This window comes from Halonotius sp. F2-221B, assembly GCF_046719765.1.
In the GTDB taxonomy this organism is placed as follows: domain Archaea; phylum Halobacteriota; class Halobacteria; order Halobacteriales; family Haloferacaceae; genus Halonotius.
In genome coordinates, this window is sequence record NZ_JABEBY010000005.1 from 111,471 (window position 1) to 166,210 (window position 54,740).

Genomic DNA, 54,740 nt, shown 5'->3' on the forward strand with positions numbered 1-54,740 from the left:
CCGCTGCATCGTGAGGTCGGCGTACCCGTGTTCACAGAGGCTTCGACCGGTTGCTCGAATGATCGCGTCGGTCGTCTCCGTTGCCATTTCCCTAACTTACTAACTGATTAGTTAAGAGCGTTCGGATCACTCGGCGTACGGGGTCGACGCCGTGTCAGCACCGCGCGCTCACAGCCAGAGCGGATCGAACCCGATGTCGACGCCGAGCAGCCAGAACGTGGCGACGATGCCCGCGGCGGCGACCGGCGGGATCGTGAGGTTGTCGTCGACAGCGACACCGCGAACGACCGGTTTGATCCCGTCGGCGACCGCGCCGACGGCCGCGCCGACGGCCGCCGCGACAGCCCCGACACCGAGAGTCGATCCGGCGACGGTAAACGGGACGGCGAGGACAAAACAGACGCCGAACATCGCGGCGACGACCGCGGGGCGTTTGTGTTCGTCGGCCGTGTTGTCGCCCAACTCGCCGCTGATCGGATCGCCGAGAATGAGCATCAACATCGCCGGAATCGTCACCACCGGGCCGAACAGCACGGCGACGCCGGTCATACTCAGCATGTAGAGCGCGTAGCCCGCGACCGCGTGCTGTTCGTACGGGCGCGTGATCTCGTCGTAGATCGGGTGATCGAGACCGACGACGAGCCGCAGGAATTCGAGGGTGAAGACGATGCCCGTCACGACGAGCATAAAATACCGGAGTTCTCGCCACGTCACGATGTCGAGCAGGTAGATCACCGGCATCCCGACGCCGCTGGCGTGGATCAGCCGTCGCCCGTACTCGCTCATGGCCGTCGTCTCGGTGTTGGTCGACCCATCGGTACTGGCTGTCGCATCGTCACGCAGTCGTTACGTCGGTATCGACGCGCTCGTAGCGATCCTGGAGGTCGGCGAACTCGCGGTTGCCGTCGAAGATGGCTTCGAGTTCGGCGGCGAGATCGGCGATCGGCAGCCGGAGTTGAGCCGCTGAATCGCGTTCTCGGAGTGTTACCGTCGGCTCGCCGTCGCCCTCCAGCCCCTCGTGGTCGACGGTCACACAGAACGGCGTGCCGACCTCGTCCTGTCGCCGGTAGCGACGGCCGATCGAGCCCGAGTCGTCGTAGCTGACCGACAGCCCTGCGGCCCGCAACTCGTCGGCCACATCGTCGGCCGTCCCGAGCAGAGCGCCGTCGTCGACGAGCGGGAAGACGGCCACGTCGGTCGGCGCGATTTCCGGGGCCAACGAGAGGTACGTGCGGGTCTCGTCGTCGACGGTGTCCTCGCTGTAGGCGTGATCGAGCAGCGTGTAGACCGTCCGGCCGACGCCGAAGGAGGGTTCGACGACGTGGGGCGTGATATGCTCACCCGACTCGGTCTGTTCTTCGATTGCGAAGTTTGCCACGTCGGTGTCGACGGTGTAGCTCTCGCCGTCGTCGCCGGACTGCGTCCGGCTGCCAGAGGCGTCAGACGACGCCTCGCTGACATCGACCGTTACCTCGTCGTCCTCGAAGGCGTCGGGATCGTCGTCAGCGAGTTCTTGCAGCGCGTCGGCCACGTCGCCCGCGTCGCCACCGAACTCGGGACCCAACGCCGACATATCGGGATCGACGGTCGCGCGTTCGACGGTTTTCGGCTCGTCGTAGCGTTTGAAGATCGTAAAGCGATCCTCGGAGTGCTCGCCGTGTTTCCGGAGGTCGTAGTCGCCGCGGTAGGCGAAGCCGGCGATCTCGATCCAGTTGCCGCCAACCTCACTTTCGGCGTCCCAACAGTCGGCGGCGTAGTGGGCGCGCTCGCCAGCGAGGTGTTGGCGGAACCGGAACCGATCCATGTCGACGCCGACGCGCTCGTACCAGCCCTGCGCCACACCGAGGAAGTACGCCACCCACGGCGAGCCGATGATTTCTTCGGCTACTGCGTCGCCAATGGTCGTCTCGATATAGTCGCCGTCATCGGCGTTCTGCTCCGTCGCCGGGTAGAGCGTGACCTCTACGTCTTCGACGTCTTCCAGCGGCGGTTCGTCTTCGTCGGGATCGATGAACTGCTCTAACTCCGCCTGTGTGAACTCACGCACGCGAATGATTCCACGGCGCGGACTGATCTCGTTGCGGTAGGCCGGGCCGATCTGGGTAACCCCGAAGGGGAGTTGCCCGCGGGCGTACTCTTTGAGTCGCGGAAACTCGACGAAGATGCCCTGTGCCGTCTCGGGTCGCAGGTAGCCGGGTTGGCCGCTGCCGGGGCCGATCGAGGTCTCGAACATGAGGTTGAAATCCTCGACCGGTTCGCCCGCGAGGTCGGCCCCGCAGGTCGGACACGCAAGGTCATGCTCGCGGATCAGTTCCTCGACGCGGTCGACGCCGAGTGCTTCGGCGTCCTCGATATCCTCCACGGCGTCTTCGATCAGATGGTCGGCGCGGTGGCTCTCGCCGCACTCCGCACACTCGATGAGCATGTCGTCGAACCCGTCGAGATGCCCCGACGCCTCGAAGACGGGTTCGGGCATGACGGTCGGGGCTTCGATCTCCTCGTTGCCGAGTCTGAGGGTGAACTGCTCGCGCCACGCCGACTCGACGTTGCGTTTGAGGGCCGCACCCTCCGGGCCGAAGGTGTAGAACCCCGCCGTCCCGCCGTAGGCCTCGTTGGCACCGAAAAAGAAGCCCCGACGTTTGGCGAGTTCGGTGAGTGCCTGCTGGCTGACCATCAGAGCCCCTCCAGCAGGTCGATATCGCGGACGATACCGACGAGATCACCACCCGAGACGAGCGGGATCTGTTCGATCTCGTTGGAGATCATCGTCTGGGCGGCGTCAGTCGCGGTCTTGGTCTTGCTGATCGTGATCACATCGCTAGTCATGATCTCGGCGACCGGCTCGGCGGGGATCTCGACGTTGCGGGTCGGGAAGTAGCTGTTGCCGACGGCCTTGATCCCCTCCCAGGCCCACTCCGAGTCCTGTTCGGCGATGGATTCGCCGGTGTCGTCTTCGCCCTCGACGACACGGGCGATCCCGACGATATCGACCTCGGTAAGCATCCCCGTCATGTCGCCGTCGTCGTCGAGGACGACGGTGTAAGGAACGTTTGCGTGGTAGATCTCGCGTTCGGCGACCGTGAGGGGGGTACCGACGTAGGTGGTGTTGATATCACGGGTCGCCAACTCGCCGACCTGGGTATCGCCGGGGATCTGCTCGCGGGCGATCGCGCGGACGACATCGGTGACGGTGATGATGCCGTCGAGTTCGTCGTTGTCGGTCGGATCGACAACCGGGACGCGGCGGGCGTCGTTGTCAACCATATGTGCGGCGGCATCGAGGAGATCAGTGTCGGGGGTCACCGTCTCAACCTCACGGGTGAGCAAGGCGAGTTGATCCTCGTCGGGGCGTTCGATCAGCGAATCCCGGGAGATGATCCCCCGGTAGACATCGACACCGTCGACGGCCTTGGTCACCGGAACCGACGAAAAGCCGTGATCTTGCAGGTACGTCAGGACATCGTCACGAGTGCCGGGGAGCTCAACAGTGACAAGCTCGTCACGGGGTGTCATCGCGTCAGCGACGTTCATACCCCGGCTACCGTCGGCCAGCCTCTTGTATCAACCGAAGGCGGCCGTCGGCACGGCGGTCGGTTCCGATATCATTAAATACCTGAGCGTGTGAAGATATTCCATGACACAGGATCACACGCCTGTTGGGGATGCCGGGGCACCCGAGGTCATGGCCGCCGTCGACGACGCCGACAGCCGGCCCTCGTATGTCATCGCTGATGTCAGCCGCGACGGCGCGTGGCTCTCCGTCCACGAACCCGACGCTGTGATCCTTTCGGAGTGGTGCTAGGTTCGGGTACATGACCAGACTACTGCTGACACCTGTATCTTGCTCGCGCCTGTCTTTCGCTGACACCTGTCTTCGCTGATACCGCCAGAGGAATCACCAACGCAGATCCAGAACACACCTCCAACGCCCGAACCACCAGCGGTCGACAACAACCCGTGTAATCAAATCCCCACACCCAGTAGAGAGGGTATGTCGAAGGAGATCCCGGATCCGGCGGAGACACGGCGGTTTGAAAAGGGGAAGGTCATCGAGATCAAGGTTGACGGCGAGGTCGTGATGCGGATCGAACGACAAAACGAAATCTTCACCTCACCCATCGAGGATGCCGGGATCTGGGCCGCCCTGTCCGGCATTATCGACTCCATCGACGAAACACTGGACGACAAACTCGACTCCGAACCTCACGAGGTGCTGGCGGAACACGAAGTCGAGATTCGGGCGGGACATGCCGGCGACTGGGATCAGATCAACTGACGATCACGCTCGGTGCGGCTGCTACAACACTGAGACACAATACAAAACGGCCATGCGCCGAAAGCCGCCATCCCCGTCTGTACGACGGGATCAGGCGTACCAAACCAGTGTCAACGTGAGTTGACTGTTCAAACCGCCTGCCCGGAAAGGTGACGGTTTCCGCCTGCCCGGAAGAGGTCAGACGGTATCAGGAAGATGGTAGTCGGTAGTAATAAAACTACCCCTGAAATTCTCAGAGTGAATAATTGTGGCGCGAACAGCGACGTGTGCACCGCAGCTGATGGGGTGAGACAAACGCATGATAGCTAAATTGCATTATTGGATTTGATATTCCGGACACCACTTATTTATATCACACGTCGGAACCAACAGTTGTCGCCTCGTGTCAACGAGTGCGGCTGTCGAACACGCCTGCCCGGAACAGGTCGGGAAGCGAGAGCTGCTTCCCACTTTACGTCTCTTCACTGACGACAGCAACCGAAGACATCAGAAGCTGGCTCTCATCGGTATCAGATATCGCTGTCGACACCGCTCTCAACCGCAACACGGTGACCGCGCTTATATCATATTTACAACGCAAGCGTTTTTACATGTGGCCTACGACTGTTTCAGCAATAGGGGGTCTGCAGTGCAACAACAACTCAGCGGAGACGGTGCGGATGGGAGCGACAGCAGAGGAACAGTGGTGTCAACTCCAGCACAGATACATCACTGGATCACCAACACATACTTTTCCGGGGAGTTGAAAACAGATTCAAACTCGGATATACTGTTGCTGTACGGCGGGACGTTCATGATCGGCGGGCTCGTGGCGGTCGCCCTCTCGTTTGGGTTGAATCTCTTTTCGTTTGTCGTCGCGCGCGTCATGCTGTATACGAGTGCCGCACTGCTGGTCGTCGGGCTCGGCCTCTGGGTCATCCATGCGACCTGTCTCAGTCTCGGCTATCTCGCCCGGATCGAACGCCAGCTGTTGGGGTAGTCGACCGCGACAAGGGACGACACGCCCGACGCGCCGTTACATGAAGTCGGCGATGCCGCTCTGTTTGTTTTTGTCATTTTCAAAGATCGACTCCAAGGAGCGTTCGAGGATTCGGAGCCGTTGTTTGGTGTACTCCCGACAGCCGAACCGATCGGCGACCTCAATGGCGGTATCCATGTACTTGTTGACCGAGCCCTCGTGAACAGTCAAGTTGACGCGGCCGCCACACTCCCGGCAGTCGCCCGACAGCGGCATCCGCCGGTAGCTCTCCCCGCAGTCCAGACACCGAGTTTCCTGCCGGGAGAACGCCCGAAGGTTGCCGATCAGATCAGGCAGGAAGTGGTACTCGATAACGCGTTCGGCCACATCGGTCTCGTCGACCGCGCGAAGCTTGCGGGCTAACTCCAGTTGGGCGTCCATCTTGTCCATCATCGAATCCAGCGTCTTGTACGCCGAGAGGCTCGGCCCCATGTGGATATTTGTCGTCGAGTGGGTGTGTTCGAACCCGTGGTACTGGTCGGTCGTATCGAGGGTGTCCTCACCGGTCGTGATGTCGACAGCCTCGGGGTCGGCCATCTCGCGGGTCGCCTCGTAGAACTCGCGTGGATAGCTGGAGACGATATCCATGTTGTGAGCCTCGTCGTCGATCTCTGTGGGATCAACCCGCGAGGACATGACCAGTGGGGCGTCCATGCGGCCGCCACGTTGATCCGGGAGGAACTGTCGAGAAAAGTTCAAAAGCCCGTCCATCAGCAACATGACGCAGTCCTCGTCGCCGTCACACTGCGCTTCGAACATATCATTTACAATAAGTGTATGTGTGTCTTCGACCGTCAGGCAGTAGGTATACTCCTCTTCTGACTCAGTGTACTCAACACTCGAAACGGAGTCAACAAGGAAATCGCCGTTTCCACCATCGAACACACGTCGTTTCCGGTGCGAGATAGCCTCAACCTGTTGCTGGAGTTGTGTCTCCTTTCGCGTGAGGTGGAAGCCGACCGTCTCAGCAAACGCCACGGCATCCTGTGAGCTGATTCGAATTTTGTAACTCTGTGCCGCCAACGACGAGTCATCACTGTCGTAGAATTCCGGGAACTGCTCGGCAAGCTGTACTGGTTCGGTAGTCTTCACTCTGCCTGCGATGTTGAGGCGCGTAAGCAATGCCAGTATGTCCTGTTTTAGCTCCGGACTAACTGTCGTCGCCGACACGGTGAGGCTGTCCGCAGCGATGCTTCCATCGCCACTGAAGTAGCCCCGGAGATAGGCCGCGATAATCGATGCTGGCGCGTTGAAAAGACACTGTGGCACGCGCTTCGTCTCCGCGAAGATACCCGCGTCTAGCACCGTATCGAAGAACGTCCGCGGCAACCGCCCCGAGACGGTGATTTTCGCGTCGTTCTCGCGGTACGGCTCGACGCCGAACTCTCGCTCGAACACGTCGATGTAGAATTCACGCGCTTCCGTCTCTGTCCCGCAGATCGTCGTCTGGTGGATCGTTCCCTTCGGTGTCTCTTGTTCGCGGGCGAACCCCTCGGCAGCGTAGTATCCCAGCAGCGTCGCTACGTCCTCGGTGAGCGTTACTGTACGATTCATTTCAGCGGAATCGCGTTTCATCCCCAGCGTCACATCATCGGGGACAAAGTCGAGAACAGCCTCAACTGAGTCGCACAGTTCCAGCAGGATATGTGCCGGAACACTCCCGCGATAGAGGTAGTTACTCAGCGTTTTGTGCGACATCTCGAAGTACTCGGCCGTATGCTTTAGCGGGTAGAACTGCCCGTCCCAGTCGGCGGCCAGTTTCGTCTCAAAGAGATCATAGAGCGTGTCCTTCTCGATGCCTTTGATCATCAGCCGCTCGTTGTCGACCGCGTCGGCTCGGATGAACTCCGCTAAGAGGTCGAACTGCTGTGTCTCCGCCGCCGGTTGCACGGTATCGAGATGCTCGGGTGTGATGAGCGAATCCGTCGAGGTAAGCTCGCTGGCACGCTTCGTTCGCCGTTCGCCGTCCGCGAAGACCTGCATCTCGTGATCCGGCGTCACGGTGAGTTCCCGCCCGCTCCGGGTTTCGATCTCGATCATGTGATCGGGCGCGGGATGCTTCGAGAGTGCCTCGACCGGCTTCGTCACAATCGATCCGTCGTCGTCGATACTGGGCACTGAAATCGCGCCGTCGATCTCTTCGATCAGCGTCCCGAAGTCGTCCTCACGCGGGTCGTCTAAGCGATCCTCAACGACCGTCCGGATCGTTTCGTGGTGCCACTCGCCAGCCTCATCTTCGAGCCAGAGTTTCGTGTCTGGGTGGAAACAGTTCCGCCGCTTGGCGGCGTGAAAGTACGGATGCGCGTAGCCGACCGCGGCACTCGTAAATCCTATCACACGTCCGACAACAGCGGCACTCGTGTGGGGAGCCATCCCGAAGACGAGTTCGCCGACGAGGTGGTCGCGGTCGTCGATGTCGTAGAACGCCGGTAGCCCGTAGAACCGTTCTAAGAGGTCGTCGACGAAGTCGGCCGTTTTGATCATATGTTCGGCCGCGCCATCCGAGAGAACGATGTCCTGTACCTTGAGTTCGACCAGTTGATCGTCGTGGCGCAGCGGGTCGCCGTCGATGTCAGTCTCGTAGCCGAGTCCGCGGAAGTGGTCGGCGGTCACGTCCAACTCCTCGGGTTTGACCGCCGTGACCGGGAGGTCAGTCATGTCGTAGCGGACGGTGCCGTCCTTGAACGCGGAGACGCCGTGTTTCGCCCGGAGGATCCCCTTCTCCATCGGTTCGGGTGTCTTGTTCGCCGAGGTGAGACCCTTGACGCCTTTCAGCATCCCGAAGTTGCCCTCGCGTTCGTTGATCGCATCGAGGGCGTCGTGGTACGCCGCGTTGAGGTCGACAGTTTCCCAGCCGGCGGCGGTGACCTCCCGGCCACAGTTCGGACAGTCGACGCGGCCGGCCTCGTCGGGTTCGCAGACGATCTCGCAGTCCTCGCATTCGTAGTGGGGTTCGGTGTGGGTATCGCAGTCCGGACACTGGAGTTCAACCGTCTCGCTGTCGCAGTTCGGACAGCGTCGCTGGCCGATCTGCATGTCGTGGACGCCGCGGCGACCCTGTTCGTCCATCGTCGTGGCGGCCTTCGAGACGTCGCGTTGGTTGCCGCCGGCCTCGGTGATCGGGAACAGCGTGTGGACAGCCGGCGAGAGGTCGCGCTTTTCGGACTTTTCCGGCCGGCCCATCCGCGCGCCGATCCGGGTTGGCGCGCGCTCCCGAAGCTCGAAGGGCGCGACCTCGTTGGCGGCGGTGATCGCGTTGTCGCCGTCGTCGTACTCGCGGGCCGGTGCTGAGAGATCGCTCCACGGTTTCGCCAGATCGTCGTCGAGCCCGAGCGACAACACGAGCGGTTTCCAGTCGGGGATTTCGATAGCCGCCTCACGTTGGTGGTGACCGACGAGCAGCGTTTCCAGTGTCGTCCGAACCGACTCATCGCGGTCGACGACGAGCAGCCCGTCGGGGCCGTCGCCCTCGGGCTGAACCTCACCGTCGGCGACAACAGCGGCCAACTCCTCGAAGTCGCTGACCGAGATATCGTGCCAGCAGTAGGTGTAGGTCGGGTGCAGCGGGCAGTCGTACTCGGTGGCCCACTCGATGGCTTCGGCAGCCGAGGGGTTCTCAAGATCGACCCGGGGATCGTCTTCGAGAGCCTGTACGTCCGCGCCGGCCGCCTCAAACTCCTGTACCCACCATTCGGGCGCGTAGGCGGCGGGCGCGAGCGGGTGGTTGTTCTCGACGAACTCACCGTAGTTGACCAGATACTCGCCGAGATCGAGGATCTTCTCGACGCCGTTGCGGAGTTCGAGTGCCTCCTCGGGGTCGTCGATCCGCCGCACCTCACCGGTCGCCAGCCGGACGGTCGGCCCCTCGATGGAGTCAACGGGAATAACCCCCGCGGCTTTCCCCGGTCGTTCGGTTTTGATCTGGGTGCCCGTGGCCAGGAAATCGTCGATGATATGCATCGTCGCCGGATGGACGCCCGCGGTCGCAAAGCCGAGATTGCGGGCGCGGCCGTATCGAAGCCGGAACCCGCCGGCCTCGGAGGGGTGGCCGAAAACGGGCCGACCGGCGATGAGATCCAGCAGGTACTTCGATTTCGGTTCGACGCGCGGCGGGCCGGCGGGGGCGTCGGCTGCGGAGTCGTCAGCGTCGCCATCGGCGTCGCCGGCGTCGTCAGCATCGCTGTCGTCGGTCGCCTCCGCGTCGCCGTCACTGCCGTCATCGTCGGAATCGGCTGCGTCGTCGCTGTCTTTGCCGATGGTGCCGTCGATCAGATCCTGCAGCCACGGCCACTCCACCTCGTCGAGTTGGCGGGTGTAGCGTTGGATCTTCGGAGCCTTCAGCGCGATCCCCTCGGCGGCGACGAGACACATCCCTCCGCGCGCGGAGTTGGTGTCGACGCGGTCGAGATCGCGGTAGCCAGAAACCTCCTCGTCGCCGGTCGCCTCGCCGTCGAGCATGATCGGCATGTTGGTGGCGATAAACCGGCTTTCCTTGTCCTTCGGCGAGTACTGGAGGCCAGTCTCCTTGTCGTAGAGGTTGATCTCCTCGACGTAGCGTTCGATCTCGTCATCCCGTCCCTTGTACTCGGCGAGCCCGAGGATGCTGCGGGTGTAGTCGGCGACGAGCACCGAGAGGGCCTGTGCAGTGCCACCCGCAGAGCGGATCGGGCCGGCGTAGTAGACGTTGACGAACTCGGTGCCGTCGTCGTTTTCCAGCAGTTCGACGCGGTCGATCCCCTCGATCGGCGCGGCGACGACCCCCTCAGTCAGCAGCGCGACGGCCGTCCGCACCGCGCCCTCGATCTTGCCGGCTTTCCCCTCGTAGTCGCCGACCCGGCCCTCCGCGAAGTCGGCGGCGAGTTCGAGGGCGGCCTCCTCGCGGCTCATCTCGCCTTCGAGTTCGCGGACGCGCTCGGCGACGCCGGGGATGCCAAGGATGTTCTCAACGCGGTCGGCCATATCCTTCGCGATCGGGATCTCGACCTCGGGTTCGGGGTCTTTGCCCTGCCCCTTCGCGCGTTCGGCAACCGTCATCGCCTCGTCGAGGCCGCTTTCGAGCCGGTCGAAATACCGCTCGTCGTCGGGTCGCATCGGCGTGCGGTTGGATTCGCCGGCATCACTAGCGTTGCTGTCGCTGTCGGCGTCGATCTCGCCGTCCCCATCCGGATCGCTCGTTTCGCTCACAACCAGAGATCCAGTGCCGTCATCTCGTCGTATTCGCGCCTAAGCGGTTCCTCGAAGGCCCGAAAGTACAGTTCGCCCGCGAAGACGGTCGCCGTGTTGATGTGGCCCGCGAGTGCCTGCCCGCTTCGCCGCGAAAGCACGGCGTGGGTGTGGGCGAACAGGTCGCCGTCGAGTAGGCTGACGTTGCCGACGCAGGCAGCGACCTCCAGCGGTTCCTCGAAGTCGACCGACTGGTACTCGCGGTCGTCCTGATCGTAAAACCAGACCTCGGCGTCTTCAACCGAGCCGATCGCCGAAAACCAGCCGGCCTCAGCGTCGACCTCGCGTGCGAGATCTTCGATCTCGGCCCGCCAGTCCGCCCCCGTTTCGAGCCGTGCCACGTACTCGCCGGTGACGGTGACCTCGCGGTAGTTCATGAAACCACCATCGGGGTTGGAGGGCAAAAAGGTTCAGTTGTCGACGGGGCGGGAGGCCGCACCAACCCGATCGACGACAGCACCGGTTGGCGATCAGCGCGTGATATGTAATCACACGGCACAATTCAGAACTGATCTACCGCTACACCACGAGAGGGCAGATACACATGAGCAGCACAGAGAGCGACCACGACGACCACAAAGCGAACAGCGACGAGGAGAAAACGACCATCCGCACCGGCCGTAACTTCGAGCAGACCTACCGGCTGTCGGCCGCCGAGGCCGGCAAGTTCCTGATCGCGGTCGGCGAACAGCTCCGCGACGGCGACGAGCTCACCATCACCGACGAGGAGTGGGAACTCCCCTTCGCGTTCGGTGAGCCGGTCGAGGTCGAAGTTGATTTTGAGGGGATGGACGATCCGGAACTCGAACTGGAGATCGAACTCCCCGGACGACCGGACGACAGCGCCCCACAGGTCGAGTAAGCGAGCACCGATGCGAGCGGCTACGCCCAGCGAAAGCCGCGTCCATCCGCCGGCGGCGACAACGGACTCGTCGGCAACGACTCCCCAACCGCCGGCTCATTGTAGGCCCGCGGGGCGATATCGTTGGGGCCATCAGGGTAGAACAGCGACGCCAGCAGTTGGAGTTGCCCGCGGCCGACACCGAGTTCGAACTGCCCGCCGCCGTAACAGCGAATCCCCTGTTTTTCACAGTAGGTTAGTGTCTCAAGCAGTGATTCGAGACTTCCGAACCGCGAGGGTTTGATGTTGAGCCAGTCGGGTTCCCATGGCAGCGATTGCACGTCGGCGAGGCTCTCGATCGGTTCGTCCCACGAGACCCGGCTCCGGACGCCGTCGGTCTCGAACAGCGGCTGTGTCGCGTCGGTCAGCGCGGGATCTTCGATAATCGCCTCGGGGAATCCCTCGATAATTCGCTCGTAGAGGTCGGGGTCGGCCGGCGCGTCGACATCGGTGTCCTCGTAGTGGCCTTTGAGGTCAAGAATCCGGACGCGGTCGGTGTCGGCCAGCGTTGCGACGAGGGCATCATCCCACGCTTGGGTCGGATCGAGTTTGAACTCAACGCCGGGGACACGCTCGCGGAGCGCGTCGATCCGCTCGGTCGTCGGCGGATCGCCGAGTCGCATGCTCGTGACGAACCGCACCGGCTCGCGGCGACGATCGAGCAGCGTCGGGAGATCGGTCTCCTGTTGTCGCAACGCGAGATCGAGGGCGGCTGATTCAAGCGCCCACTGCCGGTAGTGTCGGGAGACCGGTCGTTCCGGCGGCGAGGGAAACAAGGAGGCATCGGCGACCTGATCCGAAAACTCAGCAAGGGTGTAGTCGCCGGTGAGATCGGGCAACCCTGCAGCCGCGAGTTCGTCGTGAGCGTCGGCCTCGTAGATCACATCCTCGCCGCGACCCGTCTCGCCGTCGCCCGACAGGGCGATCTCGGTTGTCACCCGGGTGAACTGTGAGGTTTCGCGTTCGTATCGCTCAGTCGACAGCGACGTGATCGACACCGGGAGATCGAGGAGCTCGGCGACTGTCATACCACCAGTTGACGGGCGACCAGCAAAGGTTTGGGGTCGACTACCGGCGGCTACCCGTACGCGGCGGGACAGCACACAACGGAACGAGGAGAAACAGCGAGACGCTATCGGTCAACGCCGGTGCGGGTAGCGACGCGCTGTTCGACGTACAGCCGCGCCCACTGCTCGAAGTGCCGTTTGAGCCGGCCAAGCGGGCCGTCGGCGTCGGTAGGGGGCTCGACAGCCGACAGCGAATCCTTACGCGCCTGTGCGTCGGAATCAAGCCGCCCAGTATCGACACTCATCGTGCGATAATGTAGCACGGAGTTGTTCATAAACGTTACTGTGGGACACGAGCAGTAGCAACCAATCCTCATGATTAGTAACGCGATTTTGACGAACGGCAAAGCATTTAGTACCGAATCATAAAACGCGCTGCAATTGCAATGAGCTCGCCCTCGTCATCGGCGCGCGCACAGCGGACATTCCTTGAGTACCAGTACCTCTTCGTGTTTCTCGCCCCGCTGGTGTTCGTCGTCGGGGTCATCCTCGCCGCGCCGCTGCCGGCGGCCGCCGGGGAGGGCTACTGGCTGGAGTTTTGGTGGCTGTTCCCGGTGTTTCTGCTCGGTGCCACCATCGTCAACACGGTGGGGATCAGCGGCTCGGCGTTGTTCGTACCGTTTTTGATCTTCCTGTATCCGATGTTGGCAGTGCGGCTTTCCCCGGAGACACTGACCCAACCACCGCTGTCACCGGAGACGATCGTTAAGGTGGGTCTGATCAGCGAATCCTTCGGGCTCTCAAGTTCCGCCCTGGCGTTCATCCAACACGGGTTGGTCGACCGACGGCTGGCTGTCGCCCTCGTTGGCGGATCGATCCCGTTCGTTGTCGGCGGCGCGCTGCTATCGTTTGTGATCCCCGAACCGATCTTCCAGCTGCTGTTGGGGCTCGCACTGCTGGCGGCATCGGTGATGCTGTTTAAGGCCGATCTGGGTCACGAGGAGCCAGGCGGGGCTGACGCCGGGACAGCAGGCGTTGAGGCCGACGGCGGTGCCGCCCTGCCGGATGATGACGCGAAACCGGGATCGGCCGGTGTCGAAACCGACGACGAGGGCGTCGTCACCCGCGTCGATCGCGGCGGCTCGGATTACAACTACGACCGCGGCGGCTATCTCGAACGGTTTGCCAACTACAGTATCGGCGGCGTCTTTCAGGGGTTGGCCGGCTTCGGCATCGGTGAACTGGGGATCATCTCGATGCTGCGAACCTCGGTGCCGGTGCGGATCGCGATCGGCACCAACCACATCGTTGTCGCCATGACCGCCGTGTTGGCCTCGCTGGTGCACGTCTTCGGCAGCGGGTTGGTCGGCGGCCACGCGATCGATCTCGCGTCGACACCGTGGAATATGGTCGTCTGGACGGTGCCCGCGACGGTTACCGGCGGGCAGATCGCCCCGTATATCTCCTCGACACTTGATACAGAGATTCTCAAACAGGGCGTCGGTGTGTTGTTTGCGATCATCGCAACCGCGCTGTTCGTGATGGCCACCGGCGGCCTGCTGTGAGCGTGTTGACGGCGGTCGAGTGGCTTATTCCGTGGGATCCGACTCGTCGTCAGTCGTTGCGCCGGTGAGTGCCAGATAGAACGTCGCCCAGAGGGATAGCCGGCGACGACGTGGGGTGGTTCGGGTCAGTGTCGACACCCCCGTTTGCGACTGACAACGGGTAGAGAGATGCGGGGCATCACGGACACCCCGGCTCATCGGCGGTAACCGGCGCACTCACCAGGCCACCAGGCGGGGCCTCACCGACCGGAACAACGCGAAACCGCCAGCCGGCGGGGATCGCCGCCACGTCGACAGCGACGGGCTGCCAGTCGGCGGCCGACCGATACAGTTCGATGACGACCGGGAGTGTGGGGAGCGAACCGCCGTACGGTGAAAACGCATACCCGGACACCTCGACGAGGATCGACCGCGTGCCGGTTTCGCGGTGTTGCAGCCACGGGGTGTCGCGGTACGCGCCGACCACCCCGCGTGTCCGCAACGCCTCGAAGACGGTCGTCACAGCGGTGTCGGGGGCTGTGGGGTCGGCGGTGGTGGGGTCAGCGGTGTCAGCGGCGGTGAGGTCGGGCTCCGCGTCGGCAACGGAATCCTCTGGGGTGGCCGGCAAGCGATCGGCGGCCGCCGCCAACACCGCGGCCTGCTCGCGGGGCGCGAGTCGACCGGCAAGGACGGTCGCCATGCTCTCTAGCAGCCGGAGACAGAGCCCGTCGGCGGTCGGCTGGGTTTCGGCGTGATCGAGGTAGGCGTCCATGACCGCTGTTTCGGCCTCGCTGTACCCCTCGGCGGCCAGCGTCTCGAAGACTGCCGCCGCGACACGGTGACAAAACGTTACCAGGGGGCTGTCAGCGGGCAGCGTGGTGGGGGAGGCTGGCGTCGACTCGGCGGCGGGCGTCGATGACGCGGGCTCGACCACCGACGGGTGGCCCTGGCAGACAACGATGTCGTACCGCGGGAGCTCCGGATCGTACCGGCGGAGGGCGGTGCGGTACTGGGTGGTCGCACGCGCAGCCTGGCGGGCGACCGAGCGGGTCGGAAACCACAGGCCATCGGCTGGCACCGGCTGCTCGCCGTGGCGACCGCAGACAAGGGTGTATCGGCCATCGGCGGTGGCGAGAGAGTCGATGTGGGCGCGGAGGTCACGGAGCATCGTTCCGAGCATTGTCGTCGGCCATGCGGTCGCCGGCGGGTCGCCGGAGCAACCGTCATGGATCGTGTGTTATTAGGTCAGCCTAAAACAAATAACCGTGTCGCTTTTCGACGCGTTGTATCGGAGCGGGAAGGTAGAGACACGGTCACCGGGATCGGAATTTTGTATCGTAATATGCAATTTATCGCGGCCAGGACGCAGACAGAGCTCGGTGAAACGAGAACTGCGAAAAACGGTCGGAAACAGCCGAATGCGGCGTTAGAACGGAGCCTGCGGACCTTCGTCGCTGTCGTCGCCGCCCTCACCGGGGAACGAGGGGCTCATGCCTTCGGTTTCGCCCATATCCGGCTCGGCACCCTGTCCGGTGTTGGCGTGTACCTCGTTGATCTCGGGGATCTCCTTGACCATCCGGCTTTTGATCGCCTGGATCGTCATCGGGGAGATGCCACAGCCGGAACAGGCACCGCCGAGTTGGATCTCGACCTCGCCGCTGTCGGGATCAAGCCGCTGGATCGCGGCGTTGCCGCCGTGCATCTGGATCTGTGGGAAGTTCCGCCGCAGGAAGTTCACCACGCGGTCTTGGAGTTCGCTTTCCTCGGAATCGGACGACGCGGAGTCTGTACTCATACGAACTGTTTGATCAGCAACGGGCTTAGACCTTTGGTTCGGATAGCACCGGCTCGGACAGTCAGCCGTACGTTGGTTTCGCGTGCCGCGCGGGGAGAACTATTCGGTCAGCTCAAACAGCTGCCGGAGCTCGGTTTCGATCTCCTCGGTGTAGCGATCCAGCGTCTCCTCGAAAGTTTCGCGGTCGACGACGACACCCGTGAGGCGATCATACGGGTCATCCGGCAGCGTGACGGTAAACCCCTCGTCGGGATCGTATATCGGCTCGCTTTCGTTGAGCACCTGCTGATCGATACCGTGGATCAGCGTCGAGTCGTAAGCCTCGTTCATCGTGTTGAACGCGTTCTTGTAGGCCCGCTGGAGCTGTGGGAAGTAGTGTTCGTACTTGTCTTCGAACTTCTCGGGATCGAATTCGACCATTGTATGGTCGTTCGGAAGGAGGCCAAAAAGCGGGGCGGTTCGCTTTGATACAGTGTATAGCGCGATATCAAATGCGATTCGGAAGCGGGTGAGTGCCGAATCAACGGGTGTGTCGTGACCTGCTTCGACATCAACAACGCTTGAAAGCCCTCAACGCGCTCGACTCCCGGGACTCGCTGCGCTCCTCGTCACTCACTACGTTCGCTCCTGCGGTGCTTGCGTCGTCCGGGTTCGCCGAGCGCGTCTCGCCCTTTCAATCCGCCAAGGTGCGGCTGGTCGGCTGTACGTCAGAGAGGACTACCGAAAGCAACGACGAAAGAGTCAGAACTGTTGCCACGGCGTCGGCGACGACAGCCGCCCGCGGATGCGCATTTCCCGGCCCTCATCGGCCGTCCGGGTGTCGACGACCGTCTCGAATGGATCAAGCAGGGTGTGGATCGTCTGTTCGTCGTGCATCGTCGCGTTGATCACCGCGATCGTCGGCCAGTTTTGGTTTTGGGTCTGGCCGAGCAACACCCGCGTAAACTGGTAGATACGGTCGGCTTCCCAGTACATCAACAGCTGCGACAGCGAGTGGAGCCCGACGGTCGGCGTCTCATCGGCCATCGCCTCGGTCAACTGGGTGAACTTCACGCCGAGGTCGGTGAGATTCTTCGGCGAGGAGATGTACTTTGTCAGCTCCGAGTCCTCGACATCGACGCCCTGTTCGCGGCTGACACAGTCGATGACGCCGACCGCCTCGCCGTCGTTGCCCGTGATCGACTCGTAGTCGTCACGAACGGTTGCGGCGTCGTGGCCGGTCGACAACACAAGCGCGGTGTCGGTTCGCGCACCGAAGATCCGATGCATCAGCTCATATTTCCCGCTCATCGGGGAGCCGGCGATGATGATACTCGACGTGTCGGTGAGCCGGTCAGCCAACGGCAACTCCTCTACGGACATTGGCTCACGGAGAACCGTCGGCTCACGGCCGGACGGCGAGACGATGAGGGGTCATCAGGCGATGCAAGGGTCGAAATCCGAAACACGCCCCCGCCAACCCACGGGCTGAACCGAACGGTGACGGCGGGGACACACATAGATAGATACGTCTCCCAGTGGCAAATAAACATTTGGCTCCGATTCTCAGCGGTGAAAAATCCGGCTACTCGGTGGTGGCGACGTTGGGGTCGACCCAGACGACGAAGCGATCGTCGTCTTTGACGATGCCGTGGACGTTCTCGTCGTCGGCGGTCGTCGTCTCATCGACCTCATCGGGGGTGACATCGGTGACCTGGTAGACCTCGTCGACGATCCAAGCGACCGTCGCCTGATCGTCCATCGCCTCGGGATCGAAGACGATGATGCGTTCGCGGGCCCCACCCTCCTCGATGTCGAAGATGGTTTTCGGGTTGATGATCGAGGTGGTGCGGCCACGGAGATCCATCACGCCCTCGACGTGTGGCGGCGAGTTCGGGATCCGCGTGAGATCACCGGCGTCGACGATCTCGTCGATCACGCCGATATCGAGGCAGTAGGTCTCATCGCTGAGCCCGAACTCCAGCACCTTCGTCGCCTCCCCAGTGGCGGCGTCAGCGTCGGCGGGTTGGGATTCACTCTCGGCCATGTGCGTGGGTGACGGGATACCGGTAGTTAACTCTGTCCAATAAGCTATCACTCACGCGGAGAGAGCCGGTGGGTTTATTCTTGCGCTTTTTGTAGTAGCTACAACAATGTGGGGCGAACCGATCCGACGTGTGTCGACGGATATGACCGCCGTGGTAGCTGGCAGGCCCCGCCCGCGGCGCGGAGGTGACACCGGTGCGTAAGCCACGGACAGTCGTCGTCGACGACTCCCGGTTTATGCGCGGGCTGATCTCCGATCTCCTCGATGAGGCCGGCGTACCGGTCGTCGGCGAGGCCAAAGACGGCGTTGAGGCCCTTGAGGTCATCGCCGAGGAGGAGCCGGATGCGGTGACGATGGATCTGGAGATGCCGCGGATGAACGGTATCGAAGCCGTCGAGCAGATCATGGACGAGCAGCCGACGCCGGTGCTCATGCTGAGTGCCCACACCGAGGATGGGGCGGAAGTCACCTTCGAAGCCCTCGAAAAGGGCGCGGTCGACTTCTTTTCGAAACCCGGCGGCGAGGTGTCGATGGGCGTCTCCCAACACGCCGACCAACTGGTGGCGACGCTGCGGTCGGTTGCCGACGCCGACCTCACCCAGGCCAGCAGGCAGGCCGCCGACACCCAACGCCAGCCGGCGAGTCCGGGAGCCGGCGGCGCGGCCACAACAGGGCTGGAGCCCTTCGACGACCAACGAACGATCGTCATCGGCTCCTCGACCGGCGGCCCCGACGCCGTCGAGCAGGTGATGGCCGAGCTACCCGCCGGCGACGCACGGGTGATCGTCGTCCAGCATATGCCGGAGGCGTTCACCGCGCGGTTCGCCGATCGGCTGGATAACGCCTCCCGGTACGAGGTGCGGGAGGCCACCGACGGCGTGCGGATCGGTGCCGGCGAGGCCGTCGTCGCCCGCGGCGGGAGCCACCTTGGGATCGCAGGCTACAGCAACGGGCGCATCCGCCTGGAGCTGATCGAAGCCGATCGCGGTCGCTCGGTACGGCCCGCTGTCGACGAGACGATGACCGCGGTCGCCGGGGCGATCGACGATCCGCTGACCGGCGTCATCCTCACCGGGATGGGGTCGGACGGCGCCGAGGGGATCTGTGCGATGCAGCGGGCCGGCGCGACGACGATCGCTCAAAACAAGGAAAGCTGTGTGATCTACGGCATGCCGAAACGCGCGATCGAGGCGGGCTGTATCGATGAGGTTCGCCATATCGACGACATTGCAACAACGATCAGGGAGCTGGTACAATGAGTGACGCACACCGCAAGGCCTTCGTGGCCGAAAGTGAGGAAGGTATCACCGAGCTCAACAACGCACTGCTGGATCTGGAGTCCGATCCCGACGACGACGAGGCGATGGACTCGATCTTCCGGATCGCCCACACGCTGAAGGGCAACGCCTCGGCGATGGGGTATGAGTCGGTCAGCGAACTGGCCCACGAGATGGAGGATCTGTTGGATGAGGTTCGAGAGGGCCACATCGAGGTCGACATCGAGCTGATGGATCTGCTCTTCGACTCCGTCGACTACCTCGATGCGATGGTGAGCGATATCGCCGAGGACGGCGAAACCGATATCGACGCCAGCGGCGTCGAGGCCGATCTCAGAGAGAAGATGGAGACCGGCAGCGTCGACGACAGCGGCGACACTGACACAGCCGACAGCGGCGAGACAGTCGACGACGACACCGATGCGGCCGACGAACCCGCCGAAGTCGACGACGACACCGAGGCTCACGACGAGGAGACAACCGAGGAAGAGGCTGACGACGCAGCCGAGGAAGCAGACGAAGAAGCGGCTGAAGATACAGCCGACGAGACAGCCGATGATACCGCCGAGCCGGACGCTGTGACGGCCGACGCCGACGGGGCAGCGGTCGCTGTCGACGATCTCCCCGAGTCGATCGCCAACGCCGAGCTTGCGACCAGCGAGGCAGTCTACCGGGCGGAGGTCGGGCTCGGCGACACCGAGATGCCGGGTGTCGAGGCGATCTTCATCATGCAGGAGATCGAGGACGCCTACGATCGGGTCGGCACCCAACCGGCCCAGGAGACGATCGAGGACGGCGACTTCGAGGAGACCTTTGACGTGTTTGTGATCGATATCTCGGCCAGCGAGATCGAGGGGATCCTCAGCGAGTTGGGGAAAGTCGAGTTCGCCTCCGTCAGCGCGATCACGCCGAACGTCGATGATCCGATGGCTGTCGCCGAGGCCATCGAGGGTGGTGCCGCAGGCGAGACCGCCGAGCCGTCAGCCGAATCGGCGGAGTCCGACAGCGACGACGCCGACGATACTGATGCCGGCGACGCCGACGACACCGCCGACAGCGACGAGAACGACGAGAAAAGTGACGAAAGCGAGAGCAGTGACAGCAGCGACGACAGCGACGACAGCGGCGGTGACCGATCCAGCCCCGGATCAAGCGATCGCTCCGGGCCGGGGGGTTCGGGCTCCGACGAGACGGACATCCAGTCGGTGCGGGTCGATGTCAACCAGCTCGACGAGCTCTACAACCTCGTCGAACAGCTGGTCACCAGCCGAATCAAGCTCCGCCGGGAGATGGAACGGGAGGGGATCGACTCCGACAACCTCGACGAGCTCGACAAGATCACCGGCAACCTCCAGGATACGGCGATGGATATGCGGCTGATCCCGCTGTCGAAGATCGTCGACACCTTCCCGCGGCTGGTGCGGGATGTCGCCCGGGAGACCGGCAAGCAGGTGAACTTCACCGTCACCGGTGAGGATATCGAGCTCGACCGCACCATCCTCACCGAGATCCGCGACCCCCTGATCCACGTGCTGCGCAACGCCGTCGACCACGGGATCGAGCCGCCGGAGGAACGCGAGAAGAAAGGCAAAGATCCCACCGGCAACGTCTCGCTGACGGCGACCCGCGACCGCGATCACGTCAACATCGAGGTTGCCGACGACGGAGCCGGTCTCGATCCGGAGATGCTCAAACAGAAGGCCATCGAGAAAGGCGTCAAAACCGAAAGCGAGCTCGACCGGATGGAGGAATCGGAGATCTACGATCTCGTCTTCCATCCGGGGTTCTCGACGGCCGAGGAGGTCACCGACGTGAGCGGCCGCGGCGTCGGGATGGATGTCGTCCACAACACCGTCAAACAGCTTGACGGGACGGTCAACGTCGAAAGCGAACTCGGCGAGGGAACGACCGTTACCCTCCGGCTGCCGGTGACCGTGGCGATCGTGAAGGTCATGTTCGTCGAGGTCGGCGGCACCGAGTACGGTATCCCGGTGAAAAACATCGCCGAGGTCACCCGCGCCACCGACATCCGGACGACCAAAGGCGACGAGATCATCAACCACGACGACGAGATCTACCCGATCCTCCGGCTCAGCGAGGCTCTCGACGAACCGAGCAGCGTCAACGGCGACGGGATGCTGTTGCGAATCCGCGAAGAACACCGGAAGGTCGCCCTCCACTGCGATAAGGTGATCGACCAAGAGGAGGTCGTCGTCAAACCGCTTGAGGGCGTCCTCAGCGGGATCCCCGGGCTCAGCGGGACGGCTGTGTTGGGCGATGGTGATGTGGTTGCGGTGCTTGACGTGGTGACGCTATGAGACAGTTCGAAGACGAGGGGTTCGGCCGGGTGATCCGGCATATCCAAGATGAGGTCGAGTTCGAGCCCGAATACTACAACCCGGACTATCTCGACCGGCGGATCACCGCCCGGATGCGCCGCCAGGAGGTCGAGGAGTACGACGACTACCTGGAGGTGCTACAGTCGGATAGCCGCGAGAAGGAGGCGTTGATGGATTCGCTGACGATCAACGTCACCAACTTCTTCCGCAACCAGGAGATGTGGGAGGCCTTACGGCCGGTGTTGCGCGACCTCACCGAGGAAAATCGGCGGGTGCGGGTCTGGAGCGCGCCGTGTGCCGACGGCCGCGAGCCGTACTCGGTGTCGATGCTCGCCCGCGACGACCGGCAGATCGACGACGATCGGCTCACCATCGTCGGCACCGACATCAGCGACGAAGCACTCGAAAACGCCCGGGAGGGCACCTATGAGACGACCAGAACGACCGATATCGGCGAGGAGCTCAGCCTGCTCGACGACCCGGAGAAGTACGTCGATGTCGACGATACCACGTTCACCGTCAAACCGGAGATCCGCGACGAGATCCGGTTTGAACGCCACGATCTGATCCAGGATGGGCCGCGGCGGAACTGTGATCTGGTCTTCTGTCGGAACCTCCTGATCTACATCGACAGCGAGTTCAAGATCCCGATCTTCGAGACGCTCACCGACTCGATGCAGGACGGCAGCTACCTCGTCATCGGGATGACCGAAACGATCCCCCAGGAGCTTCGGGATGACTTCGAACCGGTCAACAAACGATGTCGTATTTATCAGTACACACCCTAACGCAGACCAATGTCGTTGTACGATCTCGCGCGATCCGGCGATGTTGATGGGCTCAAGGAGATGCTGTTGGAGAGCGACAGCCCGGCGGTGCGGAAACGCGCCTGTGAGCTGCTCGGCGAGGTCGCCACCACGGAGGACACCGACGCCATCGAGACGCTCGTCTCGGTTGCGGTCACCGACGACTCCGGCGCGGTCAAAGCCGCGGCCGTCGATGGCCTCGATGAGATCGGCGCGGAGGCCGTCGAGGAGCTGCTCGTCGAGATCACCGGCGAGAAGATCGAACAGGGCGCCGACTGGGCGGTCGCAAAGCGGTTTGCCAAGGCACTCTCCTCGAACATCCCCGAGCTGCGGATGGCGGCGGCCTCCGCGCTCGGCAAGCTCGGCGACGACTCCGGGATCAGCTCGCTGAAAAACGCGCTTGACGACGACGACCCCCGCGTCAGACAGCGCGTCTGTATGGCCCTCGGCGAGATCAACCACCCCTCAGCGGTGCCGGCGTTGATCGATCAGCTCTCGGATCCAAACGGCCGGGTGCGCCACGAGGCGGCGATCGCGCTGTCGGCGATCGGCACCGATCAGGCGCTTGCCGCGCTGAAAAATATGATGGACGCCGACAACACGTCGATCCGGCGGATCGCCGCCTCAGCACTAGGGGAGGCCGGCACCGCCGACGTGGTCGAGCCGTTGGCGGCGGCGTTGAACGACCCCGACGGCGGGGTGCGAAGCGCGGCGATCTACTCGATCATCGAGCTGCTGTCGAACGTCGACACCCAAAAGAGCCACTCGATCCGCGAGCGGATCGTCAACGAGCTCCAGGATGCCGACGATGCGACCGTCGCGCCGATCGTCGAAATCTTAGAGGAGAGCAGCCAGCAACGCCAACGCCGCAACGCCGCGTGGTTCCTCGGGCGGGTCGTCGACGAACCAAACCCCAAAACCGTCGAGGTGCTCGTCGACGCGCTCGAAAGCGACGACACCCAGACCGCCCAGTTTGCGGCCACCAGTCTCGCGGAGATGGGTGGCAAACGCGTCGAAGAGGAGCTGTTGGAGCTGGTGCAAAGTGACGCGCCCGACGACGCCCGCGCACAGGCCGTGTTCATCCTCGGGAAGGTCGGCGGCGAGCAGTCCCGCGATGTCGTCGAAAATCTTACTGAGGATGATAGTAAACAGGTACGGAAGCGAGCGTTCTCGGCGATATCAAAGCTCAAAGGTCGATAATGATATTACAGAGGGGCGAGACAGTACAATAACATGTATCCATCTGCACCCGGTGTGGGGCGGTGAGTAGCGATGAGTGAGGGCGAATACAAGATCGCGGATACGAAAGGGCGGTTCGCCATGGCGGTCAGAGATGGGCGACAGCTCAACAACGTCGACTGGTCACAGGGGCGGATCCTGCTGTCGAATCGCCGTCTCATCCTTGCCGGCAACGATGGCAAGCGGACGATCGCCCTTTCGGATATCACCGGCCTCTCGGGGCGACAGGACGCCAGCCAGTCGATCGCGGCTGCCTCGAACTATCTGGCGCTCAAACTCGGCGAGGACGTCATGTTGGTCTCGGCGGCCGACCACGATGAGTTCAAAACGGCCTTTTTCAGGGCGGTGCTTGACGAAAACATCGTCAAGGCAAAACATCCGGCTGTCGAGGGCGGTGTCGTCCAGGATACCTCCTGGGAGAAAGCCCGGCTGAAGGTCGAGGCGGAGGCGATCGCCACCGCGCTCCAAAGCGGGACGTTCGTCGAGTTGGAGCTGGAGGAGATCAGCGAGATCAACACCGAACAGCGGGAGATCGGCGGCGAGGAGCGAACCGTGATCCAGGTCTCCCACGTCGAGGGCCAAACCTCCGTCGAGACACACATCACGGGCCCGCAACGAACCTGTGCGTTCGTCCAATCATTTCTCAAGGAGGGCGAACGCCGAAGCGAGGCCAACGTCGATCTCGATCCCTCCGAAAAAGAGGTGCTGATGGCACTGTACTCCGGGGTGTCACCGTTCGAGATTCCGGCGTTTATCGGCCAGGATGTCGACAAGGTCGAAGAAACCTTCGAGAAGCTCATCGAACTCGACATCGTCGATGAGGTGCGGAAGCGTCACGAGGTGACGCTGAACTCCCGGGGGCGCAACATCGCCAGCGAAGCGATGAACGAACAGTAGACGCTCCTGCCGGACGCCTACGCGTTGACGGATTCGATCTTCTTGTTGACGATGACCTGGCCTTTCGCCGTCAGCGACAGCCCCTCGTCGCCGTCCTCGACGAGTTCCTTCTCTTTGAGTCGGTCGACGATCGCCTTTGTTTCGTTGATATCGCCGGTCACGAGCATCCCGAGCTCCGCGCTGCCGCCGGCACTGTACAGCGAGACGAGAGTTTCGACCTCCTCCTCGCCGACCTCGATATCCTGGAGATCCTCCATGATGTCGCTGTATTCAAGCCGGACGTACCGACCCAACAGGTTGAGCTTCCGGCCGTTCGGCAGCGTGACCAGCGTCGTCAACGTCGTCCCGCCGTCGGAGTGATCGACCGACAGCGTCGGGCGGGTTTTGCCGCCGATATCGCGGTGCTCGCGGCCGAAGTCGATGACGCCACCGAGATCGATGGTTACCGTTTCGTCGTTGCCCTTGAGATCCAACTGGCCGCGTTTTAATCCGAGTTTCATCTTCCGGTCGCTGGCGTCGGTGATCCGCCCGCCGCGTTTGGCCGGGTGTTTGACGATCACCGTCTGGTCGCCGATGATGACCTTGAAGAAGACAGTTTTGAACTTCTCGACGTTTTCGCCGGTACCCTCGATGACCGCGACCTTCTGTTGGCCGTCTTTCTTGTAGGCGATGGTGATGGTGTCGTTGAAAAACTGTTTGAACGCCTGTGGTGGCGAGCCGATGTTGGTGTCGACGACCGAGGCCAGTGGGATGCGGGTCTCCTGGTCGTCGGTCACCAGCACCAACTGCTTGCGGCTGAGGAGCACGCGGCCGGTGATCGGTTCCATCGTCTCCATCTTCTCGGTGTAGAACCGACCGGCGAAATCCGCCACCACTGCCTCGCTCATGTCCTACTGTTCGTTCCGCAGTCCTCTTCATTGTTTCGCGCTGTCGGTGGTACCTCCGGTGATCGTCGCCGGCTGCAGTGTGGAACACGAACGGCGGGAGCCCGAACCTGCGGGAACAGCAAAGTCTAATGCGGTGGGTACCCAACCGTCGAGTGATGCCAACGGTAACCTACCTCAACTACGAAGTGCTCGACGATCACGGCTGGGAGATGGACGACGATGATCTCTTCGACAAAGCCGAAGACGAAGGGCTTGACGGCGAGGATTACGGCGAACTCGATGTCAACGAAGGCGAATACATCCTCGAATCCGCCGAGGCCCAGGGCTACGATTGGCCCTTCTCGTGTCGCGCCGGCGCGTGTGCAAACTGCGCCGCCATCGTCAAAGAGGGCGAGATCGACATGGACATGCAGCAGATCCTCTCGGATGAGGAAGTCGAGGAGAAAAACGTCCGACTCACCTGTATCGGTAGCCCGGACGCCGACGAGGTGAAGATCGTCTACAACGCCAAACACCTCGATTACCTCCAGAACCGCGTCATCTGAACGCTGGACTGTGTCCAGCACGCAACACATCCTCGCGTGAGGATGTGGCTTTCCTGTAGCACGTAGCTGTTGCTACCGGTCTGTAGCTATCTCTGCGTTCAGTTTCGTCACAGCCAGTTGCGACTCACGTATTCGACAACGATATCCGGTTGTTCGATGTGGTCAGATAGTTCATCGACGATGTCGCCGACTTCGCGTGCCGATAGCGTCTCTTCGGTTTGAAACAGGACACCGACTGGTCGGTTCGCCGCAATAGCGAGAAAGTCATCGTCCTGTGTGAGAATCAGTCGCTCCTCACGCGCTGCGTAGCTGGCGATTACATCGTCGCTCACGCCGAGCCCAAGTTCGGCGACATCGCCGATCCACTCGACATCGTGGTCAAGTTGCTGGAGATGGGTGATCGTTGCTTGCTCGATGTTTTCGTCTGCAAGCAGCCGATACCCCATCAGCGACGCACGTCGTCGGGGTCAGTCGTCAGGTGGCTGTGGGAATCGATTGCCGACTGTCGCTGCTGTTCGACGTCGTCCATTTCCTCGGGATGATCGTGGTAGTAGGTCAGCGCGCGGTAGACATCGGCCACGTCGAGAGTGTACCGCTCCGCGACAGTTTCGGGGTCAAGGCCGCGGTCTTCGACCTGCGTTTTGAGAAATCGAACCGTGATCCGGCGACCATCGAGATGGGGCTCGTCGTGGAGGTCGTGGACGATCCCACGTTGGACGCGGCTCATATCCGTTGTTTCGTCGGCATTGCACTTGAACATCCGGATGAAATCAAACCGATGACTACTCGACGTACTCGTATTTGCGCTCGTTCATCCGCCCCCAGCCGGTAAACACAAACTCGTCGCTCGGCTCGGTGAAATCATCGATATCGACAGTCCCCTTCTCATGGTTGTGGCTGTCGTGTACCTGCTCGTACTCCGAATACGAGAGGTCGTATCGAGCCTGGAGTTGGGCGTCGACGTTGAGTTGGTCGATCTCCTGTTCCCAGTTCGGCTGAACCGTTTCGGCGTGGATTTCAGCCTGCGCGCCGGAGCCGTACGATCCGACCAAGAGCTTCTCGCCGGCGAGATCCCGCTCCTCCTCGGCGGCGTACTGGAGGGCGGCGATCCGGGCGATATGCACTGAGCCGGTGTACCAGTTGCCGACCTGCCGTGAGATGGTGAGCGTCGGCTCGATGGTGCGGTCATACCACGCCCGATACTGGTCGGTCTCTTTGAGATCGTCCATATAGTCGCGGATCGCCTCCTCGTAGGCTTCCCGGGAGGCGTAGTCGTCCTCGCGGGGCTGGCGGCCGATCTCGTCGGCAAGGGCGTCCTCGATCTCGGTGTCACGGCTCATATGCCGGTAGCCCAGCAGGGCGGCCTTCCGCACCATCCCCGGGAACGGGGTGTGGAACGGGACGTAGGCGAAATCGTCGGGATGCATATCCCAGGCGACGGATTCGAAATCTTCGACCGCTTCGCGCATGCGCGCGAGGTACACTTGCATGGATCGCTTGCCGTCGACCGACGGGAACTGCTGGTTCGGCTTCAGGAAGTCGGTTTCGTCCATGCTGCCGTACCCCTGTTCGTTCGAGATCTCGACAAGATCAGGATCCTCGTCGATGAGCATGGCGACCGCCCCCGCGCCCTGGGTGGCCTCACCGGGATCGCCGCGGGCGTACAGCGCGGTGTCGGTGGCGATGACTAAGGCGGCCCGCCCGCGGTTGCGGCCGGCGCGGATCCAGTTGTAGGCGTCGTCGATCGATTGGGTGCCGGCAACACACGCGAACTTCCGTTCGCCCTTGTTGGCGTGGCGGAACTCGCCGTCGAAGTACTGTTCGAGACAGCCGGCGATATACGTCGACACCGGCTTGGAGTTGTCAAACGCCGACTCGGTGGCCACGTCGATCCGGCCGATGTCGTCGGGGGTGAGCCCCTTCCGCTCCATGAGTCGCTTGGCAGCGTTTGCGCCCATGGTGACGATATCCTCGTAGAGATCCGGGAACGACGAGGCGACCAGGCCGATCCCCTTGCGGTATTTGTCCGGATCCTCGCCTTTCTGTGGGGCGAACGTTTCCGGCAGATCGAGTGTGAGTTTGCCGGTCCAGACCTCAACCGCGTCGATGCCGACAGGTTCCATACGCGAGGTTGCCCGAGGTGGCTTATGGGTGTGTCGATACGAATGACGTTGATCGTCGAAGAACAGCCTGATCAGTCCTCGTCTTCCTCGATGACTTCCGGATCGGCAAAGGCATCCTGCAGGCTGTCGAGCCCGTTGAGCCACTCGGAGACGAGCCAAGAGTCGAGTTCCTCGATGTCGCTGCCGTCGAACTCGGTGCCGTCGATGATCTGGGTGCCGGCCTGAACGAGGTAGGCGAGGGCAGCGTCCTCGTCTTCCTCGGCGGCCGCGTCGACAGCTGCGGTGATGTTGTCCGCAAGCGGCTGTTCCTCGACAGCCCCGCCGATCAGATACTCCTCGGCGGCATAGAAGACGGGGATGAGGCTGGTCTGGACGCTATCGAGCAACAGGAGCTTGTTTTCGGCGTCGAACTCCGGTTCGGCCAACACGATGTCGTTGATAAACTCGAGTTTGTCGAGGGCTTCCTCCTCGTCGAGATGGCCGTCCTCGACGGCGGTGATGATCTTGGCGATAGCGATGGTGGTGTCGTTTTGGAGATTGAAGTAGAGCCGGGCGAAGTCCTCGCTTTCGGGATCGAGATCTTCCTCGCCGACCCGCGTCAGCCAGTTCTGCCAGCGGTCTTCCGAATAGAAGGTCTCGGCTGGCTCGTCCTCATCGGTCATACTTGTGTCTCCGGGGGCGCACTCAAAGGCCTTTCTTCTCGTTTGGGCCGCTACCCACCCTTCTGTGGCCTACCCAAGCGTTCGACGGGTATCGATGCCGTAGACCCGCTTCGGTGTTTCGACGTGGGCGATCTCGATTGCGTCGTCGTAGCCTTCCTCGCGGAGCCACCGAACGCGCCGGGGGACGGTTTTCGGCCCCATGACCGCACCCGGCCGGTCGGGGTCGTCGACGTAGTCGGTCTCCATCAGAAACGGTGCCTCGTGTTCGGCAGCGGTCTCTAGCCACTCTTTGTTACACATGACGCTCGGTGTCGGCCCTGCGAGCCGGCCGCTGGCGTAATGTTTGACGACGTGAAGCGGATCGAGCCCGCGCGCGTCGGCCCAGTCGGCGATCTCGGTGAGATCCTCGCTGGCCTCGGTGTGGAGCTGGACGACACAGTCGAGATCGGCTCCCAGCGCGAAGGCGTATTTCATTACGGTGTTGGAGGCCTCCCAGACGGCGTCGTCGACCTCGTAGTGTGGACGCCCGGATTTCAGCGCGAGCGCGTCGCCCGACTCGACGTATTCGGCCGCGATATCGAGGACACGTTGCATCAGGTCGGCGGCATCATCCGGCGAGCAGCCACGGTCGTCGATGAGCCGGCTGATCAACCCCGGATGCACCCCGAGGATCGGCCACGCCCGCCCCGGCAGCCGCTTGGTCGCGTCGGCGACGATGTCGATTGTGGTCTCGAAAACCGAGCGGAAGTCCTCGGGATCAGTCGACTCAACGCCGAGGTGCCACGAGGGTTTGTTGACGACAAGCAAGTGGGTGCCACCCAACTGGACGAAGTCGTCGACCGCGTCCATCCCGCGGGCGGCGTCGGGGTCGAGATGCATGTGGTTGTCGAGCACCGGCGTGTCGTCGTCCATGGCTGAGAGTTGGCAGCGACGGGCAAAAATCGGCTGGTCTTGGCGGTCGAGGGGGTGCGGTGCTCTTGCTACTCGGTGTCGCTGACAGCGAGATCAAATTCAAATTCGACCGCCCGCTCGGTGTCGTCGCTGTCAGCGTCGTCGGCAATGACGGCACCGGGTTGGGCTGCGAAGCCCTCATGCAGTCGCTCATAGGTGTCGTCGACAGCCTCAACGATGACGTTCGTCTCGCCGATTACCGGCATGAAATTGGTGTCACCCTCCCAGCGCGGGACGAGGTGGGTGTGGAGGTGATCGCCGATCGAGCCACCCGCGCCGTCGCCGCTGTTCATGCCCATGTTAAGACCGTCGGGCCCGAGGCCATCGTGGAGCGCGTCGATAGCGACCTGTTTGAGCCGGGCGTGATCCAGCAGTTCGGCGCGGCTGAGGGCGGTGTAGTCGCCGACGTGGCGATAGGGGATGATCATGAGATGGCCCGGATTGTAGGGGTAGTTGTTGAGCAGCGCGAAGCTGTGCTCGCTGCGGGCGACGATCCGGCTTTCGCGGTCGGCGTCGCGCTCGGGCAGGACGCAGAACGGGCAGCCATCGACCGTCTTCTCCTCGGGGTCGCGTTCGACCCAGTCGATCCGCCACGGCGCGAAGAGCTGTTCCATACAGGGGGCTATCGCTTGGAGGTGTTAGTGCTACCGTCACGCGGGGTCGGTGCGGAACCGCGTGATCGGTAGGTCGGTAACATTGGCAAAGTCATCGTCGGCACCGACCAACAGCGTGCCATTGACGACTGCCGCCGCGGCGAGAGCGAATGCGTCTCCGAGGGCGAGCGAATATTGGAATTTAAAATCGGCTGCCTTCCGCCATAATTCGTCGGTGCTTATCCGTTGGATACCGCTTTCCTCTAGGACTTCGATAACTGTCTCTGCGCGTTCCAGCCCTGCATTCCCCCGAATAATATAGTGAAGTTCGGCAGCGTTGACGGCAGAGATATATCCAGTAGTTGCGCCTTCGACAGCTGTGAGATACTGTTCAACCGTATCACTTCCCGGTTCATCTGAAAAGTAGGCGATCAGCGGCTCAGCATCGAAGACGACCGTTTCGGGAACAGATTGTGTATCACTCATCTTCGTCGTTCTTCTCAGTGACGTAGCGATCTCGGAGGTCAGTCTCGGCAGTCTTGTCTCGTTGCCGTTCGGCGCGTAACTGTTCTGTTGCCGATCGGCCCTCGCCGTCAGTTTGACCCGCCAGTATACCGCGTAAGTCTGTCACGGACTGGATCGGTCGCACGACGACATCACCACTCTCAGTGCGAACGAATTTCACTCGCCCCGGTGTCTTGATGCCGAGGGCGTCCCGGAACTCCTTCGGGATGGTCGCCTGTCCTCGTGCCGAGACGGAGACAACTTGTTCTGATTCTGATTTACTCATACTTTTTCTATATAATACATCTATCTTCTTGTACGTAAGTATACTGGTGAAATACTGCCAGAAGTCGATTGAGGTGTCAATATTTTTGTACGATAGTTTACTGATACCGGTGCCGCTCAGGTAGTTACTCCTGCAAGCCATTTTTTGAGTGCGGGTGCCCACGCATAGCATATGAGCAAGAATATCACCGTCAGCGACGAGGTGTATCGTCGTCTGAAACGAGAGAAGAGTGACAGGAGTTTCAGCGAGGTCATCGAAGCGAAACTCGACAGCAGTGGGACACTTGCCGAGGTTTCAGGCCAGCAAATGTTCGATACCGAGACAGCCGACCACGTCAACGATGAAATCGGATCGCTGAGCCGCGGGACGGTCGAAGGGATCACCGATGAAACTGCTTGATCAGCTAATCTAACGAAGGTGAACGTGACTAGCCGGCTTCATTCCGGAATCGTGTGATCGATACGTCGTCAACAGCGTCGTAATCGTCATCTGCCCCGATGAGCAAAGTCGCGTCACGCTGGTCAGCCGTCGCCAACGCGAACGCATCGCCAAGTGCTGGGTTAGACGACAGAACGTGATCAGCAGTTTCCTGCCAGATGTCGTCGATACCGACCGATTCGATACCGAGATCAGTGAGCCAGTCGATGTACTCGTCGGCAGTCCCACGATCGTATTTCTGCGAGAGGATGTACCGAATCTCGGTGAGCGTGACGTAGCTGACATAGCCCGTTGTATCGTCAGCAGCGACGGCGTCGAGATACTCCTCGACGACATCACTGCCGGGTTCGTCGTCGGCGTGTGCGACCAACGGTTCGGCGTCGAAGACGACACGATCAGGAATCGTCATTCGGTGTCGACCCGGTTGTCGCGTTCGGCTCGATCTTCGGCTCGTTTCTCACGGAGGAGTTCTGTCGCGGGCTTGTCAGTCGTCGCGTCGCTCCGGGTGGCGAAGCCGCGCATCTCGCTCGGCGACCGAACCCGCTCGACGGTGATCGTTCCGTCGTCTGTCTCCCGAAACAGGACTTTTCCCGGTGCGTCGATCCCGAGTTGGTCACGGAACCGTTTGGGAATCGTCGCCTGCCCGTGTTTCGTGACCGCGACGATCTCTTTTTCAGAGTCGTCACTTGATTCTGATTTGCTCACAGTTCATAATTTATCGCTATTCATACCTAATTCTTGTGCCCAGCCAAAGCCGGGTCTCAATCAAAGTCGTGAATCCCTGCGGTCGTCACCTCACAGCCGTCCTCGGTGACGATCATGGTGTGTTCAGCCTGGCTGATAAGCTGGCCGTCGGCTTCCTTCAACACGGGATACCCCTTGATGATATCCGCGTTTTTCAGCGTCCGGAGGGCCATCGCCGACCGCGAACTGTCGAGCCAGCGGGCGGCAAACGGCAGGTCGTCGAAGGCCGCCAGCTCATCCATGACCTGTCGGGCGCGTCGATCCCGCACCGAGCCGTCGCCGACCTGCTCGTAGATCTCCTCGGTCGCGCCCTCGCCGACCTTCCCGCGGCCGTCGGTGGCGAACGGCTCGATGGCGATCACATCGCCGACTTCGAGTTCGACGCTACGGTCGACCGCCCGGTTCGGGATACTCGGCCCGGTGTGGGCGTCGTACCGCTCAACGCCGTGGCCAGTCAGATTGAGGATCGGCGTGTAGCCGCGGCCCTCGATGGCGTTCTCGATCGCCGCGCCGACCGTGCCAGTTTCGACACCCGGCCCGACCGCGCCGACGGCGGCTTCCAGTGCGTCCTCGGCGGCAGCGACCATGTCATCGTGGCCGGTGTAATCGACCGTCACTGCGGCGTCGGCGATGTAGCCATCGACGTGGACGCCGATATCGAGACAGACCATCTCGTCGCCGAATTCGGTCTCGTCATCGCGTGCAGGCGTCGCGTGGGAGGCCGCTTCGTCGACGGAGATGTTGACCGGGAACGCCAGCCCCGCGCCGGACTCACGGATGGCGTCTTCGGCGTACTCCGCGACTTCGAGTTGGCTAACACCGGGTTCGATCATCTCGCGGGCGTCGGTCATCGTCTCGACGAGGATTGCGCCGGCCTCGCGGTAGCTGTCGACGGCGTCGGCATCGAGTTCGCCAATGCTCATGGGTGGGTGTTGGCTGGTGGCCGCAAAGCGGTTTCGACCCGGTAGGATCTGACATCCGCAGTCGGGTTCGATTCGAAAGGCGAAACGACGGTGACGAGAATCCCGATAACTACCACAAATTCTGTGGCATACACGGAGAACGGCAGGCCTTTTAGTTTGGTTCCAGAATCGTTCACCGTCTATGAGCTACGACAAGATTGAGGTTCCCGAGGCCGGCGAGCAGATCACGCTCGCCGACGAGGACACCGGGGAACTGAACGTCCCAGAAACACCGATCGTTCCGATCATTCACGGCGACGGGATCGGCTCGGATGTCGGCCCGGCCGCCCAGCAGGTACTCGACGCCGCCGCCGAGGCGACCGGCCGCTCAATCGCCTGGATGCGCGTGTACGCCGGCGGGTCGGCCCGCGAGAAATACGACGAGCACCTCCCCCAGGAGACCGTCGACGCCATCCGCGAACACCGCGTCGCCATCAAGGGGCCGCTGACGACGCCGGTCGGCGCGGGCTTTCGCTCGCTGAACGTCGCACTCCGCAAGAAGCTTGATCTCTACGCCAACGTCCGCCCGACCTATCACCTCGACGGCGTCCCCTCGCCAGTCACAGACCCCGAGGCGATGGATATGATCACGTTCCGAGAGAACACCGAGGACGTGTATGCCGGCATCGAGTGGGAAGCCGGCACTGACGAAGTCCAAGAGGTCAAGGAGTTCGTCGAAGACGAGATGGGCTTCGACAACACGATCCACGACGGCCCGGTCGGCATCGGGTTCAAGCCGATCACGGAGTTCGGCTCGAAGCGACTGATCCGGGAGGCCATCGACTACGCGCTGGCCAACGACCGCGACTCGGTGACGCTCGTCCACAAGGGCAACATCATGAAGTTCACCGAGGGCGCGTTCCGCGATTGGGGGTATGAGGTCGCCGAAGAGGAGTACGACGACGACGTGATCACCGAGGACGAACTCTGGGAGGAGCACGACGGCGAGGCCCCCGACGGCACCGTCGTCGTCAACGATCGCATCGCCGACAACATGCTCCAGCAGATCCTCACCCGCACCGACGAGTACGAGGTGATCGCCACGATGAACCTCAACGGCGACTACATGTCCGACGCCGCCGGCGCGCAGATCGGTGGTCTCGGCATCGCGCCGGGCGCGAACTACGGCCACGGCCGCTGTCTCGCCGAGCCAGTCCACGGCTCCGCGCCGAAATACGAGGGCAAGGACAAGGTCAACCCGACGGCGATGATCCTCTCCGGTCGGGAGATGCTGGATTACCTCGGCTGGGACGAGGCGGCACAGCTCGTCCGGGATGCCGTCGAGGCGACGATCAGCAGCGGGACGGTTACCTACGACCTCCACCGGCAGATCGAGGGCGGCGAGAAGGTCGCCACCAGCGAGTTCGCCGACGCTGTCGTCGAGAAGATCGACGAACTGGCCTGATCGCCCGGTTCGACACCACTCGTGGTGTCGCTGTCGATGAAAAAAGACACATAGCTCCGGCTAATCGGTAGGGGTAGATGTACGAACCGCTCGCCCGTCGCTTCCGCCGCGGCTACGAGCGACTGCTCCGCCGGGAGATCGGTGACGGCCCCGACCACGTTGCCATCATTCAGGATGGCAACCGCCGATATGCCCGCAAACAGGGCGAAGACGCCCCGGAGGGTCACCGCGAGGGGGCGAACACCTCCGAGCAGGTGCTCAACTGGTGTGAGGAGCTTGGGGTCGACGAGCTGACGCTGTATGCCTTTTCAACCGAGAACTTCGAGCGACCACCCGCGGAACGGGAGCCGCTCTTTGATATCATCGAGGACAAGCTGTACGAACTCGCCGATAGCGACCGCGTCCACGACAACGCGGTTTGTATCCGTGCGATCGGCGAGATCGACCGGCTGCCCGCCCGCGTCCGCGAGGCCATCGACTACGCCGAGAGCCAAACCGCGGGCTACGACGGCTTCCGGCTCAATGTCGCCTTAGCCTACGGCGGTCGAAACGAGTTGCTCCGAGCAGCCCGCGATGTTGCAACCGCCGTCGACGAGGGTGAGCTCGACACCGACGAGATCACACCCGAAACCGTCGAAAAACGGCTCTACCGCCAGCCGGTGCGAGATGTCGACCTCATCATCCGCACCGGCGGCGACGAGCGCACCTCAAACTTCCTGCCGTGGCACGCCAACGGCAACGAGGCCGCGGTCTACTTCTGTGCGCCCTACTGGCCGGAGTTCTCAAAGGTCGACTTCCTGCGGGGGATCCGCACCTACGAATCCCGCGAGGAGTCGTGGCAGCGGACGAAGATCGACCGTGCCGTCGCGTTGGCCGGGGCGGTTGGTCGGCTCGAACTCGATGAGGCAACCGCGCTGGCGGGGCGGCTCCGGGAGACGCTGCCGCAGGCCGGTCGTCGCCGTGTCGCCGACGAACTGGAGGCCGACGAGACCGCGTTCGACCCGACAGCCGACGACACACCCCCCGAGCCGGCCGACTGAGTATCCCCTGCCGCTGTCGATCCGCATTCACCGCCCGAACCGCCGCTGTCGATCCGCATACTCCAGCAGCGCGCGCAGGTAGTCCCGCTTGCGGAAATCCCGCCAGTTCACGTCGGTGAAGTAGAGTTCCGAGTAGACGGACTGCCAGATCATGAAATCCGAGAGCCGCTCGGCCCCCGTTTTGATGACGAGATCTGGTTCATCCCGAAAGACGAGACGGTCGTCGATGTCGTCAGTGTCGATCTCCGCGGGATCAAGGTCGCCAGCGTCGACAGCTTCGGCGAGTTGGCGGACGGTCTCGGCGAACTCGCGTTTCCCCCCGAGACCGATGCTCACCTGGATCGGCGCGTCGGCGGATTCGGTGTCGCCGGGTCGCCGAACCGCCAGCGGCAGCGGTGTTTCAAGTGCGGTTAACTCGCGGCTGAGCGTCGGGATCACCGCCTCATCGAGGACGCTCACCGAGACGGTGATGCGGTCGGCCCCGTACTCGACGGCCCACTCGAAGAACTCGCGCAGCGTCTCGTAGGCACCCTGTTCGAGCAGGTCGCGTTCGGTGATGACGACCGCGACGTGTGCCGGCGGCGGGTTTGACCGGCGGCGAAGCCGAACGGCAAGATAGGCCTCGTAGAGCACTATCTGGCTCTCAGGTCGCCGACGCAAAAAATCACGGTGGCAGGAACCGGTGATGTGAGAGAGCCACACGCCGATTTCGGCGTGTCGGGAGCGTTAAGTGGCCGTCAGGGGTACCCGGTGGTGTGACATCACGGATTCGTCGCGCCGGCGCGTTCGCCCTCGTGGCCCTGCTGTCGCTTGGGGCCCCGCTCCTCGGCGCGGCGACAGCCGTTCCCTTCGCCGCCATCGGCGTCGCCGCGGCGGTGCTCATCGACGATGGCCCACTGTTCGAGCTGTTCGCCCGGCCGGGCGACCGCCAGGACGGGCGGCTCAACGGGCTGGCCGGCTTCGGCTTTGCGGCCGCCGGGCTTGCCCTCCTGTTGGCCCTTCCACAGGCCGCCCTCCCGGCCGAGATCTTCGTCGTCGCGCTGTTGGTGCTCGGCTTCGGTAACCTCGGCACCGAGGCCGTCCGCACCCGCAGCAGCAACCCGTTTTTCGCCGTCGCCGGCTTTGTCGCCGGCGGCGTTCCGGCGGCGATCGCCGGCCAGGCCGTGGTCGCGGTTGCGGTCAACGAGGCGATCGCGTGGTCGGCGGTGAGCTTTCTGGCCGTCATCGGCGCGCTGATCGCGGCCCTGCTCCGGGAACTGCTGTACGAACGCGATGATCCGGTCGTGGTGCTGTCGGTCGGCCTCGCCAGCTGGTTTGTCGCCGCCCTGGTCGGCTCGGTGCCGACCACGGAGCTGATCGCCGCGGTCATCGTGACCGTCTTTCTGGGTGGGGTCTCCTACGGGCTCGGGACGGCCAACGTCTCCGGCATGTTGACCGGAATCCTGCTCGGCGTGTTGACGATCGTCCTCGGCGGCTTCGGCTGGTTTGCCGTGCTGATCGCCTTCTTTGCGATCGGCGGGCTGGCCTCGAAGTTTCGCTACGACCGGAAGGCCGCCCGCGGCGTCGCCGAGGACAACGACGGTGCCCGCGGGATGAGCAACGTCCTTGCCAACTCGGGGGTTGCCCTGCTGGCGGTCATCGCGGCCGCCGCCGGGGAGCTGGTCGAGCCGGCAGCGATCGTTACCCTCGCCGTCCCGTTTGCCTTCGCCGGCTCGCTGGCGACCGCCCTCGGCGACACCTTATCGAGTGAGATCGGCTGTCTCTACGATCGGCCGCGGCTTATCACGACCTTCGAACGCGTCGAGCCCGGCACCGACGGCGCGGTGACGTGGCAGGGCGAACTCGCCGGGCTCGTCGGGATCGGGATCATCAGCGCGCTGTCGACAGCGACACTTCCGCTTGGGCCGGAGGGATCGGCCACCGGCCTCGCCGCCGCGATCGTCGCCGCCGGCGGGCTCGTCGGTATCACGACCGACAGCGTGCTGGGGGCGACGCTTGAGGGCGATCGGCTCGGCAACCAGCTGGTAAACTTCTGTGCAACGCTGGCCGGCGGCGGCGTCAGCGTCGCCCTCGCGGCCGTGCTGGTGTGATGCGATCGACGATCCGCCACGGGAGGGCTGCCGATGCGGCGAAGATTCGTACGCTGCAAGCAGAGCTCACCGAGCCTGCACCGACGCTGTTGAACGCAGCACTCACAGAAGTTGACACCGCGGCCGCCACAGCAGCCGACGACACGTCACCAGGGATCAGCGGGACGTTCAGGCTGTTAGTCTCGGTCAACGACACTGATCTGCCCGTTGGCTATCTCCTCGCAGTAACAGGCGAACCAACGCATATTGCTGAACTCGTTGTCGACCCACAGTATCGTCGAAATGGGCGCGCTCGGGCACTACTTCAGGTGCTGATTGAACAATGCAGTCATCCGATAACCGTCCACGTCGCCGTCGACAACACGGCAGCACGATCGCTCTATGAAGCAGTCGGGTTTCAGAGACAGACGCGAAGCGATGATCGATTCGAAGATGCCGCCGGGCTGACGCTGCGGTACCCAGCCCAGAATTAGGCTTCCAGTTCCGGCTCTGGTGGCTGCAGTTCAGCGGCCGTTACCACCCGCGTCCCAGCCGGCTTTTTCACGAATTCGCCGGTGCTGGCGGCGACAACGTGATCCAGACCGTGTTGGGCAGCAACATCGAGGAGTCGCTGGCTGCATTCGCCGTCGACGACCAGCGCGTATGGGTCGTCAGCGGTCTCGATCGCTTCGATGAGTCCCGCTGGCTCGGTCTCGGCGAGGATCCCAAACGCGGCGTCGAGGAGCCGGGCGGTGCCAGTCTCCGCGTCGATAACCGCCTCAACGTGGCTGCGTAGAGTCAACGGCTCGGCGTCGTCATCGGCGTTGGTGGCGTCGTCAGATTCGTCGGCGTCGTCAGTCGAAGACTCGTCGACAGCCGAATCGATGTCAGCGGCCGCGTCGTCGCCGGCCGGCGACGCAGATGTCGTGGTGGAGCCAGCGTCGGCCGGGGAGTCAGATAGCGGATCCGGTGTGGCAGCCACGTCGTCGGAACTGCTCGCCGCCGCAGCGGGATCGGCCGTTGCGGCGTCAGCATCGGCCATGGCCGCGTCGTCGACGGCCGCAGCAGCGTCGACTGTGGCGGCTTCATCAGTCGCGTGAGACTCAGCGTCCGCAGCGGTGACGCCGGCGGACGCCCCAGCAGGAGGCTGGTCGGACGGCGGCGATGGCGACGCCGCGGGGGAACTCGTCGGAACAACCTCAACCTCGGTGTCGTCATCGTCGTCCGGTGGGAGGTGGTCGTCGGCCGAGCGGGGTCGGTCGTCGTCGGTTTTGTCGATGATGTCGGCGATCGCCTCCCGGACGTTTGGCGCGCCGCGAAGCCGGTCGGCGATGACCTTCTGTCGGAGCCGGTTGATAACATCCGAGCGGGACAGATCCTCGACCGACCGATCGGGCGGCGCGAAGGCGACGAAGTCGACATCGCCGACCTGCAGCAGCTCCCGGAGGATGAGCTCGCCGCCGCGGTCGCCGTCGACGAAGACGGTCGTCGTCCGCTCGGCGGTGAGATCGGCGACGGCGTCGGGCACATCGGTGCCCTCGACGGCGATGGCGTTTTTGATCCCGTAGGCCAGCAGCTGGCGCACGTCGGCCCGGCCCTCGACGACGATCACCGCATCGGAGCTCTCGACCTTCGGGCCGGCGGGCAGCCCCTTGTAGTCGACGACATCGGCGACGCGGGCGGAATCCCGCACGTCGTCGACGAGATCAGCCCCGGAGACACCGGTCTCGTCGAAGGCCGTCGCCAACAGCTCCTTGGCGCGGTCGACGATCTCCCGGCGTTTGGCCGCCCGGATGTCCTCGATGGCGGTGACCTCGATGTCGGCCCGGCAGGGGCCGACGCGGTTGATCGTTTCCAGTGAGGCCGCAAGGATCGCGGTTTCGGCCTTGCCGAGGCTGGTGGCGATCGTTAGCTCGCCAAAGGATTGGCCGTTTTCCGAGGAGATCTCAACGTCGATCCGGCCGACCTTCGAGGACTCCTGGAGGTCGCGGAGATCCAACTCATCGCCCAGCAGTCCCTCGGTTTGACCGAAGACCGCGCCGACAACATCGCTCCGCTCGACGATGCCGTTGGCGGCGATCCGGGCGTGAATCAGATACTTGGTTGTGTCATCCATGGGAACACTCCAGCGACGACCGTGATCGGCGTGGTGCCGCTGATACCATATATAAACGCTACGATCTGAAATACCTGTCGTCACCGCTGGCCGCACCGACAGCCGACAGGAGCCCTTCTGGTGGGGGACTCACTCGCCTGCTGCCGCGCTGAATTGAAGAAAATATGTCTTCAAACAGCAACTCTGCGTAGAAGTAGTAATCTTTAGGAAGGTCTGGAGCATACTAATGGTACGAATGAACCCGTCGATGCGCGCTGTCGGCTGGCTGCTCGCGTTTGCTGTCGTCGTCGCCGGCGCGGTGCCGTGGTTTCTCTGGGGGAACAGCCAACTGATCGGTGGCCTCCCGCTGTGGCTGTGGTGGCATATCGGCTGGATGATCGTCGCCACCGCCGTCTTTGCGGCCTTCACCCGCCATGGCTGGGATCGGTATCTGGGAGGTATCGATGCCTAACCCGGCTCTGCTGTCCGGCGGCGGGCTGTCGACAGCGGCGACATCGGTCGAGTTGCTGGTCGTTGTGGGCTACCTGCTTGTCGCCCTCTTAGTCGGGCTCCTTGCCTACCGACTGACCGGTTCCGACGCCGAGGACTACTATCTGGCGAGCCGATCGCTCGGCACGCTCGTCTTGCTGTTTACGACGTTTGCGACGTTGCTGTCGGCGTTCACCTTCTTTGCGGGCCCCAACCTCGCCTACAGACAGGGCCCCGAGTGGATTCTGGTGATGGGAACGATGGATGGGATCCTCTTTGCGATCCTCTGGTATCTGATCGGCTACAAACAGTGGTTGATCGGCCAACAACACGGCTACGTCACGCTGCCGGAGATGCTTGGGGATCGCTTCGGCTCCACGTGGCTCCGCGGGCTGGTCGCGGGCGTGAGCCTCTTTTGGCTCTTTCCGTACGTGATGCTCCAACAGATGGGCGCCGGCGAGGCGTTGGTCGGCCTCACCGACGGCGCGGTGCCCTACTGGGGTGGGGCCGCGCTGATCACCGTCTTCATGATCCTCTATGTCGGTCTGGCGGGGATGCGTGGGGTGGCGTGGACGGATACGATTCAGGGGCTGTTCATGCTGAGTGTAATTTGGATCGCTGTCGCGTGGGTGTTGTCGGCGATCGGCGGGCCCGCGGTCGCCGCCGCGGGACTGGAGGCGAACAACCCGACCTTCCTCGCGTTGGGGAGCAGCTTCTACACGCCCCAATATATCATCTCGACGGCCGTTGTCATCGCCTTCGGGGTGACGATGTTTCCGCAGATCAACCAGCGATTTTTTGTCGCCCAATCGGCAGCGGTGCTAAAGCGGTCGTTTACACTGTGGCCGGTGTTGGTGCTGTTGCTGTTCGTCCCGGCGTTCCTGCTGGGGACGTGGGCGGCCGGCCTCGGGATTAGTGTGCCCGAGGATGTGAACGTGTTACCGGTGTTGCTTGGGGAGTACACCCCGGCGTGGTTCGCCGCGCTTGTGATCGCCGGCGCGATGGCAGCGATGATGTCGTCGTCGGACTCAATGCTGTTGTCGGGATCGTCGTACTTCACGCGGGATCTCTATCGGCCGTTTGTTGAGCCGAGCGTGACAGCCGACCGGGAGGCGTGGCTCGCCAGAGGCGGCGTCGTCGCCTTCGCAACCGCAACCTTCCTCGCCAGTCTCACCCGGCCGGGGACGCTGATCCAGGTCGGCAGCACCGCATTCGGCGGCTTTGCGCAGCTCGCGCTGCCGGTCATGGTCGCCCTCTACTGGGCGAACACAACACGAGTCGGGATGGTCGCCGGGGTCACCGGGAGCCAACTGCTGTATCTGAGTCACGTCTTCGTGCCGACGGTGCCGGTTGATGTCGGCGGAACCACTATCCCGCTGTTTGCGCGAACCTACGGCGGCTGGGATGTCGCCCTCGCCGGGATGGTGTTAGGAGCAGTGCTGACCATCGGTGTCTCCTGGCTGACCACAGCCGGCACCGACGAAGCCGCCGAGCGATTCGCTGTTGGCGCGGACTGATACGCAGTCCGCGGCGGCGACCTAGAGCAGAACGCTGACTATCGGCAGAACCAACGAAACACCCGATGTTTGTTTGTGCTAATATATTAGCTATTACCATCAGTATCAAATCTAAATAGCGCATATAGTGAACAATCATTACTGTTTTCTCCCAAAAAGTTATTATCTACTGACGGCTTGTGTTAGCCGCAAGGGCAAAAGGATTGAAGTATGAGTTCAGCAAACCTCCAGGGCTCCGGGCAGTCGACGGCGATGCCGACCCCCGGGCCACGCGATCCAGCCGGCGAGACCGCAACGATCCCCGAAACCATCCCCCAGACCGAACGGACGGTCTACCGGGACAGCGACACCGTCATTCGGATCCATCCGGCGGAGCCGAACGGTGACGTGCTGTGTGTCACACTGTATGTTCCACTCGATGAGGTGACAGCGTCGATGACGCCAGCCCACGCCTCAGCGTGGCGCGAGCAGTCCTTTGAGACGGCCGCAAACACGGCTGACGCGCTCCCAGAGGCGACATACGAGCTGTACAAAGAGATCGTCACCGATCTCACCGAGCAGTTTGCCGTCTCGATCAGCGAACCGACGACCGGCTACGGCCGGTGTCACCGCCGCCACGACGGCCCAGGAATCGTCTCGTTCCGCACGCGACTGCGGTGAGGTCGTCGGACGGCGGGGATGTTTGGGCGGTATCCCCAGACTTATTTACGTATACGTCGCACTCACGCTATGGTCTATCGGTGGCGGTCTCGGCAGGCTGCCTACACGGTGTGGGGAGCCCAGCGAGAACCAATGGCCGAGGAGATCAAACAGCATCTCTTCGACCATCACCAGGATAATCTGTCCCATGAAGATCCGGGCGTGAGCTGGGAGTGTCCCTACTGTGATCGATCTGAGATCAGCTACGATGAGGAGGAGACGATCCAGCATTTCAAGGATCACCTCTTCGAACACGAAGACCAGTTCATCGAGTCGGGCGTCCACGTCGCCGACGACATCGACCGGGCGGGCAACATCCTCGTGAAGGCACCCCAAGGCAGTCCGGGCATCAAAAACGCCCGAATCCACTTTCTCGCGCCGGGCGATATCATCATCCTCGTCACCACAGATCCGGCGGCCAGACTCCGGTTGCTACGGGAGGAGCTCGGCAGTTGGCCGGCCCTCACAGTCGTCTTGACGACAAAGGACAACCCGGCTGAGGATATCGCCGGGCTTGATGTCTCCAACGTCCCCATCGAGATCGTGAAGCTCAGCAAGCAGCTCAGCCTCTCGAAACTCGGCAATACGATCTCACAGGTGCTCGACGAACACGGCCGCTCGGAGGGCCGGATCACCGTCGAGTTCGACATCCTCTCGGAGATTATCGACAAGTTCGGCGAGAAGCCGGCCTTCAAATTCCTCCAAATCCTGACCAACCAGTTCAAAACGGTCGGCGCGATCGCCTACTACCCGCTTGATCCCGATCCCCACTCACAGTCGACACTGAGCCTGTTGAACGACTCCTTCGATCTTGTGATCCGGGCGACCGAGACCAACTTTATTGCTGACAAGGACAACCGGTAGCGGCGGCTGGCGGGCCGCACACAGATTGATTTCACTGGAACCCGTTAGCGGGGTATGCACCTCTTTTGGCACCGCCGGGATCTCCGGGTTCCGGACAACCGCGGGCTGGCGGCGGCGACAGCCGACGACACGACGCTGCCGGTGTATGTCGTCGACGACGACATCTTTGAGCGACTCGGTCGCCGACAGCGGGCGTTCATGATCGATGGGGTTCGCGCGCTCAACGCCCGCTACCGCGAGCTCGGAAGCGACCTCCTTATCAGAGAGGGCTCGCCGGCCGAGGAGCTCGCCGCGGTTGCCGACGCGTACGACGCCGATACCGTCTACTACAACCACCACTACCGGCCAGCACGGCGACACCGCCAACAACAGGTCGACGAAGGGCTGTCAACGCGGTGTTCGATCGATCTCACGCTCGTCGATCCCGCTGATCTTGCACCGTCGTATCCGAACCACAGCCAGTTCCACAACGACTGGCAAGCCGAGCCAAAGCCGACGCCGGCAACGGTACAGACGGACGCGCTGGCCGCCGTCGACGACGCGAACGGTGTCGACGACACCACACTCACGCCGATCGAAACCGACATCGATCGGCCGCCAGCCGGCTACGCCGCCGCCCGGGATCGCTACGATGCGTTTCTGGCCGACGGGATCGAGACGTACAATGAGACACGCGACGACATGCAGGCCGCCGTCGAGCGACCGGTTGGGTCGGTCTCGCGGCTCTCACCGTATCTCGCCGCCGGCATGATCGGAATCCGTGAGGTGTGGGCCGACGCGACCGAACGATACGACGCCGCCGATAAGAACACCTCCGACGGGGCGGCCGCACGAAACATCGAGAAGTACCGGTATGAACTCTCCTGGCGGGAGCAAAACTACCACCTGCTACACTACAACCCGACGCTGCTGACCGAGAACTACAAATCCCTCCCAAACCGGATCGCCTGGGAGAACGATCCCGACGAGATCGCCGCCTGGAAGGCCGGCGAGACGGGCTACCCGCTGGTCGACGCCGGGATGCGACAGCTGAATCAGGAGGGGTATATCCACAACCGGCCCCGACAGAACGTCGCCTCGTTTTGTACCAAACACCTGCTGATCGAGTGGCGGATCGGCGCGCGGTATTTCGCCGAACAGCTTCTCGATCACGACCCCGCAAACAACTACGCCAACTGGCAGTGGATCGCCTCGACCGGCACCGACAGCGTCGACGTGCGGATCTTCGATCCGGTGGCCCAACTCTCGAAGTACGACGCCAACGCCGACTACGTCACCGAGTACGTCCCCGAGCTTCGGGGCGTCGAGCCAGCGAAGATCGTCGAGTGGCCGACGCTGTCGGCGGCAACGCGGGAGCGGCTGGCCCCCGATTATCCGGAACCGATCGTCGACCGGGACGAGGCCTACGAGCGCGCCCAGCGGGTCTTCGAGACGGCACTCGGCAAGCGATAGGAACGCCGCTTGGACAAATCAGGCCGGGCCGAGGACTGGTCGGGCCAGCCGCCGAAGCAGGCTGGCGAGTCCACCGACGGCCAGTCGACCGACGCCGGTGACGCCGAGTTGACGCCTGTCGAGGGTGTACCGGGGTGGCTCATCAGCGGTCACCGCCGTCTCGTTAGCGGCTGGATCGGCTGGCGAGTCGGCGGCTGAATCGGCTGGCGGGTCGTCGACACGGACGATCGGCCCGTTCTCGCCCGTAAGTTCGATCGCCGCCCGAACCTGCGGCTCGGTAAGCTCGGAGGCGGCAGCGATCTCAGGAACCGTCTTCGGGCCGGCTTCGAGCGTGTCGGCGATGCGGTTGAGACGCAGCATCCGAAGCAGGAACACGCCGGGAGCGAGATCGTCAACCCGATCGGTGTCAGTATCGGCGGTGTCGGAGGCGAAGTCGACACGGGCGTCCAACAGCAGCCAGAGCCCCCCGAGGATAGCCGCAACCGGGGCCCACAGCGTCCGCAGCAGCGGTGGCTGCCGCAGTTCGGCAACGAGCCACGCGAGGCTGACGGCGAGCAGCACCGCGGCCAGCCCGACAGTCACCCAGCGATCGTCGACACCGGGCGTATCGATGAGGAACTGCCGGCTTTCAACCACGAGAAACGCGGTGGCGAGCCCGGCGACGAGCGCGACGTTGCCGGTAACGGCGACAACGCCGCCGGCCGCAAGGAGATACACCAGGAGGGTTCGGGCTGAGATGCGGTCTCTGAGGCGGGCAACAGCGGTGGAGGGCATACAGAGGGCTGTTGGTCGTGTCGAATAAATATCCTGTCAGTCCGACCCGTTGGCCTGTCGTTTGCGTTTGATCCGGCGGTGCATCGCCCGCTCGACGATCGTGCCGTCGCCGATCTCGTCGTCCGGATACGGGTAGGTGCGGTCGCAGGCGTCACACACCCAGACGTGTTTGCTCAGTACGATCCACTTGGCAACGGTTTGGATCCGGAGTGCATGCTCGTCGTGCGGACAGTAGGGGCCGTGAACGTAGGTGTAGGCCGTGTCGTTGGCGCTGTACTCCGAGGCGCGCCACTTGCCGTACTCCCCCTTCCAGAGCACGTCGAAATACTCCAGTTCGGCGCTCGTGTACACCGTTTCGGGTCTGTTTTTCCCGCTGAACTCGTGTGGGTCGACCGTCTCGCTTTCTGCATGCTCTCGGGCGGATCGATACTGGGAGACAGCAAACCCAAACAACCCCAGGTAGACAAGCACTGACACCGTCAGCGAGACGGCGATTACGGCCAGGAGCATCCTAATCCCGGTGTGTGCCGCCAGGGTGTCAGTACACGATACATAGCTGTGTATTGCTAGGTAGTGAGCAAAAATGCTCTGTTCGAGCGGGGATCAGTGCTCGACGGTAGTGAACAGTCAGGAACACTGGGGCCGGCACGAATGTGAATCGCAGTCGTCTCCGCTGGTAACTCCCTGATTCACATTCGGCGTCTTTGATTCATCTGTGGAGGGCTAACCGCACCCAAAATACTATGATGATTCTTGACTTACTTTGACATACAATGCCAGTTGAGTTCAACGAATACGAGCAATCAAACAACAGCGATGAGTTTGATTGGACGCTTCGGGAAGGATCGAATGCACACAAGATCCTAGCATTCCTCTCCGAGTATCCTGAGCAGGGATTCACACCAAAGGAGATCCACGACGCAACAGGTGTCACCCGCGGGTCAGTCGGCAAGACGCTGCAACGGCTCAAAGACCGACAGCTGGTTCGGCACGCCGAGCCCTACTGGGCTATCGGTGACGATGATCGCGTCGGCACCTATCTCGGGATGGTTTCCTCGCTTGAGGCCGTCGTCGAGCGTGAGGGAACTGAATCGTATGAGGAGTGGCGAAACGCCGCTGAAACAGCTGAATAGCGATCCATGGAAGCATATGCGCGCGGCGACGTTGTCTGGCATCCGGCACCCTTCCGCGATGGCGGCCGCCCGTATATCATCCTAAGTGACGAACAACACCCGTTCTACGGTGAGGAGTACATGGTCGCTGGTGTGACAACGACAGGGCGAGATCGAGCCATCGAACTCACGCCGGAGAGGTGGGCAGAGGGCGGCGCGCCGAAGCGGAGTTGGGCGTCGCCGTGGTATATTCTCACCCTCAAACACGCGACGATCACTGATCGGCTCGGGCAGCTCACGCCGGCTGCTACTGATCGAATCGCTCAGGAGATTACCCAGCTCATCGGTGTCAGCTCTCGATAGCTACGTTCTCCAGTGCTGGCCTCCGAATCGTGGTATGGTCGGGAGCACTAGGGCCGGCACGAATTTGAATCACGGTCGTTCCCGCTGGTCACTCCCTGATTCAAATTCGGCGTGTTCCAGACACCCACCGTTCGTGATGCCTCGCTCGTGGCACTGCGTGCCACAGTCGCTCGGCGGTAGTGAACGGTGGGTAGAAATGGGCCGGCACGAATTTGAATCGTGGTTACGGCCACCCGAAGGCCGAAGGATACCAAGCTACCCCACCGGCCCGCACTCATCGCCACGCCGCGGCCGAATTTAACGGTTGTGATCGACTGGCTCAGTACTCCGAATAGCCGGCGGTATCCAGCCAGTTGTGGGCAACCGTGATCGTCTGATCGGCGTGCAATGTTTCGGGGCCAACCCGAAGTCGCTGGTCGGCCTGCTCGGCCAGCAGTTCGGCCTCACGATCGGTGAAATCGTTGTGATCCGAGAGCACGAAGATGGGATCGTTCGGCACCGACGCCTCCGGCAGCGGCGTCCCCTCGGCGTGCAGTTGGACGACCGTCCCCTCGCTGGCAACGTCGTCAAGCGTCGCCTCGAAGCCGAGGCGGTAGAGTTCCATCCCCGGCGACACCGCGGCGGGCATGTGGCCGATGGCATCATCGCGCTGGGCGAGGGCATCCCGGATCCGGGCGGCGATCGTTCGCTCGTCGGGGTAGAGCCGGCGGAGCGTGTCGCTGTCGAACCGGAGGGTGTACTCGTCGCCAACGACGAGGTGAATCCGGACGTGCTCGCGGATGCCATGGGAGAGAAACACCGCCGCGCCGACACACCGACACAGGATATCGAGGCGGCCGGCTCCCGAAAGGTCGTCCAGCGAGAAGTCGGCCGTCGTCGGGGCGTCGTGACCAAGCACGATGAACTGACGCATACCGGGGTGTCGACAGCAAGGGGTTTAGTGGCAGCTACTTGGATCGATCACGAACGGCTGAAACCGAGAGGCGAAGCGACAATCGAAGCCACCGATCGAGAGAGTTGGCAACATGTCTCATTGTAGTCGCCGAAATCAAATGCACACCGATTGTTGCTCGTGAAAGATCAGATACATACAGAGACAACCCAGAGGAGTCCTCGGTATCAAAGTTTGACGCTAGTAACGTAAGTTAAATTGATTGCGCTCAAAGATTACTTGTATGAGCAACTACGCCGAGAGCTTCGGGGAAGGCGGGATGAACGATCAGGTCGACGTCGACTCGCTGATGCGGGAGATCGGTCTCGACCGCGAGGAGATCGAGTGGCGGAAAGACTTCATCAACTTCGACGAGGAGGATGTGGCGCGGCTGACCGACCTCCGGCCGCTGTTTGAGGCCCACACCGAGGATATCGCCGAGCTGTTCTACGAAAATCTCACCCAGTATGAGGAGACCGTCGAGGTGATCGGCCGCTCGGAGAAAAACGTCGAACAGCTCAAAGAAACCCAGCGGGCGTATTTCACCACGCTGGCCGGCGGCGAGTACGACTACGAGTATTTCACAAACCGCGCCCGGATCGGCAAGCTCCACGACCTCCTGGAGATGCCGATGAAACAGTACATCGGCCAGTACGGCGTCTACTACGATCTCATCCTTCCGTTGCTCACCGAGCGGGCGACCGACCAGCTGACCGATCGGGTGCAGGGGGCCGTCGGCGACGACGCCAGCGACGACGAGCTCGCACGGATCGTCGCCTCGGAGATCGACGAGCTCCGGGCCGATATCACGAGCGTCCTCCGGATCATCAACCTCGATATGCAGGTCGTCGCCGACACCTACATCCACTCCTACGGCCAGAAGCTGGAACAGGAGATCGAGCAACGCGAGCAGCTGGCCCGGGAGGTCGAACGCGATCTCAACGAGCCGCTCACCGATCTCCAGCGATCCTCCACGGAGGTTGCCCAATCCGCTCAGGATATCTCCGAGCTCACCGGCGAACAGTCCGATCGCATTCACTCGATCTCTAGTGAGGTGTCCAACATGAGCGCGACCGTCGAGGAGATCGCCGCCTCCGCCGACGAGGTCGAAACCAACAGCGAACGCGCCCGCGAGCTCGCCGAGCAGGGTGAGGATGCCGCCGACGACGCGATGGGCGTGATGGACGACGTTGGCGAGGCCGTCGATGAGGTCTCAACCGATGTGGACGACCTCCAGGCCCGGGTGGGCGAGATCAACTCCGTCGTCGAGGTCATCAACGACATCGCCGAACAGACCAACATCCTCGCGCTCAACGCCTCGATCGAGGCCGCCCGCGCCGGCGAGGCTGGCGAAGGGTTCGCGGTCGTCGCCGACGAGGTGAAATCGCTGGCGACAGACTCCCAGGAGCGCGCCCAGGAGATCGAGGATCTCGTCACAGCGATCGAAAAGGATACCGAACAGACCGTCGACAGCCTGGAGACGACGACCGAACAGATCGACCGCGGCGTCGAGCGCGTCGCCGAGGCGATGGAGCTACTCAACGACATCACCGAAGCCGTCGAGGAGACCGCCGACGGGATTCGGGAGGTCTCGGATGCGACCGACCAACAGGCCGCCAGCTCCGAGGAGGTCGCCAGCATGCTAGACGAACTCGTCGAACAGGCCGACACCGTCGCCGACGAGGTCGAAGAGATCGCCGCCGCCAACGAACAGCAGGCCGACACCATCGAGGATATCTCCGATGCCGTCAGCCGGCTGACGTAGTAATCGACCCCGACCGCCCCTCTCCCTCAGTCGGTTAGCCCGTAGCCACGCTTGAATAGCCAGACGTTGAGCACGGCGACGACGGCCGTTCCGCCGGTCAACAGCCCCAAGGAGAGCTGTGGGTCGACCTCCGAAACACCAAGGAAGCCATAGCGGACGCCGTTGACCATGTAGACCATCGGGTTCAACAGCGAGATGTCCTGCAACAGCGGCGTCAGATCCTCAAGGGAGTAGAAGACGGCTCCAAAGAACACCAGCGGGCGGAGCAGGAACTGGTTCATCATCGTCAGGTCGTCGAAATCCTCCGCCAGCAGGCCGCCGACGATGCCAAGACTCGAAAACAGCATCGTGATCACCAAGAGGAAGGCGACCAGATAGATCGGCTGCTCGACGGGAACCGGCTGGTAGAGCCCACCAATGATGAAAAAGCCGAGGACGCCGATCAGCGTCCCGACCAACACGCCCCGCAACGCCGACGACAGCAGGTAGGCCCAGACCATCTGCGTATAGGACAGCGGCGAGGTCAGCGTCTCGTCGATATACTCGTTCCACCGCCCGTGGAAGATCGAAAACGAGGCGTTCTCGAAGGCGTTCGATACCGCCCCGAGCACGACGAGGCCGGGCAGGATGAACAGAATGTAGGGGACACCGATGATCTCGCCGACGCGGCTGCCGAGAACAACGCCGAACACCGAGAAGTACAGGACGTTCGTGATAAATGGCGGGATGAAGGTGTTTTTCGGCCGGCGGACGTAGCGGAGTATCTCGCGTTTGACCAAGGTGTAAAACCCGGTCGGGACGCCCGCGGCGGCGGCCGCGCGGTCGACGACGCTCATCGCTGGCCTCCGTCGGGGGCGACCTGTTGTTCAGCCCGGGGAGCGTCTGTATCGCTGTCGTCGCCAGCGCTGTCAGCGTCGGTGTCGCTGTCATCCGCGTTGTCAGCAGCGGTGTCGTCGTGCCGCGTCATCTCGACGAAAACCTCCTCAAGGGAGGTACGAGTGATTTCGAGATCGATGATCTCGATGCCCTCGCGGTCGAGTTCGCGGACGAGTTGCGGGGCGACCAGCCCACCCTTGCGGGCGGTGACGGTGAGCTGGTGGCCGTCGCGGTCGATGGCATCAACGCGGTCGTCGCCAGCGAGCAGGTCAGGCAGCGTTGTTGGCGGCTCGCGGAGTTCGACCACGATCTGGTCGGTGCCACGATTCTTCAACTCGTCTGGCGTCGCCACCGCCCGCACCTGGCCGGAATCGAGGATGGCGACCTCATCACAGAGCCGTTCGGCCTCCTCGATGTAGTGGGTCGTCAGCAGGATGGTTTTCCCTTGGTCGTTGAGATCGGTAACCAGTTCCCAGAGGTCACGCCGGAGCTGCACGTCGACGCCGGCGGTCGGTTCGTCGAGGATCAGGAGATCCGGGTCAGTGATGAGTGCCCGCGCCAGCAGGAAGCGACGTTTCATCCCACCGGAGAGCCAATCGAAGCGGGTGTCGCGTTTGTCGTAGATGCCGACCTGTTTGAGCACCTCATCGGCCCGTGCTTTGGCCTCCTCAGCTGGGATGCCGTGGTAGCCGGCTTTGTGCTCTAGGACTTCGCGGATCGGGAAGAACCGGTCGACGTTGAACTCCTGTGGGGCCAGCCCGATGGCATTGCGCGTCTTTCGGTAGTCAGCCTCCACGTCGTGGCCGAAGACACGGGCGGTGCCGCCGGATTTTCTGACCAGGCCGACGAGAATGTTGATAAACGTCGTTTTGCCCGCGCCATTGGGGCCGAGCAGCCCGAAGAAGCTGCCCTCAGGGACGGTCAGCGAAACGCCGTCGAGGGCGGTCACATCGTCGTACTCCTTGCGGAGATCTTCGATGTCGAGGGCGGGCGGACTGCTCATCGCGTCGCCTCCCTCTCGCATCGGGTGAGACGGGTTGTCACAGTATGCTGCGATCGGGTATGAGCGAAGAGAGAAAGAAAGGTCGGACGAGTGGCTCCATCCATGTCGTGATACCGGTATACGGCAGGGAGGCGTAAATGCCCCCCGATCCGTGTGGCGGCGACCCACGGCGACGAAGGGCAAGACAGTTATCGCCGCCGCCGTTGCCGCCTGTATGGACTTCTTTGCCGAGGCCCGCGCGGTTATCGACGCTGGCCCGGTCTGCGATAGCTGTCTGGGTCGCGTGTTCGCCGATCGGAGCTTCGGCCTCTCGAACGCCGACCGCGGCGAAGGGCTACGCGTCGCCGTCGCCCTCGCCGACGACGAGCCCTACGAGACGGTCGCCCCAGAGGACTGTTGGGTCTGTGACGGCGAATGCGGCCGCTTCGCGGAGTGGGCCGACCGGGCAGTCGCCGCGGTTCAGACCGTCGAGTTCGACACCTATCAGGTCGGCACCCGGACGCCGCCGCTGATCGAGGAAAACGACCGCCTGCTGCGGGAAGATGCCGGCCTCGATCCGGACGCCGGCGAGCTGTTCAAATCGAATTTTAACCGGGAAGTCGGCAAGCGAATCGGCCGCCAGACCGAGACCGAGGTCGACTTCGAGCGACCCGACATCCAGTTCACCCTCGATCTCGCAACCGACCGTGTCGACACCCAGCTCAACTCCGCGTTCGTCTACGGCCGGTACCGCAAGCTCGAACGCGATATCCCCCAGACTGAGTGGCCCTGCCGGGAGTGCCACGGCAGCGGTCGCCGGCGCGGCGATCCCTGTGATCACTGCGACGGCGAGGGGTATCTCTACCTCGAAAGCGTCGAGCAGTTGACCGCACCCGTCGTCGCCGAGGCGATGGACGGCACCGACGCAACGTTCCACGGCGCGGGCCGGGAGGACGTGGACGCGAAGATGCTCGGCACAGGCCGGCCGTTCGTGATCGAGGTCGAGGAGCCGCATCGCCGCCGGGTTGACACCGACGAACTGGAAGCCGACATCAACGCCTTCGCCGACGGCAAGGTCGAGGTCGAGGGGCTGCGGCTGGCCGGCTACGAGATGGTCGAACGCGTCAAGGAACTCGACGCCTCGAAAACCTACCGGGCGGCTGTCGAGTTCGACGCCGACGTGAGCGACGCTGATCTCACCGACGCGATCGACGAGATCGACAGCGCGACGATCAAACAGGAGACCCCCCAGCGCGTCGATCACCGCCGGGCGAGCAAAACCCGCACCCGCGAGGTGCTGTCGGCCAGCGCGGAACGCGAGGACGCCCGCCACGCGACCGTCGATATCCACGGCGAGGGCGGCCTCTACATCAAGGAACTCATCTCCAGCGACGAAGGGCGTACTGAGCCAAGTCTCGCCGGTATTCTCGGCGTCGACGCGACGGTGAACGCACTCGATGTGCTCGCCGTCAAGGGCACCGAAGAGCCCTTCGAGCGCGAGGAATTTTTCATCGATAGCGACGAGGACGACACGTAGATAGCGATGTCAACGTATCAGATCGGCGTCGACGAAGCCGGCAAAGGCCCGGTCTTGGGCCCGATGGTCGCCGCCGCGGTTCGAGCCGAGGAGGGCGACCTCCCGGGAGAGGTTGGCGACTCGAAGCAACTCACCGCCGCCACACGCGAGTCGATCGCGGCGAAACTCCGTGATGCGCCAGGGGTCGAGGTCGGCGTCGGCGTCGTTACCACCGACGAGATCGACGATCCCGAGACGGATATGAACAGCCTGACCGTGACCGCACAGGTGCGAGCACTTGGCGACGTTGCGGCCGACGGCGACCACGCACTCGTCGACGCCGGCGACGTGTCGGAATCACGGTTCGCGCGGCGGGTTCAGGCGGACGTCGCCGACGCTGGAACCGACACCGCGGGCGGTGTCGCTATCGATGTAACAGCCGAGCACGGTGCCGACGAAGCCAGTCGGCTGGTGGGCGCTGCCAGCGTCGTCGCCAAAGTCGAACGCGACAGCCGGATCGACGCCCTCGACGAAGAGTACGACGGCGACATCGGCAGCGGCTATCCAAGCGATCCGACCACCCGCGAGTTCCTCGCCGACTACGTCGACCGCCACGGCGAGCTGCCGGCCTGTGCGCGTGCGTCGTGGGCGACCTGCGAGGACGTGTTGGCTGCGGCCGAGCAGGCCGACCTGGGGGCGTTTTAGCGGAACGGCGGGAGTCGCCAGCCGTAAGCGATCAAGAGAAGAACGCCGACAGCGACGAGACCAAAGGCACCCAGCGGCGCGTCGAGAGCCACGAGACCACCGGTGACGGCTGCAAGGCCGAACCAGCCGACCAGCAGCCCACCGCCGATCTGGGTGATCGCCCGCACCGCACCGCGGGAGTCGGTCGCGTCGTGCTGATCGAGTTCCTCACGAACCACGCGTCTGATCGCGGCTTCGGTCTCTGGATCGAGTACGGTGTCGTCGTCAGTGGAGGGCATCACCGGTGTTTTGGAAGCAAGCGAAAAAAGCGGCCGGGGTTTCAGCGATCGGTCAGCAGGTTTCGCAGGATGTCACCGTAGGCCGGTCGGGTGACGAAGACACCGACCAGCACGCCGAGGATGGTGAAGATGGCAAAGCCACGAAGATCACCCAACGAGAGCACCGCCAGCGGCGACATGGCGATGATGGTGGTTGCGGCGGCGACGCCGATCACCCAGAACGCCTTCTTGAACCGTGAGCTGAACACCCGCCGGCTGGAGACATCGCCCTCGGCCATCACCCCGTCGGCGATGATCACGAGGTCGTCAACCCCGGTACCAAGGACGGCGATAAAGCTCGCAATGACCGACAGATCCAGCGGGTATTCAAGATACGCCGCAAACCCGAGCAGGATCAACACCTCGGAGAACGCCGTCAGGATCATCGGCAGCGCGACCTGGGGTTCGCGGTAGCGGGCGAAGACGACGCCGGAGACCGTGAGAATGGCGAGAATCCCGATGATCAGCGAGTCGGTGCGGAAGTTCTCACCCTGGGTCGGCGAGATGAAGGAGGTCGTTCCCTGATCGATCGCCAGCGGGGCCGGGAGCGCGCCAGCCCGGAGGTTGATAGCGATATCCTGGGCCTCCTCGAAGGAGGTCGTCGTCAACACGAAACTCGGGCTCTGGGCCCACTCGCCGTTTCGCATACTGGCGGCGAGATCGCTGTTCATCCCGAAGGAGTTGATGACCTCGCCGTCGACGACGAGTTGGAGACACGGATCGGTG

General features: G+C 62.8%; 60 protein-coding genes and 1 tRNA gene (2 of these 61 cut by a window edge). 26 read left to right on the plus strand and 35 right to left on the minus strand.

Annotated features, from left to right (window positions below; translation table 11 throughout):
• The 4 genes from HKK80_RS04960 to HKK80_RS04975 form a co-directional block, all read right to left on the minus strand.
• On the minus strand, positions 1-87 hold the start of the coding sequence (locus HKK80_RS04960; RefSeq protein ID WP_411798517.1) for a TetR/AcrR family transcriptional regulator. Its footprint begins 492 nt before the window's first position; 87 of the gene's 579 nt are visible here — the first part of the coding sequence; the start codon lies at positions 85-87; its stop codon lies off the left edge, out of view.
• Between the two features lie 81 nt (positions 88-168).
• Positions 169-786, minus strand: a complete 618-nt coding sequence (locus HKK80_RS04965) for a dolichol kinase (protein WP_411798518.1) — start codon at positions 784-786, stop codon at positions 169-171.
• A gap of 49 nt (positions 787-835) precedes the next feature.
• Positions 836-2,674, minus strand: coding sequence for a glycine--tRNA ligase (gene glyS / locus HKK80_RS04970; RefSeq protein WP_411798519.1), 1,839 nt, complete (start codon positions 2,672-2,674; stop codon positions 836-838).
• On the minus strand, positions 2,674-3,531 hold the full coding sequence (locus tag HKK80_RS04975; protein ID WP_411798520.1) for a CBS domain-containing protein: 858 nt from the start codon (positions 3,529-3,531) through the stop codon (positions 2,674-2,676). Before HKK80_RS04975 ends, glyS begins: the two co-directional genes overlap by 1 nt.
• A 103-nt stretch (positions 3,532-3,634) precedes the next feature.
• Between HKK80_RS04975 and HKK80_RS04980 the strand changes: the two genes are divergently transcribed.
• The 3 genes from HKK80_RS04980 (at position 3,635) to HKK80_RS04990 (ending at position 5,255) form a co-directional block, all read left to right on the plus strand.
• Positions 3,635-3,802: a hypothetical protein gene (locus tag HKK80_RS04980; protein WP_411798521.1), complete on the plus strand. Its 168-nt coding sequence runs from the start codon at positions 3,635-3,637 to the stop codon at positions 3,800-3,802.
• Between the two features lie 189 nt (positions 3,803-3,991).
• The gene (locus HKK80_RS04985) at positions 3,992-4,276 is read left to right on the plus strand and encodes a hypothetical protein (RefSeq protein ID WP_411798522.1); all 285 of its coding nucleotides are present in this window, start codon (positions 3,992-3,994) and stop codon (positions 4,274-4,276) included.
• 685 nt (positions 4,277-4,961) lie between these two features.
• Positions 4,962-5,255, plus strand: a complete 294-nt coding sequence (locus HKK80_RS04990; protein ID WP_411798523.1) for a hypothetical protein — start codon at positions 4,962-4,964, stop codon at positions 5,253-5,255.
• Positions 5,256-5,291: 36 nt separating this feature from the next.
• Here HKK80_RS04990 and polC read toward each other — a convergent pair whose 3' ends face one another.
• Both polC and HKK80_RS05000 read right to left on the minus strand, forming a co-directional pair.
• On the minus strand, positions 5,292-10,385 hold the full coding sequence (gene polC, locus HKK80_RS04995) for a DNA polymerase II large subunit (protein ID WP_411798585.1): 5,094 nt from the start codon (positions 10,383-10,385) through the stop codon (positions 5,292-5,294).
• An 89-nt stretch (positions 10,386-10,474) separates the two neighbouring features.
• Positions 10,475-10,894 carry a PPC domain-containing DNA-binding protein gene (locus tag HKK80_RS05000; RefSeq protein ID WP_411798524.1) on the minus strand — a complete coding sequence of 140 codons (420 nt, stop codon included), beginning with the start codon at positions 10,892-10,894 and terminating at the stop codon, positions 10,475-10,477.
• 167 nt (positions 10,895-11,061) lie between these two features.
• Between HKK80_RS05000 and HKK80_RS05005 the strand changes: the two genes are divergently transcribed.
• A complete protein-coding gene (locus tag HKK80_RS05005; RefSeq protein ID WP_411798525.1) occupies positions 11,062-11,379 on the plus strand; it encodes an amphi-Trp domain-containing protein in 318 nt (105 codons plus the stop codon).
• A gap of 20 nt (positions 11,380-11,399) precedes the next feature.
• Here the strand turns inward: HKK80_RS05005 and HKK80_RS05010 are convergent, their stop codons facing one another.
• Together HKK80_RS05010 and HKK80_RS05015 are read right to left on the minus strand one after the other, a co-directional pair.
• On the minus strand, positions 11,400-12,446 hold the full coding sequence (locus tag HKK80_RS05010; RefSeq protein WP_411798526.1) for a hypothetical protein: 1,047 nt from the start codon (positions 12,444-12,446) through the stop codon (positions 11,400-11,402).
• 104 nt (positions 12,447-12,550) lie between these two features.
• A complete protein-coding gene (locus HKK80_RS05015; RefSeq protein WP_411798527.1) occupies positions 12,551-12,730 on the minus strand; it encodes a hypothetical protein in 180 nt (59 codons plus the stop codon).
• A gap of 141 nt (positions 12,731-12,871) precedes the next feature.
• Between HKK80_RS05015 and HKK80_RS05020 the strand changes: the two genes are divergently transcribed.
• Entirely contained in the window at positions 12,872-13,990 is a 1,119-nt protein-coding gene (locus tag HKK80_RS05020) for a TSUP family transporter (RefSeq protein WP_411798528.1), read from the plus strand.
• Between the two features lie 178 nt (positions 13,991-14,168).
• On the opposite strand, the gene HKK80_RS05025 is transcribed toward HKK80_RS05020, so the two are convergent.
• From HKK80_RS05025 to HKK80_RS05045, 5 genes are all read right to left on the minus strand, one after another.
• On the minus strand, positions 14,169-15,149 hold the full coding sequence (locus HKK80_RS05025) for a hypothetical protein (RefSeq protein ID WP_411798529.1): 981 nt from the start codon (positions 15,147-15,149) through the stop codon (positions 14,169-14,171).
• A gap of 246 nt (positions 15,150-15,395) precedes the next feature.
• A complete protein-coding gene (locus HKK80_RS05030; protein ID WP_411798530.1) occupies positions 15,396-15,764 on the minus strand; it encodes a NifU family protein in 369 nt (122 codons plus the stop codon).
• Positions 15,765-15,863: 99 nt separating this feature from the next.
• Entirely contained in the window at positions 15,864-16,184 is a 321-nt protein-coding gene (locus tag HKK80_RS05035) for a DUF5783 family protein (protein WP_142443734.1), read from the minus strand.
• A 321-nt stretch (positions 16,185-16,505) separates the two neighbouring features.
• Entirely contained in the window at positions 16,506-17,126 is a 621-nt protein-coding gene (locus tag HKK80_RS05040; protein ID WP_411798531.1) for a hypothetical protein, read from the minus strand.
• A gap of 202 nt (positions 17,127-17,328) precedes the next feature.
• Positions 17,329-17,790 carry a chemotaxis protein CheW gene (locus HKK80_RS05045; RefSeq protein WP_142443736.1) on the minus strand — a complete coding sequence of 154 codons (462 nt, stop codon included), beginning with the start codon at positions 17,788-17,790 and terminating at the stop codon, positions 17,329-17,331.
• A 194-nt stretch (positions 17,791-17,984) separates the two neighbouring features.
• Between HKK80_RS05045 and cheB the strand changes: the two genes are divergently transcribed.
• The 5 genes from cheB (at position 17,985) to HKK80_RS05070 (ending at position 24,348) form a co-directional block, all read left to right on the plus strand.
• Positions 17,985-19,049: a chemotaxis-specific protein-glutamate methyltransferase CheB gene (cheB, locus tag HKK80_RS05050; RefSeq protein ID WP_411798532.1), complete on the plus strand. Its 1,065-nt coding sequence runs from the start codon at positions 17,985-17,987 to the stop codon at positions 19,047-19,049.
• Complete coding sequence (locus HKK80_RS05055) at positions 19,046-21,385, plus strand: ATP-binding protein (protein WP_411798533.1); 2,340 nt, start codon at positions 19,046-19,048, stop codon at positions 21,383-21,385. Before cheB ends, HKK80_RS05055 begins: the two co-directional genes overlap by 4 nt.
• A complete protein-coding gene (locus tag HKK80_RS05060) occupies positions 21,382-22,194 on the plus strand; it encodes a CheR family methyltransferase (RefSeq protein ID WP_411798534.1) in 813 nt (270 codons plus the stop codon). The genes HKK80_RS05055 and HKK80_RS05060 overlap by 4 nt, the downstream gene beginning before the upstream one ends.
• A gap of 9 nt (positions 22,195-22,203) precedes the next feature.
• On the plus strand, positions 22,204-23,412 hold the full coding sequence (locus HKK80_RS05065) for a HEAT repeat domain-containing protein (RefSeq protein ID WP_411798535.1): 1,209 nt from the start codon (positions 22,204-22,206) through the stop codon (positions 23,410-23,412).
• A gap of 72 nt (positions 23,413-23,484) precedes the next feature.
• Complete coding sequence (locus tag HKK80_RS05070) at positions 23,485-24,348, plus strand: CheF family chemotaxis protein (RefSeq protein ID WP_411798536.1); 864 nt, start codon at positions 23,485-23,487, stop codon at positions 24,346-24,348.
• Between the two features lie 17 nt (positions 24,349-24,365).
• Here the strand turns inward: HKK80_RS05070 and HKK80_RS05075 are convergent, their stop codons facing one another.
• Complete coding sequence (locus HKK80_RS05075; protein ID WP_411798537.1) at positions 24,366-25,235, minus strand: CheF family chemotaxis protein; 870 nt, start codon at positions 25,233-25,235, stop codon at positions 24,366-24,368.
• Between the two features lie 155 nt (positions 25,236-25,390).
• On the opposite strand from HKK80_RS05075, the gene fer reads away from it, so the two are divergent.
• On the plus strand, positions 25,391-25,780 hold the full coding sequence (gene fer, locus HKK80_RS05080) for a ferredoxin Fer (RefSeq protein ID WP_120083219.1): 390 nt from the start codon (positions 25,391-25,393) through the stop codon (positions 25,778-25,780).
• 107 nt (positions 25,781-25,887) lie between these two features.
• Here the strand turns inward: fer and HKK80_RS05085 are convergent, their stop codons facing one another.
• The 8 genes from HKK80_RS05085 to HKK80_RS05120 all read right to left on the minus strand — a co-directional run bounded on the left by HKK80_RS05085 (position 25,888) and on the right by HKK80_RS05120 (position 30,899).
• On the minus strand, positions 25,888-26,226 hold the full coding sequence (locus HKK80_RS05085) for a DUF5615 family PIN-like protein (protein ID WP_411798538.1): 339 nt from the start codon (positions 26,224-26,226) through the stop codon (positions 25,888-25,890).
• Positions 26,226-26,507 (minus strand): DUF433 domain-containing protein, encoded by a 282-nt coding sequence (locus HKK80_RS05090; protein WP_411798539.1) that lies wholly within the window; start codon positions 26,505-26,507, stop codon positions 26,226-26,228. The genes HKK80_RS05085 and HKK80_RS05090 overlap by 1 nt, the downstream gene beginning before the upstream one ends.
• A gap of 55 nt (positions 26,508-26,562) precedes the next feature.
• Entirely contained in the window at positions 26,563-27,903 is a 1,341-nt protein-coding gene (gene hmgB / locus HKK80_RS05095; RefSeq protein ID WP_411798540.1) for a hydroxymethylglutaryl-CoA synthase, read from the minus strand.
• Between the two features lie 71 nt (positions 27,904-27,974).
• Positions 27,975-28,565 (minus strand): DUF2150 family protein, encoded by a 591-nt coding sequence (locus HKK80_RS05100; RefSeq protein WP_411798541.1) that lies wholly within the window; start codon positions 28,563-28,565, stop codon positions 27,975-27,977.
• Between the two features lie 69 nt (positions 28,566-28,634).
• A complete protein-coding gene (locus HKK80_RS05105; RefSeq protein WP_411798542.1) occupies positions 28,635-29,477 on the minus strand; it encodes a TatD family hydrolase in 843 nt (280 codons plus the stop codon).
• Between the two features lie 68 nt (positions 29,478-29,545).
• Entirely contained in the window at positions 29,546-30,130 is a 585-nt protein-coding gene (locus HKK80_RS05110; protein WP_411798543.1) for an HIT family protein, read from the minus strand.
• A gap of 36 nt (positions 30,131-30,166) precedes the next feature.
• A complete protein-coding gene (locus HKK80_RS05115) occupies positions 30,167-30,595 on the minus strand; it encodes a PIN domain-containing protein (RefSeq protein WP_411798544.1) in 429 nt (142 codons plus the stop codon).
• Positions 30,588-30,899 (minus strand): AbrB/MazE/SpoVT family DNA-binding domain-containing protein, encoded by a 312-nt coding sequence (locus HKK80_RS05120; protein ID WP_379727329.1) that lies wholly within the window; start codon positions 30,897-30,899, stop codon positions 30,588-30,590. The genes HKK80_RS05115 and HKK80_RS05120 overlap by 8 nt, the downstream gene beginning before the upstream one ends.
• 171 nt (positions 30,900-31,070) lie before the next feature.
• On the opposite strand from HKK80_RS05120, the gene HKK80_RS05125 reads away from it, so the two are divergent.
• Complete coding sequence (locus HKK80_RS05125; RefSeq protein WP_411798545.1) at positions 31,071-31,298, plus strand: antitoxin VapB family protein; 228 nt, start codon at positions 31,071-31,073, stop codon at positions 31,296-31,298.
• A 28-nt stretch (positions 31,299-31,326) separates the two neighbouring features.
• On the opposite strand, the gene HKK80_RS05130 is transcribed toward HKK80_RS05125, so the two are convergent.
• Genes HKK80_RS05130 through map form a run of 3 tightly spaced genes read right to left on the minus strand, consistent with a single transcriptional unit; the run spans position 31,327 to position 33,004 of the window.
• The gene (locus tag HKK80_RS05130) at positions 31,327-31,746 is read right to left on the minus strand and encodes a PIN domain-containing protein (protein ID WP_411798546.1); all 420 of its coding nucleotides are present in this window, start codon (positions 31,744-31,746) and stop codon (positions 31,327-31,329) included.
• Positions 31,743-32,042 carry an AbrB/MazE/SpoVT family DNA-binding domain-containing protein gene (locus HKK80_RS05135; protein ID WP_411798547.1) on the minus strand — a complete coding sequence of 100 codons (300 nt, stop codon included), beginning with the start codon at positions 32,040-32,042 and terminating at the stop codon, positions 31,743-31,745. The genes HKK80_RS05130 and HKK80_RS05135 overlap by 4 nt, the downstream gene beginning before the upstream one ends.
• A gap of 56 nt (positions 32,043-32,098) precedes the next feature.
• Positions 32,099-33,004, minus strand: a complete 906-nt coding sequence (map, locus tag HKK80_RS05140; RefSeq protein WP_411798548.1) for a type II methionyl aminopeptidase — start codon at positions 33,002-33,004, stop codon at positions 32,099-32,101.
• 181 nt (positions 33,005-33,185) lie between these two features.
• On the opposite strand from map, the gene icd reads away from it, so the two are divergent.
• Positions 33,186-34,448: an isocitrate dehydrogenase (NADP(+)) gene (gene icd, locus HKK80_RS05145; protein WP_411798549.1), complete on the plus strand. Its 1,263-nt coding sequence runs from the start codon at positions 33,186-33,188 to the stop codon at positions 34,446-34,448.
• A gap of 77 nt (positions 34,449-34,525) precedes the next feature.
• Entirely contained in the window at positions 34,526-35,488 is a 963-nt protein-coding gene (uppS, locus tag HKK80_RS05150) for a polyprenyl diphosphate synthase (protein WP_411798550.1), read from the plus strand.
• 27 nt (positions 35,489-35,515) lie between these two features.
• Here the strand turns inward: uppS and HKK80_RS05155 are convergent, their stop codons facing one another.
• Complete coding sequence (locus HKK80_RS05155; protein WP_411798586.1) at positions 35,516-36,124, minus strand: undecaprenyl diphosphate synthase family protein; 609 nt, start codon at positions 36,122-36,124, stop codon at positions 35,516-35,518.
• Positions 36,125-36,243: 119 nt separating this feature from the next.
• Between HKK80_RS05155 and HKK80_RS05160 the strand changes: the two genes are divergently transcribed.
• Positions 36,244-37,578 (plus strand): DUF92 domain-containing protein, encoded by a 1,335-nt coding sequence (locus tag HKK80_RS05160; protein ID WP_411798551.1) that lies wholly within the window; start codon positions 36,244-36,246, stop codon positions 37,576-37,578.
• The gene (locus tag HKK80_RS05165; protein WP_411798552.1) at positions 37,578-38,051 is read left to right on the plus strand and encodes a GNAT family N-acetyltransferase; all 474 of its coding nucleotides are present in this window, start codon (positions 37,578-37,580) and stop codon (positions 38,049-38,051) included. Before HKK80_RS05160 ends, HKK80_RS05165 begins: the two co-directional genes overlap by 1 nt.
• On the opposite strand, the gene dnaG is transcribed toward HKK80_RS05165, so the two are convergent.
• Positions 38,048-39,673 (minus strand): DNA primase DnaG, encoded by a 1,626-nt coding sequence (gene dnaG, locus HKK80_RS05170; protein ID WP_411798553.1) that lies wholly within the window; start codon positions 39,671-39,673, stop codon positions 38,048-38,050. The two genes, HKK80_RS05165 and dnaG, sit on opposite strands and share 4 nt — an antisense overlap.
• 226 nt (positions 39,674-39,899) lie before the next feature.
• Between dnaG and HKK80_RS05175 the strand changes: the two genes are divergently transcribed.
• The 5 genes from HKK80_RS05175 (at position 39,900) to HKK80_RS05195 (ending at position 44,673) form a co-directional block, all read left to right on the plus strand.
• Positions 39,900-40,124 (plus strand): DUF3311 domain-containing protein, encoded by a 225-nt coding sequence (locus tag HKK80_RS05175; RefSeq protein WP_411798554.1) that lies wholly within the window; start codon positions 39,900-39,902, stop codon positions 40,122-40,124.
• The gene (locus HKK80_RS05180; protein WP_411798555.1) at positions 40,117-41,658 is read left to right on the plus strand and encodes a sodium:solute symporter family protein; all 1,542 of its coding nucleotides are present in this window, start codon (positions 40,117-40,119) and stop codon (positions 41,656-41,658) included. Before HKK80_RS05175 ends, HKK80_RS05180 begins: the two co-directional genes overlap by 8 nt.
• Before the next feature lie 210 nt (positions 41,659-41,868).
• A complete protein-coding gene (locus tag HKK80_RS05185) occupies positions 41,869-42,318 on the plus strand; it encodes a hypothetical protein (protein WP_411798556.1) in 450 nt (149 codons plus the stop codon).
• Between the two features lie 69 nt (positions 42,319-42,387).
• Positions 42,388-43,221: a hypothetical protein gene (locus tag HKK80_RS05190; protein WP_411798557.1), complete on the plus strand. Its 834-nt coding sequence runs from the start codon at positions 42,388-42,390 to the stop codon at positions 43,219-43,221.
• Between the two features lie 54 nt (positions 43,222-43,275).
• Positions 43,276-44,673, plus strand: a complete 1,398-nt coding sequence (locus HKK80_RS05195) for a cryptochrome/photolyase family protein (protein WP_411798558.1) — start codon at positions 43,276-43,278, stop codon at positions 44,671-44,673.
• A gap of 18 nt (positions 44,674-44,691) precedes the next feature.
• Here the strand turns inward: HKK80_RS05195 and HKK80_RS05200 are convergent, their stop codons facing one another.
• Entirely contained in the window at positions 44,692-45,447 is a 756-nt protein-coding gene (locus HKK80_RS05200; protein WP_411798559.1) for a hypothetical protein, read from the minus strand.
• 36 nt (positions 45,448-45,483) lie between these two features.
• Positions 45,484-45,957, minus strand: a complete 474-nt coding sequence (locus HKK80_RS05205) for a hypothetical protein (RefSeq protein ID WP_411798560.1) — start codon at positions 45,955-45,957, stop codon at positions 45,484-45,486.
• Positions 45,958-46,220: 263 nt separating this feature from the next.
• Here HKK80_RS05205 and HKK80_RS05210 point away from each other — a divergent pair, with 263 nt between their 5' ends.
• Positions 46,221-46,580, plus strand: a complete 360-nt coding sequence (locus HKK80_RS05210; RefSeq protein ID WP_411798561.1) for a MarR family transcriptional regulator — start codon at positions 46,221-46,223, stop codon at positions 46,578-46,580.
• Between the two features lie 6 nt (positions 46,581-46,586).
• Positions 46,587-46,922: a type II toxin-antitoxin system PemK/MazF family toxin gene (locus HKK80_RS05215; protein WP_411798562.1), complete on the plus strand. Its 336-nt coding sequence runs from the start codon at positions 46,587-46,589 to the stop codon at positions 46,920-46,922.
• 197 nt (positions 46,923-47,119) lie between these two features.
• On the opposite strand, the gene HKK80_RS05220 is transcribed toward HKK80_RS05215, so the two are convergent.
• Positions 47,120-47,192, minus strand: a tRNA-Pro gene (locus HKK80_RS05220).
• A 49-nt stretch (positions 47,193-47,241) separates the two neighbouring features.
• The gene (gene trmY / locus HKK80_RS05225) at positions 47,242-47,835 is read right to left on the minus strand and encodes a tRNA (pseudouridine(54)-N(1))-methyltransferase TrmY (protein ID WP_411798563.1); all 594 of its coding nucleotides are present in this window, start codon (positions 47,833-47,835) and stop codon (positions 47,242-47,244) included.
• A 262-nt stretch (positions 47,836-48,097) separates the two neighbouring features.
• On the opposite strand from trmY, the gene HKK80_RS05230 reads away from it, so the two are divergent.
• A complete protein-coding gene (locus tag HKK80_RS05230; RefSeq protein ID WP_411798564.1) occupies positions 48,098-49,618 on the plus strand; it encodes a globin-coupled sensor protein in 1,521 nt (506 codons plus the stop codon).
• 26 nt (positions 49,619-49,644) lie between these two features.
• On the opposite strand, the gene HKK80_RS05235 is transcribed toward HKK80_RS05230, so the two are convergent.
• Both HKK80_RS05235 and HKK80_RS05240 read right to left on the minus strand, forming a co-directional pair.
• Entirely contained in the window at positions 49,645-50,454 is an 810-nt protein-coding gene (locus tag HKK80_RS05235; protein WP_411798565.1) for an ABC transporter permease, read from the minus strand.
• Positions 50,451-51,497, minus strand: coding sequence for an ATP-binding cassette domain-containing protein (locus tag HKK80_RS05240; protein ID WP_411798566.1), 1,047 nt, complete (start codon positions 51,495-51,497; stop codon positions 50,451-50,453). The genes HKK80_RS05235 and HKK80_RS05240 overlap by 4 nt, the downstream gene beginning before the upstream one ends.
• A gap of 214 nt (positions 51,498-51,711) precedes the next feature.
• Here HKK80_RS05240 and HKK80_RS05245 point away from each other — a divergent pair, with 214 nt between their 5' ends.
• On the plus strand, positions 51,712-53,013 hold the full coding sequence (locus HKK80_RS05245; RefSeq protein ID WP_411798587.1) for a tRNA pseudouridine(54/55) synthase Pus10: 1,302 nt from the start codon (positions 51,712-51,714) through the stop codon (positions 53,011-53,013).
• Between the two features lie 6 nt (positions 53,014-53,019).
• Positions 53,020-53,697: a ribonuclease HII gene (rnhB, locus tag HKK80_RS05250; protein WP_411798567.1), complete on the plus strand. Its 678-nt coding sequence runs from the start codon at positions 53,020-53,022 to the stop codon at positions 53,695-53,697.
• On the opposite strand, the gene HKK80_RS05255 is transcribed toward rnhB, so the two are convergent.
• Both HKK80_RS05255 and HKK80_RS05260 read right to left on the minus strand, forming a co-directional pair.
• Positions 53,694-53,975 (minus strand): hypothetical protein, encoded by a 282-nt coding sequence (locus HKK80_RS05255; RefSeq protein WP_411798568.1) that lies wholly within the window; start codon positions 53,973-53,975, stop codon positions 53,694-53,696. The genes rnhB and HKK80_RS05255 overlap by 4 nt on opposite strands.
• Before the next feature lie 41 nt (positions 53,976-54,016).
• Positions 54,017-54,740, minus strand: partial view of a preprotein translocase subunit SecD gene (locus HKK80_RS05260; protein ID WP_411798569.1) — the final stretch only. 848 nt of this gene lie beyond the right edge of the window; 724 of the gene's 1,572 nt are visible here — the last part of the coding sequence; its start codon lies off the right edge, out of view; the stop codon is at positions 54,017-54,019.

Coding starts and splice junctions, on each gene's coding strand:
- HKK80_RS04965 (WP_411798518.1), bottom strand. CDS start 786: ATGAGCGAGTACGGGCGACGGCTGATCCACGCCAGCGGCGTCGGGATG.
- glyS (WP_411798519.1), bottom strand. CDS start 2,674: ATGGTCAGCCAGCAGGCACTCACCGAACTCGCCAAACGTCGGGGCTTC.
- HKK80_RS04975 (WP_411798520.1), bottom strand. CDS start 3,531: ATGAACGTCGCTGACGCGATGACACCCCGTGACGAGCTTGTCACTGTT.
- HKK80_RS04980 (WP_411798521.1), top strand. CDS start 3,635: ATGACACAGGATCACACGCCTGTTGGGGATGCCGGGGCACCCGAGGTC.
- HKK80_RS04985 (WP_411798522.1), top strand. CDS start 3,992: ATGTCGAAGGAGATCCCGGATCCGGCGGAGACACGGCGGTTTGAAAAG.
- polC (WP_411798585.1), bottom strand. CDS start 10,385: ATGCGACCCGACGACGAGCGGTATTTCGACCGGCTCGAAAGCGGCCTC.
- HKK80_RS05000 (WP_411798524.1), bottom strand. CDS start 10,894: ATGAACTACCGCGAGGTCACCGTCACCGGCGAGTACGTGGCACGGCTC.
- HKK80_RS05005 (WP_411798525.1), top strand. CDS start 11,062: ATGAGCAGCACAGAGAGCGACCACGACGACCACAAAGCGAACAGCGAC.
- HKK80_RS05010 (WP_411798526.1), bottom strand. CDS start 12,446: ATGACAGTCGCCGAGCTCCTCGATCTCCCGGTGTCGATCACGTCGCTG.
- HKK80_RS05015 (WP_411798527.1), bottom strand. CDS start 12,730: ATGAGTGTCGATACTGGGCGGCTTGATTCCGACGCACAGGCGCGTAAG.
- HKK80_RS05020 (WP_411798528.1), top strand. CDS start 12,872: ATGAGCTCGCCCTCGTCATCGGCGCGCGCACAGCGGACATTCCTTGAG.
- HKK80_RS05025 (WP_411798529.1), bottom strand. CDS start 15,149: ATGCTCGGAACGATGCTCCGTGACCTCCGCGCCCACATCGACTCTCTC.
- HKK80_RS05030 (WP_411798530.1), bottom strand. CDS start 15,764: ATGAGTACAGACTCCGCGTCGTCCGATTCCGAGGAAAGCGAACTCCAA.
- HKK80_RS05035 (WP_142443734.1), bottom strand. CDS start 16,184: ATGGTCGAATTCGATCCCGAGAAGTTCGAAGACAAGTACGAACACTAC.
- HKK80_RS05040 (WP_411798531.1), bottom strand. CDS start 17,126: ATGTCCGTAGAGGAGTTGCCGTTGGCTGACCGGCTCACCGACACGTCG.
- HKK80_RS05045 (WP_142443736.1), bottom strand. CDS start 17,790: ATGGCCGAGAGTGAATCCCAACCCGCCGACGCTGACGCCGCCACTGGG.
- HKK80_RS05055 (WP_411798533.1), top strand. CDS start 19,046: ATGAGTGACGCACACCGCAAGGCCTTCGTGGCCGAAAGTGAGGAAGGT.
- HKK80_RS05060 (WP_411798534.1), top strand. CDS start 21,382: ATGAGACAGTTCGAAGACGAGGGGTTCGGCCGGGTGATCCGGCATATC.
- HKK80_RS05065 (WP_411798535.1), top strand. CDS start 22,204: ATGTCGTTGTACGATCTCGCGCGATCCGGCGATGTTGATGGGCTCAAG.
- HKK80_RS05070 (WP_411798536.1), top strand. CDS start 23,485: ATGAGTGAGGGCGAATACAAGATCGCGGATACGAAAGGGCGGTTCGCC.
- HKK80_RS05075 (WP_411798537.1), bottom strand. CDS start 25,235: ATGAGCGAGGCAGTGGTGGCGGATTTCGCCGGTCGGTTCTACACCGAG.
- fer (WP_120083219.1), top strand. CDS start 25,391: ATGCCAACGGTAACCTACCTCAACTACGAAGTGCTCGACGATCACGGC.
- HKK80_RS05085 (WP_411798538.1), bottom strand. CDS start 26,226: ATGGGGTATCGGCTGCTTGCAGACGAAAACATCGAGCAAGCAACGATC.
- HKK80_RS05090 (WP_411798539.1), bottom strand. CDS start 26,507: ATGAGCCGCGTCCAACGTGGGATCGTCCACGACCTCCACGACGAGCCC.
- hmgB (WP_411798540.1), bottom strand. CDS start 27,903: ATGGAACCTGTCGGCATCGACGCGGTTGAGGTCTGGACCGGCAAACTC.
- HKK80_RS05100 (WP_411798541.1), bottom strand. CDS start 28,565: ATGACCGATGAGGACGAGCCAGCCGAGACCTTCTATTCGGAAGACCGC.
- HKK80_RS05105 (WP_411798542.1), bottom strand. CDS start 29,477: ATGGACGACGACACGCCGGTGCTCGACAACCACATGCATCTCGACCCC.
- HKK80_RS05110 (WP_411798543.1), bottom strand. CDS start 30,130: ATGGAACAGCTCTTCGCGCCGTGGCGGATCGACTGGGTCGAACGCGAC.
- HKK80_RS05115 (WP_411798544.1), bottom strand. CDS start 30,595: ATGAGTGATACACAATCTGTTCCCGAAACGGTCGTCTTCGATGCTGAG.
- HKK80_RS05120 (WP_379727329.1), bottom strand. CDS start 30,899: ATGAGTAAATCAGAATCAGAACAAGTTGTCTCCGTCTCGGCACGAGGA.
- HKK80_RS05125 (WP_411798545.1), top strand. CDS start 31,071: ATGAGCAAGAATATCACCGTCAGCGACGAGGTGTATCGTCGTCTGAAA.
- HKK80_RS05130 (WP_411798546.1), bottom strand. CDS start 31,746: ATGACGATTCCTGATCGTGTCGTCTTCGACGCCGAACCGTTGGTCGCA.
- map (WP_411798548.1), bottom strand. CDS start 33,004: ATGAGCATTGGCGAACTCGATGCCGACGCCGTCGACAGCTACCGCGAG.
- icd (WP_411798549.1), top strand. CDS start 33,186: ATGAGCTACGACAAGATTGAGGTTCCCGAGGCCGGCGAGCAGATCACG.
- uppS (WP_411798550.1), top strand. CDS start 34,526: ATGTACGAACCGCTCGCCCGTCGCTTCCGCCGCGGCTACGAGCGACTG.
- HKK80_RS05165 (WP_411798552.1), top strand. CDS start 37,578: ATGCGATCGACGATCCGCCACGGGAGGGCTGCCGATGCGGCGAAGATT.
- dnaG (WP_411798553.1), bottom strand. CDS start 39,673: ATGGATGACACAACCAAGTATCTGATTCACGCCCGGATCGCCGCCAAC.
- HKK80_RS05175 (WP_411798554.1), top strand. CDS start 39,900: ATGGTACGAATGAACCCGTCGATGCGCGCTGTCGGCTGGCTGCTCGCG.
- HKK80_RS05180 (WP_411798555.1), top strand. CDS start 40,117: ATGCCTAACCCGGCTCTGCTGTCCGGCGGCGGGCTGTCGACAGCGGCG.
- HKK80_RS05185 (WP_411798556.1), top strand. CDS start 41,869: ATGAGTTCAGCAAACCTCCAGGGCTCCGGGCAGTCGACGGCGATGCCG.
- HKK80_RS05190 (WP_411798557.1), top strand. CDS start 42,388: ATGGTCTATCGGTGGCGGTCTCGGCAGGCTGCCTACACGGTGTGGGGA.
- HKK80_RS05195 (WP_411798558.1), top strand. CDS start 43,276: ATGCACCTCTTTTGGCACCGCCGGGATCTCCGGGTTCCGGACAACCGC.
- HKK80_RS05200 (WP_411798559.1), bottom strand. CDS start 45,447: ATGCCCTCCACCGCTGTTGCCCGCCTCAGAGACCGCATCTCAGCCCGA.
- HKK80_RS05205 (WP_411798560.1), bottom strand. CDS start 45,957: ATGCTCCTGGCCGTAATCGCCGTCTCGCTGACGGTGTCAGTGCTTGTC.
- HKK80_RS05210 (WP_411798561.1), top strand. CDS start 46,221: ATGCCAGTTGAGTTCAACGAATACGAGCAATCAAACAACAGCGATGAG.
- HKK80_RS05215 (WP_411798562.1), top strand. CDS start 46,587: ATGGAAGCATATGCGCGCGGCGACGTTGTCTGGCATCCGGCACCCTTC.
- trmY (WP_411798563.1), bottom strand. CDS start 47,835: ATGCGTCAGTTCATCGTGCTTGGTCACGACGCCCCGACGACGGCCGAC.
- HKK80_RS05230 (WP_411798564.1), top strand. CDS start 48,098: ATGAGCAACTACGCCGAGAGCTTCGGGGAAGGCGGGATGAACGATCAG.
- HKK80_RS05235 (WP_411798565.1), bottom strand. CDS start 50,454: ATGAGCGTCGTCGACCGCGCGGCCGCCGCCGCGGGCGTCCCGACCGGG.
- HKK80_RS05240 (WP_411798566.1), bottom strand. CDS start 51,497: ATGAGCAGTCCGCCCGCCCTCGACATCGAAGATCTCCGCAAGGAGTAC.
- HKK80_RS05245 (WP_411798587.1), top strand. CDS start 51,712: ATGGACTTCTTTGCCGAGGCCCGCGCGGTTATCGACGCTGGCCCGGTC.
- rnhB (WP_411798567.1), top strand. CDS start 53,020: ATGTCAACGTATCAGATCGGCGTCGACGAAGCCGGCAAAGGCCCGGTC.
- HKK80_RS05255 (WP_411798568.1), bottom strand. CDS start 53,975: ATGCCCTCCACTGACGACGACACCGTACTCGATCCAGAGACCGAAGCC.